Origin of the sequence: Natronococcus roseus, from assembly GCF_043677095.1 — an archaeon.
In the GTDB taxonomy this organism is placed as follows: domain Archaea; phylum Halobacteriota; class Halobacteria; order Halobacteriales; family Natrialbaceae; genus Natronococcus; species Natronococcus roseus.
Map to the genome: position 1 here is coordinate 1 of NZ_JBHLJR010000011.1, position 48,155 is coordinate 48,155.

Annotated in this window: 57 protein-coding genes; 44 read left to right on the top strand and 13 right to left on the bottom strand. The window is 63.5% G+C overall.

Annotated features, from left to right (window positions below; all coding sequences use genetic code 11):
- Window positions 1–254 precede the first annotated feature (254 nt).
- The 12 genes from ACFEMD_RS21430 to ACFEMD_RS21485 all read left to right on the top strand — a co-directional run bounded on the left by ACFEMD_RS21430 (window position 255) and on the right by ACFEMD_RS21485 (window position 11,011).
- Window positions 255–1,580, top strand: a complete 1,326-nt coding sequence (locus tag ACFEMD_RS21430) for a hypothetical protein (RefSeq protein ID WP_394743303.1) — start codon at window positions 255–257, stop codon at window positions 1,578–1,580.
- A 34-nt stretch (window positions 1,581–1,614) separates the two neighbouring features.
- Window positions 1,615–2,142 (top strand): hypothetical protein, encoded by a 528-nt coding sequence (locus ACFEMD_RS21435; protein ID WP_394743304.1) that lies wholly within the window; start codon window positions 1,615–1,617, stop codon window positions 2,140–2,142.
- Between the two features lie 29 nt (window positions 2,143–2,171).
- The gene (locus ACFEMD_RS21440; protein ID WP_394743305.1) at window positions 2,172–2,396 is read left to right on the top strand and encodes a hypothetical protein; all 225 of its coding nucleotides are present in this window, start codon (window positions 2,172–2,174) and stop codon (window positions 2,394–2,396) included.
- 156 nt (window positions 2,397–2,552) lie between these two features.
- The gene (locus ACFEMD_RS21445) at window positions 2,553–5,894 is read left to right on the top strand and encodes a phage tail tape measure protein (protein WP_394743306.1); all 3,342 of its coding nucleotides are present in this window, start codon (window positions 2,553–2,555) and stop codon (window positions 5,892–5,894) included.
- Window positions 5,895–5,923: 29 nt separating this feature from the next.
- Window positions 5,924–7,405 carry a hypothetical protein gene (locus ACFEMD_RS21450; protein WP_394743307.1) on the top strand — a complete coding sequence of 494 codons (1,482 nt, stop codon included), beginning with the start codon at window positions 5,924–5,926 and terminating at the stop codon, window positions 7,403–7,405.
- Window positions 7,406–7,472: 67 nt separating this feature from the next.
- Entirely contained in the window at window positions 7,473–7,685 is a 213-nt protein-coding gene (locus ACFEMD_RS21455) for a hypothetical protein (protein ID WP_394743308.1), read from the top strand.
- Complete coding sequence (locus ACFEMD_RS21460; protein ID WP_394743309.1) at window positions 7,679–8,239, top strand: hypothetical protein; 561 nt, start codon at window positions 7,679–7,681, stop codon at window positions 8,237–8,239. Before ACFEMD_RS21455 ends, ACFEMD_RS21460 begins: the two co-directional genes overlap by 7 nt.
- A gap of 142 nt (window positions 8,240–8,381) precedes the next feature.
- Window positions 8,382–9,296 carry a hypothetical protein gene (locus tag ACFEMD_RS21465; RefSeq protein ID WP_394743310.1) on the top strand — a complete coding sequence of 305 codons (915 nt, stop codon included), beginning with the start codon at window positions 8,382–8,384 and terminating at the stop codon, window positions 9,294–9,296.
- Entirely contained in the window at window positions 9,297–10,100 is an 804-nt protein-coding gene (locus ACFEMD_RS21470; protein ID WP_394743311.1) for a hypothetical protein, read from the top strand.
- A gap of 51 nt (window positions 10,101–10,151) precedes the next feature.
- Complete coding sequence (locus ACFEMD_RS21475) at window positions 10,152–10,490, top strand: hypothetical protein (RefSeq protein WP_394743312.1); 339 nt, start codon at window positions 10,152–10,154, stop codon at window positions 10,488–10,490.
- Window positions 10,491–10,515: 25 nt separating this feature from the next.
- The gene (locus ACFEMD_RS21480) at window positions 10,516–10,695 is read left to right on the top strand and encodes a hypothetical protein (protein WP_394743313.1); all 180 of its coding nucleotides are present in this window, start codon (window positions 10,516–10,518) and stop codon (window positions 10,693–10,695) included.
- A complete protein-coding gene (locus ACFEMD_RS21485; RefSeq protein WP_394743314.1) occupies window positions 10,688–11,011 on the top strand; it encodes a hypothetical protein in 324 nt (107 codons plus the stop codon). Before ACFEMD_RS21480 ends, ACFEMD_RS21485 begins: the two co-directional genes overlap by 8 nt.
- A 104-nt stretch (window positions 11,012–11,115) precedes the next feature.
- Here ACFEMD_RS21485 and ACFEMD_RS21490 read toward each other — a convergent pair whose 3' ends face one another.
- The 12 genes from ACFEMD_RS21490 to ACFEMD_RS21545 all read right to left on the bottom strand — a co-directional run bounded on the left by ACFEMD_RS21490 (window position 11,116) and on the right by ACFEMD_RS21545 (window position 17,420).
- On the bottom strand, window positions 11,116–11,415 hold the full coding sequence (locus tag ACFEMD_RS21490; RefSeq protein ID WP_394743315.1) for a hypothetical protein: 300 nt from the start codon (window positions 11,413–11,415) through the stop codon (window positions 11,116–11,118).
- Window positions 11,412–12,980: a hypothetical protein gene (locus tag ACFEMD_RS21495; RefSeq protein WP_394743316.1), complete on the bottom strand. Its 1,569-nt coding sequence runs from the start codon at window positions 12,978–12,980 to the stop codon at window positions 11,412–11,414. The genes ACFEMD_RS21490 and ACFEMD_RS21495 overlap by 4 nt, the downstream gene beginning before the upstream one ends.
- A gap of 174 nt (window positions 12,981–13,154) precedes the next feature.
- Entirely contained in the window at window positions 13,155–13,310 is a 156-nt protein-coding gene (locus ACFEMD_RS21500) for a hypothetical protein (protein WP_394743317.1), read from the bottom strand.
- The gene (locus ACFEMD_RS21505; RefSeq protein ID WP_394743318.1) at window positions 13,307–13,963 is read right to left on the bottom strand and encodes a hypothetical protein; all 657 of its coding nucleotides are present in this window, start codon (window positions 13,961–13,963) and stop codon (window positions 13,307–13,309) included. Before ACFEMD_RS21505 ends, ACFEMD_RS21500 begins: the two co-directional genes overlap by 4 nt.
- Window positions 13,960–14,307 carry a hypothetical protein gene (locus ACFEMD_RS21510; RefSeq protein ID WP_394743319.1) on the bottom strand — a complete coding sequence of 116 codons (348 nt, stop codon included), beginning with the start codon at window positions 14,305–14,307 and terminating at the stop codon, window positions 13,960–13,962. The genes ACFEMD_RS21505 and ACFEMD_RS21510 overlap by 4 nt, the downstream gene beginning before the upstream one ends.
- Window positions 14,308–14,434: 127 nt before the next feature.
- Window positions 14,435–14,806 (bottom strand): hypothetical protein, encoded by a 372-nt coding sequence (locus ACFEMD_RS21515; RefSeq protein ID WP_394743320.1) that lies wholly within the window; start codon window positions 14,804–14,806, stop codon window positions 14,435–14,437.
- Window positions 14,803–14,964, bottom strand: coding sequence for a hypothetical protein (locus ACFEMD_RS21520; protein ID WP_394743321.1), 162 nt, complete (start codon window positions 14,962–14,964; stop codon window positions 14,803–14,805). The genes ACFEMD_RS21515 and ACFEMD_RS21520 overlap by 4 nt, the downstream gene beginning before the upstream one ends.
- Window positions 14,961–15,140, bottom strand: a complete 180-nt coding sequence (locus ACFEMD_RS21525; protein WP_394743322.1) for a hypothetical protein — start codon at window positions 15,138–15,140, stop codon at window positions 14,961–14,963. The genes ACFEMD_RS21520 and ACFEMD_RS21525 overlap by 4 nt, the downstream gene beginning before the upstream one ends.
- Window positions 15,137–15,736, bottom strand: coding sequence for a hypothetical protein (locus tag ACFEMD_RS21530; RefSeq protein ID WP_394743323.1), 600 nt, complete (start codon window positions 15,734–15,736; stop codon window positions 15,137–15,139). The genes ACFEMD_RS21525 and ACFEMD_RS21530 overlap by 4 nt, the downstream gene beginning before the upstream one ends.
- An 80-nt stretch (window positions 15,737–15,816) precedes the next feature.
- A complete protein-coding gene (locus ACFEMD_RS21535) occupies window positions 15,817–16,575 on the bottom strand; it encodes a hypothetical protein (RefSeq protein ID WP_394743324.1) in 759 nt (252 codons plus the stop codon).
- A 26-nt stretch (window positions 16,576–16,601) separates the two neighbouring features.
- Entirely contained in the window at window positions 16,602–16,880 is a 279-nt protein-coding gene (locus ACFEMD_RS21540) for a helix-turn-helix domain-containing protein (protein WP_394743325.1), read from the bottom strand.
- Window positions 16,881–16,997: 117 nt separating this feature from the next.
- A complete protein-coding gene (locus tag ACFEMD_RS21545; protein ID WP_394743326.1) occupies window positions 16,998–17,420 on the bottom strand; it encodes a hypothetical protein in 423 nt (140 codons plus the stop codon).
- A gap of 450 nt (window positions 17,421–17,870) precedes the next feature.
- On the opposite strand from ACFEMD_RS21545, the gene ACFEMD_RS21550 reads away from it, so the two are divergent.
- The 11 genes from ACFEMD_RS21550 to ACFEMD_RS21600 all read left to right on the top strand — a co-directional run bounded on the left by ACFEMD_RS21550 (window position 17,871) and on the right by ACFEMD_RS21600 (window position 29,604).
- Window positions 17,871–22,064 carry a hypothetical protein gene (locus ACFEMD_RS21550; protein WP_394743327.1) on the top strand — a complete coding sequence of 1,398 codons (4,194 nt, stop codon included), beginning with the start codon at window positions 17,871–17,873 and terminating at the stop codon, window positions 22,062–22,064.
- A gap of 70 nt (window positions 22,065–22,134) precedes the next feature.
- On the top strand, window positions 22,135–23,010 hold the full coding sequence (locus ACFEMD_RS21555; protein ID WP_394743328.1) for a hypothetical protein: 876 nt from the start codon (window positions 22,135–22,137) through the stop codon (window positions 23,008–23,010).
- A 130-nt stretch (window positions 23,011–23,140) separates the two neighbouring features.
- Entirely contained in the window at window positions 23,141–25,183 is a 2,043-nt protein-coding gene (locus ACFEMD_RS21560) for a DUF7389 domain-containing protein (RefSeq protein WP_394743329.1), read from the top strand.
- A complete protein-coding gene (locus ACFEMD_RS21565) occupies window positions 25,180–25,638 on the top strand; it encodes a hypothetical protein (protein ID WP_394743330.1) in 459 nt (152 codons plus the stop codon). The genes ACFEMD_RS21560 and ACFEMD_RS21565 overlap by 4 nt, the downstream gene beginning before the upstream one ends.
- A 200-nt stretch (window positions 25,639–25,838) precedes the next feature.
- Complete coding sequence (locus tag ACFEMD_RS21570) at window positions 25,839–26,387, top strand: hypothetical protein (RefSeq protein WP_394743331.1); 549 nt, start codon at window positions 25,839–25,841, stop codon at window positions 26,385–26,387.
- Complete coding sequence (locus ACFEMD_RS21575; protein WP_394743332.1) at window positions 26,387–26,680, top strand: hypothetical protein; 294 nt, start codon at window positions 26,387–26,389, stop codon at window positions 26,678–26,680. The genes ACFEMD_RS21570 and ACFEMD_RS21575 overlap by 1 nt, the downstream gene beginning before the upstream one ends.
- Complete coding sequence (locus tag ACFEMD_RS21580) at window positions 26,680–26,817, top strand: hypothetical protein (RefSeq protein WP_394743333.1); 138 nt, start codon at window positions 26,680–26,682, stop codon at window positions 26,815–26,817. Before ACFEMD_RS21575 ends, ACFEMD_RS21580 begins: the two co-directional genes overlap by 1 nt.
- Before the next feature lie 143 nt (window positions 26,818–26,960).
- Window positions 26,961–28,487: a hypothetical protein gene (locus ACFEMD_RS21585; RefSeq protein ID WP_394743334.1), complete on the top strand. Its 1,527-nt coding sequence runs from the start codon at window positions 26,961–26,963 to the stop codon at window positions 28,485–28,487.
- Between the two features lie 207 nt (window positions 28,488–28,694).
- Entirely contained in the window at window positions 28,695–29,249 is a 555-nt protein-coding gene (locus tag ACFEMD_RS21590) for a hypothetical protein (RefSeq protein ID WP_394743335.1), read from the top strand.
- Window positions 29,246–29,407: a hypothetical protein gene (locus ACFEMD_RS21595; protein WP_394743336.1), complete on the top strand. Its 162-nt coding sequence runs from the start codon at window positions 29,246–29,248 to the stop codon at window positions 29,405–29,407. The genes ACFEMD_RS21590 and ACFEMD_RS21595 overlap by 4 nt, the downstream gene beginning before the upstream one ends.
- The gene (locus ACFEMD_RS21600; protein WP_394743337.1) at window positions 29,407–29,604 is read left to right on the top strand and encodes a hypothetical protein; all 198 of its coding nucleotides are present in this window, start codon (window positions 29,407–29,409) and stop codon (window positions 29,602–29,604) included. The genes ACFEMD_RS21595 and ACFEMD_RS21600 overlap by 1 nt, the downstream gene beginning before the upstream one ends.
- Window positions 29,605–30,109: 505 nt before the next feature.
- Here ACFEMD_RS21600 and ACFEMD_RS21605 read toward each other — a convergent pair.
- Window positions 30,110–30,376: a hypothetical protein gene (locus tag ACFEMD_RS21605; RefSeq protein ID WP_394743338.1), complete on the bottom strand. Its 267-nt coding sequence runs from the start codon at window positions 30,374–30,376 to the stop codon at window positions 30,110–30,112.
- Between the two features lie 253 nt (window positions 30,377–30,629).
- Between ACFEMD_RS21605 and ACFEMD_RS21610 the strand changes: the two genes are divergently transcribed.
- The 21 genes from ACFEMD_RS21610 to ACFEMD_RS21710 all read left to right on the top strand — a co-directional run bounded on the left by ACFEMD_RS21610 (window position 30,630) and on the right by ACFEMD_RS21710 (window position 48,056).
- Window positions 30,630–30,782, top strand: a complete 153-nt coding sequence (locus ACFEMD_RS21610) for a hypothetical protein (RefSeq protein ID WP_394743339.1) — start codon at window positions 30,630–30,632, stop codon at window positions 30,780–30,782.
- Window positions 30,783–30,918: 136 nt separating this feature from the next.
- Window positions 30,919–31,581, top strand: coding sequence for a hypothetical protein (locus ACFEMD_RS21615; RefSeq protein ID WP_394743340.1), 663 nt, complete (start codon window positions 30,919–30,921; stop codon window positions 31,579–31,581).
- Complete coding sequence (locus ACFEMD_RS21620) at window positions 31,581–32,834, top strand: helix-turn-helix transcriptional regulator (RefSeq protein WP_394743341.1); 1,254 nt, start codon at window positions 31,581–31,583, stop codon at window positions 32,832–32,834. The genes ACFEMD_RS21615 and ACFEMD_RS21620 overlap by 1 nt, the downstream gene beginning before the upstream one ends.
- 2 nt (window positions 32,835–32,836) lie before the next feature.
- A complete protein-coding gene (locus ACFEMD_RS21625) occupies window positions 32,837–33,073 on the top strand; it encodes a hypothetical protein (protein WP_394743342.1) in 237 nt (78 codons plus the stop codon).
- Entirely contained in the window at window positions 33,060–33,443 is a 384-nt protein-coding gene (locus ACFEMD_RS21630) for a hypothetical protein (RefSeq protein WP_394743343.1), read from the top strand. Before ACFEMD_RS21625 ends, ACFEMD_RS21630 begins: the two co-directional genes overlap by 14 nt.
- A 329-nt stretch (window positions 33,444–33,772) precedes the next feature.
- Complete coding sequence (locus tag ACFEMD_RS21635; RefSeq protein ID WP_394743344.1) at window positions 33,773–35,950, top strand: hypothetical protein; 2,178 nt, start codon at window positions 33,773–33,775, stop codon at window positions 35,948–35,950.
- A gap of 74 nt (window positions 35,951–36,024) precedes the next feature.
- Window positions 36,025–36,996 (top strand): hypothetical protein, encoded by a 972-nt coding sequence (locus ACFEMD_RS21640; RefSeq protein ID WP_394743345.1) that lies wholly within the window; start codon window positions 36,025–36,027, stop codon window positions 36,994–36,996.
- An 87-nt stretch (window positions 36,997–37,083) separates the two neighbouring features.
- The gene (locus tag ACFEMD_RS21645) at window positions 37,084–38,118 is read left to right on the top strand and encodes a hypothetical protein (protein WP_394743346.1); all 1,035 of its coding nucleotides are present in this window, start codon (window positions 37,084–37,086) and stop codon (window positions 38,116–38,118) included.
- A 72-nt stretch (window positions 38,119–38,190) separates the two neighbouring features.
- On the top strand, window positions 38,191–38,886 hold the full coding sequence (locus ACFEMD_RS21650; protein ID WP_394743347.1) for a hypothetical protein: 696 nt from the start codon (window positions 38,191–38,193) through the stop codon (window positions 38,884–38,886).
- Window positions 38,879–40,462: a terminase large subunit domain-containing protein gene (locus ACFEMD_RS21655; protein WP_394743348.1), complete on the top strand. Its 1,584-nt coding sequence runs from the start codon at window positions 38,879–38,881 to the stop codon at window positions 40,460–40,462. Before ACFEMD_RS21650 ends, ACFEMD_RS21655 begins: the two co-directional genes overlap by 8 nt.
- 169 nt (window positions 40,463–40,631) lie before the next feature.
- A complete protein-coding gene (locus tag ACFEMD_RS21660; RefSeq protein WP_394743349.1) occupies window positions 40,632–42,167 on the top strand; it encodes a hypothetical protein in 1,536 nt (511 codons plus the stop codon).
- Window positions 42,168–42,182: 15 nt separating this feature from the next.
- Window positions 42,183–43,139: a minor capsid protein gene (locus ACFEMD_RS21665; protein ID WP_394743350.1), complete on the top strand. Its 957-nt coding sequence runs from the start codon at window positions 42,183–42,185 to the stop codon at window positions 43,137–43,139.
- Complete coding sequence (locus tag ACFEMD_RS21670; RefSeq protein ID WP_394743351.1) at window positions 43,136–44,350, top strand: hypothetical protein; 1,215 nt, start codon at window positions 43,136–43,138, stop codon at window positions 44,348–44,350. The genes ACFEMD_RS21665 and ACFEMD_RS21670 overlap by 4 nt, the downstream gene beginning before the upstream one ends.
- Before the next feature lies 1 nt (window position 44,351).
- Window positions 44,352–44,726, top strand: coding sequence for a hypothetical protein (locus ACFEMD_RS21675; RefSeq protein ID WP_394743352.1), 375 nt, complete (start codon window positions 44,352–44,354; stop codon window positions 44,724–44,726).
- A 45-nt stretch (window positions 44,727–44,771) separates the two neighbouring features.
- Window positions 44,772–45,626, top strand: a complete 855-nt coding sequence (locus ACFEMD_RS21680; protein ID WP_394743353.1) for a phage major capsid protein — start codon at window positions 44,772–44,774, stop codon at window positions 45,624–45,626.
- Between the two features lie 39 nt (window positions 45,627–45,665).
- Window positions 45,666–46,049, top strand: a complete 384-nt coding sequence (locus tag ACFEMD_RS21685; protein WP_394743354.1) for a hypothetical protein — start codon at window positions 45,666–45,668, stop codon at window positions 46,047–46,049.
- On the top strand, window positions 46,046–46,405 hold the full coding sequence (locus ACFEMD_RS21690; protein WP_394743355.1) for a hypothetical protein: 360 nt from the start codon (window positions 46,046–46,048) through the stop codon (window positions 46,403–46,405). The genes ACFEMD_RS21685 and ACFEMD_RS21690 overlap by 4 nt, the downstream gene beginning before the upstream one ends.
- Window positions 46,402–46,773, top strand: a complete 372-nt coding sequence (locus ACFEMD_RS21695) for a hypothetical protein (RefSeq protein WP_394743356.1) — start codon at window positions 46,402–46,404, stop codon at window positions 46,771–46,773. The genes ACFEMD_RS21690 and ACFEMD_RS21695 overlap by 4 nt, the downstream gene beginning before the upstream one ends.
- Window positions 46,773–47,114, top strand: a complete 342-nt coding sequence (locus ACFEMD_RS21700; protein WP_394743357.1) for an HK97-gp10 family putative phage morphogenesis protein — start codon at window positions 46,773–46,775, stop codon at window positions 47,112–47,114. Before ACFEMD_RS21695 ends, ACFEMD_RS21700 begins: the two co-directional genes overlap by 1 nt.
- Window positions 47,111–47,542 carry a hypothetical protein gene (locus ACFEMD_RS21705; RefSeq protein WP_394743358.1) on the top strand — a complete coding sequence of 144 codons (432 nt, stop codon included), beginning with the start codon at window positions 47,111–47,113 and terminating at the stop codon, window positions 47,540–47,542. The genes ACFEMD_RS21700 and ACFEMD_RS21705 overlap by 4 nt, the downstream gene beginning before the upstream one ends.
- A 1-nt stretch (window position 47,543) precedes the next feature.
- A complete protein-coding gene (locus ACFEMD_RS21710) occupies window positions 47,544–48,056 on the top strand; it encodes a hypothetical protein (RefSeq protein WP_394743359.1) in 513 nt (170 codons plus the stop codon).
- The last annotated feature ends 99 nt before the right edge of the window (window positions 48,057–48,155 follow it).

Consider the following 48,155-nt stretch of genomic DNA (forward strand, 5'->3'; position numbering starts at 1 on the left):
GGAAAGTGTCAACGTACCCTCAGACAGAATCCCCTAATAGTATTACTATAGCCGATTCTGTCCAATGGCGAGTTGGTAGGTTCCTCTCCGAAACCCCGGTACGGGGCGGGGTTTTAGATCAGTTAGACAGCGGATACTACCACCTCCCGTAAGGGTGGCAAGACTCCCCACGGCCGATGACCCGGCGACGTCCGGCGAGGCCCTGGGTGTGACGATGTTTACGAGCGTTTCACCGCAGCAGATAAGATAAATCCATGCCAACTAACGACGAATCAGGAATGCGCCGTACTGGCGTATATTGGGCCCGAGAGGAAACGGACGACTTCGGGAATCCCGTCACGCCCGACGACCCGGACTTTTTCAGATACTCGACCGTCGTCGAGGGCCTGTCAATGGCCCCCGACGCGAATTTCGAGGAGCGGTCGGGTCTCGGTAACGCGGCCGGAGTCGACAAGAACCGAATGCAAGAGGTACACGAACTCTCGATCACGTACGACGTCGAGAGGTTTTTCGTCAACTCGGACGGCGACGTTCGGGACGCGTTCGCCGACGCCGCCCAGCGGACGATCGATAACAACCTCGCCTCGACTCACTCGTACCTCGAGGTCGAGAAAAAGGAAACGATCGTTCCGACCTCGACGTGGCATTCGTACTACTTTGAGGCCCTCGAGAACGACGCCCCCGACGGTGTCGATCCCGAGGATCCCTCGAGTCGCGCCACCCGGATCGTCGGGTACGGTCGTGGGTGTTACCCCGAGGAGGCCACCCTTACGATCGATCCCGAGGAGTCGGCCGTTCTTCAGGTCGAACTCGAGTACCGGGCCCGCAAGTCCCGGCGCTATCAGTTCGACCAGCCGGACGGCGAGTACATTCACGTTCGTTCTACCGACTCCGACGACGAGGGTCCCGTCGATCTCGAGACGGTCGACGGCGATCAGAACGAGCAGCTTGGGATCGACGGCGAGGAGTTCACGACCTCGAGTTCCGAGTTCGACTCCCTCCGCGTTCACCTCCCCGAGGACCTCGACGGAGACCTCGAGGTGTACGCCGGAGACTCCGACGGTCCGGAGGAACTCCTAACCGTGATCCGTGGCGCCGAGTCGTACGACGGGATCGAGGGGGACCGCGGCGTTCCTCTCCTCGGCGACGGCGAACTCGGCCCGGAGGAGGACGACCTCGGCGAGGGCCTGACGTCCCTGGGAACGGGGGCGACGTACATGGGCCACCCCGTCGGGCAACACATGGACTCGACGACGATCACCGTCACGAACGAGATCGAGGAGAACGGCACCGACGAGGGTCTCGCCATGGCCCTCAATCCGTCCGAGCTCGAGATCGTCGCCACCCCGACCGTGTTCGGGGAGACCGAGTCGCCCGAAAAGGTCGATCAGCACATGATCGGCGAGGAGGGAGCCCTCCGGTGGTCCGTCGGTGGCGGCGACGTCGAGATCCCGCGGGCCTACTGTCAGAACCCCGGGGAGACCGAAAAGGAGGAGGGCGAGGCCGTGATGCAACTCGAGACGGAGTACAAGGCCCTCCAGCCCGACGAGGGCGATCTCCTCCAGTTCACCCCAGCATAGAGCCGTAACTAACCCGAGTCACACCCAGTAATTCATGTCAGACGAAACTCTCCCAGCCGAAAGCACCGACACCGTAAACCCCGACTACGACGACCTCGAGGACGACGATCTCGTCTCCCTCGACGAGACGACCCTCCGCCGAGACGAGGAGGGGAACCTCCTCCCGGAGCGGATGTACGTCGAGGAACTCGGCGGCGAGGCCGTCGCCCGTCCCCTCGAACGGGACGAACGAAAGCGGTTCGTCGAGGACCTGTTCAGCGGCGACAAGGACGAACTCACGTCGGCCGAACTCGCCGAGTTGTTCGACAAGAAGATCGTCGCCCCCGACCTCGGCGGCCACCCGCTTTCCGAGGACGGTCGAGTGACGGAGCGGTTCGTCGAGGAGGGCCTCTCCCAGGCCAAAGAGGACGGCTTTTACATCGCCGTTCTGCTGGCCTCCGACGAACACGACATCGTTCGCCGGATCCGTGGCGAGTTCACCGAGAGTGAACTCGAACTCGCCAAGGCGAAAATGGCGGAGGAGGAACAGGCCGGTCCTCGAGCGGGAAACAGGGGCCGTTAAGCGACCTCGAACCCGCGGATAAGCGGCGTGTGTACGATTATTTCCTACACAAAGAGTGTGGATATACGTACACCGACTCCGGCCGCCTCGGGGAGCTAACCCGCCCCGAGGAGGAGGATCTTTTCCGCGGATACTATCTCTGGAAAAAGCACGTCGAGGGCGACGGAGAGGCGGCCTCCTCCTCCGGATCCTCGAAAGCTGATCAGGAACGCCGTTTCGACGCGTTCGCCGACGAGGTTAACGACGACGGATAGAGCCGACAGACACCGCCATTTTATAACTCCCCGCTAATGTCAATTGAAGCTGAACGTTTACAGGTACAAGTAGAATCCGACGGGGGCGACGACGTCGCCCGTTCCCTCGGTCGAGTCGAGGGTTCGGCCCTCGACGTCGAGAGGGCGGTCGGGGCCATGGGCGCGGCCGTGGCGGCCGCCTCGGCCACACTCGCCGGACAGGCCGTCTCGGCGGCCTCCGAATGGAACGATCAGATGAACGAACTCGAGCGGGTCTCCTCCGCGGAGACCGCCGAGGAACTCGACGGGGCGATCCGGGACATGGCCGAGTCGATCCCGATCGCCACCTCCGAACTCGCCAATATCGCCACCGAGGCCTCCCGGTTCGGGATCGAGGGGACGGAGAACGTCGAACAGTTCACCGAGACCGTCGCACAAATGGCGACGGCGACGGACCTCTCGACCGACGAGGCGGGGGAGGCTTTCGCCAAGCTGGCCGACCTCACTCAGACACCGATCGAGGATATCGATCAACTCGGTTCGAGCGTAAACGAACTCGCAAACAACGCGGCGACGTCGGCCTCCGAGATCGTCTCGAACATGATGAACTCGGCCTCGTCGTTGCAGAACCTCGGGGCCCAGGAGACGGAGATCGCCGGTCTCGCGGCCTCCATGAACGAGATGTACGACGACGCCTCGAACGCCGGGACGGCCCTGCAACGGATCGGGGAGGAAATGATGGATCCCCGAAACGTCGAGGGCCTCGCCGAGGCGTTCGGCGTTAACGTCGACGAGTTCGAGCGAATGCGCGACGAGGACCCGACGGAAATGATACAGAGCATGGCCGCCATGATGAACGAGGGCGGCGATCAGGCCGATATCCTCCGCGAGACCCTTACCTCGGTCTCCCGGACGGGCCTGAACAACCTCGGGAACAACCTCGAGGACACCGAGGATAACCTGAACATGGCGGCCGACGCGTTCGAGGAGAACGCGAGTATTCAGCGGGAGTTCGAGACGGCCAGCGACGCCCTCTCGGCCTCGGTTCAAATCCTCCGGAACACGGTTAACAATATTGCGATCGATATCGGTCGGGAATTTATCCCGGCTATCCGGACGGCCACCGAGGCCACCCAGTCCGTACTCTCGGCGTTCTCGGACCTAACCGGGGCCGGCTACGCCACCGAGGCGGCGATCGCCCTCGTGACGACGGGAGTGGCCGGAGCGGTGGCGGCCTTTCAGGCGTTCGCCCCCGCCCTGGGTGTCTCCGTGTCGTCGCTGGGAGCCCTCGCCACGGCCCTCGCCCCGATCGCTGGCCTGATCGCCGGGGTGACGGCGGCGGCCTCGGCGTTCGTTCGAGACCTGGGTGGCGTTCGCAGCATGGTCGAGGACGTCGTCGTCGCCCTCCGAGAGGGTCTCGTCGAGAATCTTAATTTCGCCGGGACCGTGTTCGGAGAGATCGCGGGCGATATCCGCGAACGCTGGGGTGGCGCGACCGAGGGGATCCTCTCCTCGATCGACTCGATCACCGACGGGATCACGGGGACCCTCCTCTCCGTCGTCGAGTCGATGTACACGAGAGTTGCCGAGGTACTCACCGACCTACACGTTCAGTGGCGCCTACACGGCGAGGACGTCCTCTCGACGATCGAGGAGTATTTCGGTATGATCGCCGAGCCTGTCGTGGCGGCGATCGACTCGATCACGGAGACGGTCGGAGAGGGTCTCCGATTCCTGAACGACTCGATCGTTCAGCCCCTCCTCGAGGGGATCCGGGGAGCGTTCGACGACACGTTCGGAGACCTCGATATCACCGTCGGAGAGGCCCTCTCCTCGGTTCAGGAACGGTTCGAGGAGACACTCGGCGTACTGAACGAGACGATCGTCGAACCCGCCCTGAACGCCCTCTCGGGCCTGTTCGAGGAGTACGGTGGCGATATCGAGACGGCCGTCGAGGAGTTCAGCGACACCCTCGCCGAGGAACCCCACCGGGCGATCCTCGAACTCCTCGAGACGGTCGTTCCCGGCCCCCTGGGCGAGTTCGTCGGAGCCGTCGCTGAAAACCTCGAGGAGATCGAGGCCACGGCGGCCGAGGTGTGGGAGTCGTTCGAGGAGACCGCCCGCGAGACGGCGGAGCAGGTCCGTTCAACGTTCACGACGGACATGTCGGAAATGGAGGGCGACACCTCCGAGACCCTGTCGGGAATGGTCGAGACGTTCCGCGAGACGAGGGAACTTGTCACGGAAGTTGTAAATCAACTCACCTCGACCCTGATCGATACGATCGGCCCGTTCCTCGAGGAAATGTCGGCAATTTGGGAACAGCATTTCCTCGGCGATAACGGGATCCTCGAGAACACTCGGGAGGCCCTGACGTCGATCTATCAGGACGTCGTCGAACCCATCCTGTCGACACTTCAAGAAGTGTGGCGACAGTGGGGCGACGAGATCATGATGATCGTCGAGGGCGTTATGGGTACGATCACGACGGCGATCGAGATCGGAATGGACGCCGCCCTAACGGCGATCAACGTCGCCCTGAACCTGATCGCCGGGGACTGGGGCGACGCCTGGGAGAACATCGCCGACTTTGTTACCCGGACCCTCTCCCGGATCGCCGACTGGATCCGTTCAGACGCCGCCTCGATGATCGAGGGGGCGGTCCGAATCGTGATCGACATGATCACGAACCTGTTCGAGAACCTGTACGACGCCCTGATCGGGAACTCCCTGATCCCGTCGATGTTCGAGGACATTCGGTCGTACATCGCCAACACGGCGGCCTCTATGATCGAGACCGCCGTCTCGACCGTGATCGACACGGCCGAACGGGCGTTCGAGTGGCTTACCGGCACCGGGTCGGGAACGCTACACGGCGACGTTCAGTCGGCCCTCGAGGACGTCACGTCGTGGGTTCGAGACACCGCCTCGAGCCTATTCGACTCCGCCGTCGACTCGGTCGTGAACTCGGCCGAGACCGCGGCCGAGTGGCTGATCGGGACCGGTGACGGGACACTCCTCGGCGACGTTCGTTCGGCGTTCGAGGAGATCGCCTCGTGGATCGGGTCGACCGCCCGGGAGAACATCGACTCGGCCGTTCAGTCGATCGTCGACTCGGTCGAGGAGACCATGTCGGGCCTCGGCGAGTCGATCACGGAGCTATTTACCTCGACATGGAACGGCTCCGTCGGGGGTGCGAGCCTGTCGATCCCGGAGGTTAGCCAGGATATCCCCGACTGGGTCCCCGAGTACGGGGGAGAGTCGTTCAGTCTCGGCGGGCAGGAACTCACTGTTCCGTCCCTCGACACGGGTGGGTACATTGAACGGGACGGCCTCGCCATGCTACACGCTGGCGAGGAGGTCGTTCAAAAGGCCCACGTCGATCGGTCCGGCAGCGCCGGGGAGGGCAACTCGAGCGGTGGCGGCGACACCTATATCGAGATTTACGCCCCGAACACTCCGGCGGGCGAGATCCGGAACGAACTCGACTCCGAAATGCGATCCCACGGCCTCGACTGATCGAGGCCACTTCTTTACAACCTAACGTTATGACTATCAAAAACGCGGGAGCGGCGATCTACGGGTACCGCCCTGGGAACGAGTCGACCGATCGGGACGCCGCCGACTGGGTGATCCCAGCCCAGGATATCGATCAGGTTCAGATATCCGAGCGGGGCGAGGACCTCGCCGACACGGCCGAGTTCTCGATCGATAACTGGGGTGGCAAACACACCCACGAGTCGACGGCCCCCGATCACGGCGATCGGATCGAGTTCTGGCTACACGCCCCGGCCCTCGCCGAGTACGACCGCTCCGATCGGTACGGCGAGGACGATTACTCCTCCGACGACGACCTCGCCCACGAGTGGACGGGACTGATCCGAGCACCGGTACAGAACGAGTTCAGCGGCGGCGAGAGTTACGAACTCTCGTTCGAGGCGGGCGACTACGTGTACGAGATCCTCGGAGATCGTCGAGACTATCACTCTTACCGGGAGGAGACTCCGGGCGAGATCATGCGGACGGCGATCGAGGCGGAGGCCGAGGAGATCGACACCTCCCTGATCGACATGGAGGGCCCGGAGACAAACATCCGGGCGAACGGTAAGAAGCTACTCGAACTCCTACACGAGTGTCTGCAACGCTCGAATACCGTCTCGTGGTCCGCTGGCCGGGCCCTCGGCCTCAAACCCGCCGAGGAGGTCGAACCCCGCCTCGAGACGTACAAGGGCGCCGGAGACTACAACTCCGCGAGTTGGGAGAGCTCCGACGATAACATGGCGACGTCGCTCCGAGTCGTCGGTGGGAGTTCCTCCGAACTCGACGACGAACGGGACCGCGAGAGTGGGGAGATCGCCTCGGAACACGACCGCCTCACCGCCCGGATCCCGACCCGTAAGTCTGAACTACACGAGATCGAGATATGGATCGATCCGAGTGTGACCGACTCGGAGGAGTCGGTGACGGTCCGGCTGCAAAGTGGCGACGACGACGGTCCCATCGCTATCGAGGACGGAAAGTCTGACATAGAGGACCGGACCCTCTCCGAGGAGTTCCTCGGGAACGACGGCTGGGTGACGTTTGAAATGCCGAGTCACCACATGCACGTTACGGAGCCCTGGGTGATCGCCGAGTCGGGCGGGGAGGACGGCCAATATATCGGGACCGACGGGGCGGATAACCTCGCCTATCGGGCCCATTTCCCGTTCCCGGTGAACATGCAAGTCGACCGGGAGGAGGCCTCACAACGGTACAGGCGCCGGGACGAACACAAGAAGGCCGAGGAGATCCGAACCCACGAGGCGGCCGAGGACTTTGCGAACGGCCACCTCGACGAGAACGATCACCCCTCGAGGGAGGCCACGTTCGAGGCCTCGAGGCCCAGGTTTCACGCCTTGCAGGTCGGGGACCTGATCGAGGTCGACGATCCCAAGCTGGGAGCCGTCGGGACCTACGTCGTCAAACAGCGCGACACCGTGTACGACGGGACCGACGTCGAGACCTCGATCATTACCCGGCGGTGGGAGTGACGGCTCCGAGAGGGCCGCCATACGGACGCACGTTCTGACTTCCGACTAAACGAGTCCAGACACCACTATGAATACGAACCGTAACAGCGCGGCGATCATGCGGGAAATGAACCGAGACCTCGAGCGGCTGAAACAAGACGAGGAACCCGAGGGGGCCGTCGAGTTGGTCCGGCGGGTCGAGGCTGAAACGGAGACCGACGTCGAGGTCGAGACCGACGTGGCAGAGGCGGGTTCTTGGGAGTGGAGCGAGAGTTCCGTATGGGGGTTCAGTACATGGTAGACCCAGCGGATACGATCGGTTCAGTCGAGGAGACGGCCACCACTCTCGAGAACGTCGAGGCCCGGGTGATCGACACGGATATCGCCACGGCCCACGTCCCCGAGTGGCCCGCCCTCCCTGTCGAGGCGAAAATGGCGCTAATGGCCTCCGCCGAGGTCCCGACGACGGTGATCCGGGACAGGAACACGACGACGGACGGGTATCACGCCCTCCTCGTCGATCTCCTCGACGCCTCGGCCGACGCCGATCTCACCGACGACGTGTACCTCGACGTCGGGGAGGGCGCCGAGGACGGGACTGATCCCAGCAACGAGGAGGTGAACGACGAGGTGACGTCGGTCGAGGCCACGGCGTTCAACGGGTACCCCTCCGAGGGCGAACTCCGAGTACTGAGCTTCATATCGCCGAACGTGGCGAACGGCCACGTCCTCGACGAGGTCGGCCTCCGCTACGGCGACCGTATGGTGAACCACTCGACCCTCACCCGCGAGATCGAGAAGGACGAAAACACCGAGGCGACGATCACCGTCGTTCTCTCATTCGGACACGCCTAACATGACTGATAAAGTAAACATCTCGCCCGGACAGGGCAACGTTCCGATCTCGACTGCAAAGTCTTTCAAAAGAGGCCCCGGAGACTACGTCGTTCCTAACGGCGTACTTCTCATTTTCGACCTGTACGATGAACTCGGGGAGGTGTACGACGACGCGTTCGAGTACGTCCCGTCGAACTCCGAGGGTCTCGAGGTCGAGATCAACACCGGGGAGGCCGTCGTCGAGGGCGCTATCCTCGCCCGAGACGATCGTACGGATGTAACGCTCGACGACAACTCGTCGGGCCAGACGGTGTACGTCGGGTGGGCCCACAACGCCACCGACACGGTGATCGTCGGCCTCGAGGGCGAGTTCGGCGACGACGATCCCCGTCTCCCGATCTACGAGTTCGACACGGCCGACGGCGAGGTCGACGATTACGAGGACCTCCGACCCGTGGGGATCGAGAACGCGCAGTCGGACATGTTCTATTCACGAGCGGCCGCCGACGAGGAGTTCCTCTCCTCGAGTGGGGGGATCGTCGAGGGTGGGAACCTTGAACTTAGGGACGGGGCGTCGGTGAACCTGTACTCCGAGGGTGGGTCGTACGAGTATTACCTACACGGATCTGACGAGTTCGACGGTGTCGAGGGTGGTTTCCTCACGAGTTCCGGCGACCACCGCCCGTTCACGGTCCGGAACCACCGGACGAATACCATGATTTTCGACGACGGCGACGTCGAAATGCCGAACGGGGACCTCGAACTCGCCGACGATGTTACCCTGTTCGGAAATAAAACCGGCAGCGGGTCGGGCCTGGGTCTCGGAGAGGGGGCGTACTACGGGTATTATGAGGGATATCTAACGACGTACGCTTACTCCGACGACGAACCCGAGGGGTGGCGTGTTCGGGATCCCGACGGGACCGGTGACGTCCTCCGGGTCGACACCGGCGACGATCCCGAGGTCGAGGCCGAGGCCGCCACCCAGGGGTTCGACTGGGGAGACGAGAACTCGATCGAGATCGACGGGGCCTCCGAGGGAGGGACTTTTACGTTCCACATGGAGGAGAAATAAATGGGCGAGTCGGGGTACGAGGACGGCGGGACCGACCTCGAGATCGACGAGATCGAGTACGAGGTGAACGGCACCGAGTACGTGTGTTATAAGATCACGTACGAGATCGACGGAGTCGAGTACGTCGCCTGGGAGGACACCGTCGAGGTCGACCTGTTCGAGCGGGACGAACTCGGGTACTACATTCACGACGACGGACAGGCGACACTCCCACAGATATCGACGTCGAACCCCTGGGAGGGAGACCGATCGTATTGGCAAGAGGCCGGGTCTCCGAACGGCGTGGCGAACCTGTCGCCGGAGAACTCCTCGTACTCCTCGAGTTCCCAGGACGTCGTTCTCGACAGTTACCTCCTCGACTCCGACGACGACGATCAGGTCCTCGAGTTCTATTTCGACCCGGCGACGTGGTCCGGATCCCAGCAGTTTCGGTTCGGGTTCCTCGTCGATGGATACGATCCGCTCGGGTCGAACTCGGTCCGACTCCGATACACCGACGGGTATCACCGGATCGAACACCACGGCTCGGACCTGTACGGTGGCGGGGGATCCGCCGAGTCGTTCGAGTCGATCACCGGAGGGAACTACCACCGAGTCGTCGTCGACTGTTCGGAGTTCCCGTACATCGAGGCCCATACGTGGGACGCCGAGACGGGCGAGTTCATCGACACGGTCTCCGGCGAGGACACGCCTCAGACCGAGGAGCCTGGGATCGAGATATGGTCGAACGACGATACCGAGGTGTTCGTCGATCACATCAACCTGATCGACGAGGACGATTACGAGGCGGGCGAGGACCTGTAAACCAGCGGGCCGATGAGCCGTCGGGGCGAGGCCCTCCTACCAATTCCAACCATGTCAGACGAAAACGCAAACGCAAACGAAAGCGCAAACGGTCGGGTCGAGAGCTCTGAACCCGAGGAGATCGGGGACACTTTCGGTACCGGTGAGGGGATCCTGTTCAGCGAGGACATGGGCCCCCGGCACTCGCGGGGCCTCGTGTACCTGTTCACGGCCGTCTCCGTCGCCCTGATCGTATGGCTGATTTACGACCCGAGTCGTACAGAACACTATCCGATTCTCGCCGACGTCGTATCGTACGGTGTCGGTCTCCTAATCCTGGGGACTTTCTTCAAGATCCTCGGGACCGAGGTAATCGCCGATCTCCTCTCGGCGTGGCGGGGCGGGAAGTGAGGGAGTGGCGGTTCTATACACATGAATGATCGAGTTAAGCAACCGAGAGGTGGCGATCACGCTGATCGCCGTCGTCGTCGTGTTTATCACGTTCGACGCTTTCGGGTTGATCGAGGCAAAGACGGATCACCTAATGGTCCTCTCGGGACTTATCACGGCCCTGCTGGGAGCCCGGCAGTTAGAACGAGGTGGTCCGAATGAGTGAACAGCAGGCGGTCGACGCCCTGTACTACCTCACCGCGTTCGTCGGGTACTTCGGTTTCGCTTTCGGACTGATCGCAGCGATCTATCTCGAGGAGATCGTCGAGGCGGAGTTCCGTACGTGGTTCCCACTCGCCGCCTCGAGTCTCGCGTTCGCCATGATCGCCGGGGAAATGACCGTCGCTTACCCCGAACATCAGTTACTCCTCCGCGCCGTCGGACTCGCCTGTTTCCTCGTCGTTCAACTGCTGGCCGTTAAGTGGGCCCTCGAGGAGGCCGGGGACACTGTCGAGTTGCCTACGTGGCTCCCCGGCAGATAGCTATTTCTCGGAGCGTATTCGCCCCTACGATCGGTCGCCGTTCTGACCGAGGGGTTTCCATCCTATCACTGCAAAAAGAGACTCACGGCCGAACAGTGGCAACGCTATCGGCGGGGTATGACTAAGTCCCAGCTATCGGCGAGGTACGGCTCCCCCTCGAGGTACTCGCCGAACGCCACGGCCCGGACGGCCTCGACCGGAACGACCCGCGACACCATACCCTCCCGGGCGTCGGGCCACGCCGAGGGGACGTACCCGATCTCGTTCGAGGCGAGGGTCGGCCCCGTCTCCTCGACCTCCGCGTTCGAGGTCGCCGTAACGACGGCGTCGAACCCACCCCTCACGCGGATAGCGTTCCCGACCTCGAGGTCCTCGGCCGTGATCTCCCGGGCGATCGGGTTCACGACTCGCCACCTCCGGCGACGGCCCGGGCCTCCTCGAGGACGTCCCGGCCGTCGGCCTGATCGATCTCCCGAACGAAACCGTCGAGTTCCTCGAGGAGGCCGTCCGGCCCGTGGGAGGAGTCGTACACCCCCACCTTACCGCTGGGCCGGACACGCCACTCGACGGCTCCCTCGCCGTCGGGTTCGACCCACGTCGCCGACCCTGGGTTCGAGGCGAGTGTCTCCGTACAGGCGATCTCCCCCTCGACGTCCCGACCGTCCCGGAACCGGAGGATCACACGGTCGCCCATGTCGGCCTCGACCGAGTTGTCGTGTTCGACCCGGCCGCCGTCGGTGACGATCTCGGGATCGTCGTCGTGATCAGTATCCGACCCTTCGTAACGCCGTGAGTCGATGATCGACATACTCCCATCAGACTCGACAGATACGCATACGTCGCCATTTCTGACGATTGTACGCTCACTTGTGGACTCAACAACCTGCAACGTATCGCCCATAGATGTACCGCCGTCGGTGACGATCTCCCGATCGTCGTCGCCGTCGTCGTCGGCCTCGAACCACTCCCCGGCCGGATCCTCCTCGACATGGCCGCCGAAACACACGAAACACGGGAGTTCGCCCTCCTCCTCGTCGTACTCGAACCCGGGACACTCCTCCGGAAACCGACAGTACGGGGAGCGGGAGACGTACTCGAGGTCCTCGACCTCCTCGGGAACGACTCCGCCGTCGGGGAGGACCTGTCGATCACGGCCGCCGGGGACGACGTCGTCGGCTGGCGTGTCGCCGTCCTCGTCTCCCTCGAGGGCCTCGATCTCGGCCATACTGATCGTCGGGACGCCACGGAGCGGGTCGGACGGGTACTCCTCGACCTGGGAGAGGACGACGTACCGCTGATCGTCGACACACTCCGGACACACGGTGTCGCCCTCGTCGGGAGTTCCGGTGTCGCCCTCGTCGGGAGTTCCGGTGTCGCCCGTGTACCCACACTCGGGACAGTAGAAGGCCGGGACGTCGCCCTCGTCGCCGTCCTCGGAGTCGTCCTCCTCGGTCTCGCGTTCGCCGTCGAGGCGGTCGACTTTCAGCGTACAGCCGGTCGAACAGGTGTCGGCCTCCCGCTGGGGGTGAACGGCCTCGGTACAGCCCTTGCGGACACACTGTCGGTCGGGTTCGGTGAACTCGATCGAGTACACGTCTCCGACGGCTCGACTGTCGCCGCCGTCCTCGAGGTCGCCGCCGACCTGGGTTCGGAGGGTCGGAGTTCCCTCCTCTCGGTCGGTCGTACTGATCGTGTGGGTGTTCTTGCCTTCGGGCGTGAACACGAGGGTGAAGTACGTGTTCTCGACCTCGTACGCCCACTTTCCGGAGCCCTTCTCGGTCCCGGCCTCGACGACCTCGGCCTCCTCGATCTCGGCGTGGACCTCCTGGGGGTTCCCGTTCGTTCCGATGTACTTAACGCGGACCGTCGAACTCGGGGCGAGTCGGTCGTTCTGAATGGCGTCGATCGCGTCGGTTTCGTTCTTGATCTCGCCGTCGGCCTCGAACTCCTCGAAGGTGGTTTGCTTCATGACTACACCCTACTATTGTGTGGCACCCCTAATAAAGCTACCGGAGTTCGTTCACACTCTGAGAAAAAGCGGGAACGGATCAGTCGAGTTCGGGGAGTACGGCCCCACAGTACGGACAGTACGAGGCCGCGGCCGTGAACTCGCTATCGCACTCGGGACACGTTCGGCTGTACGTCACACTCGGGGCCGGGCGTCGAGGGTCGGTATCTCGTCGGTCGTGTCGATGGGTCGCACACACGCCTTACACTCCCGACAGTACGCCGTTCCTCCGGGGGCGTCGCCCTCACACCCTGGGAACAGACACCCGGTCTCCTCTCGAGGATCGATCACGACTCGATCACCTCGCCACCGTCGGCCACGGCCCGGGGCGGCTGGGGATCGACCTCGATCTCCTCGATCCCGCCGACCGACGTCTCGAGAGTTCCGTGTTCGCCGACCCACTCGGCGGCGTGAGGCGGTTCGACCCAACACTCCGGGACGTGGGGCCCGTCCTCGGGGTTCGGCTCGAGGCGGTGTTCAAGCGGGTCGTCGTGGGTGTGATCGTCGAGGTCGGCCCCGCAGTGATCACACTCCCCTCGAGCGTACGAGTTCGCAAGGATCCCACACTCCCCACAGAGGGAGTAACACGGGATCGAGACCCGCCGGGCGGCGTATTGCCAGCAGGTGATCAGTACTCGAGTCGTCCCGCCGTGATCGCTATCCTCGACGTCGCCGAACACCCACACGGTGAACGTCTCCGGGTGAATCCGGGCCTGTTCGCCGTTGTACTTGTCGGGGTTCTCGACGATCATGTTACACGGCAACGACTCGGAAAAGTGCTTGAGGAGGAGGAGTCGATACGAGTACCGCCCGCCGACCGCGGCCCGGACCGTGTCGGGATCGTCGGCCCCGATCACTCGTTCGGCGAACCGCTCCTCGGCGTGTTCTCCGACGACGACTCGGGGATCGCCTGGGAGGTACGGTTCGGGGTGGCCTGAACTCATGCTGGGATCGCCCCGTTCGACACGGCCTCGAGGAGATCGGGTTCGGCCCCGGCCTCGTACTCGTTCGTTTCGACCTCGATCACGCCACCACTCTCGACGACCCGGACCGGGAGGAGGACCGAGTCGGAGAGTTCCGACCCGTCGATCCCCGGAGCCGTCGCCTCGAGTTGGGCGTACGCCCCCGATCCCGCCGGAACGTCGAGGCGGCCGCCCTCGCCCTCGAGGCGGTACTGAACGGCCTCGGAGGCCTCCGTCGCTCGCCCGTCTCGTGTACACGTACGACTCTCCCGGCCGACGACGATGTTAGTGATCTCGGTCTGTTCTCCGCCCGTGTGGATTATCATTTTCGCGTTCATGTCTCGTTTTGGCGTCGATGGGTTCCCAGCGCGGCGGTTCACCGCGCCGTACCTATTCCTATGTGACTGATATACAATAAAGCTGCCGGTCCCTGGGAACAAAGTGTTCCCGAGGTTAGAACTCCGAGGCGTGAACGAGGTCCTCGAAATAAATCGGATCGTCGGCCTTTTGACAGGTCCGACACACGTAGTACGACCCCTCTCGGTCCGATCGGGAGCGGGGAGTGGCGAAACGGGCCCGCCACCCCGTGTGTCCTCGAGGACACCGCCACGCCCACGGCTGGGAGAACCGCCCGCCACCCGAGGCCCGCGGGGACCGCTCGGAGTGTTCAGTCGAAGCACGGTGTCGGTACTCGCGGCCGTCGGCCTCGACCCGGACCGTGGCGTCGATCACGCCCGCCTCGGTGATCTCGTGATCGACACGGATCGAGTCGGCCGAGGAGACCCGTTCGCCGACCTCGAGGGGTGGGGTTCGGGCCGTACTCATCGTCGATCAAGGGTCTCGAGCGCCAGCAGAACGGCCATGTACCCGACGAAACTAACGAGACCGATCGCAGCGATCTCCGCCGTCGACTGGGGGGACAGGGAGGTCCCCACCATAACGCCGACGGCGTACACGACCGAGGGGGTAACTCGATCGGTCATACGTCGATCGCCTCCGACGGATCCGAGACCGAGGCCCCCAGGGCGACGACGGCCACGGCCGCCACCATAGCCGAGAGGAGGCCCATTACGATCGCCCCGGAGAGGAACGACACGACGGACCAGAACGCCGAGACGATCATGATCGACACGACGAGGGGATCACCGTCGGACGTCACGGCTCCCACCCCTCGACGGCCGCCACGGCAGCGTTCCGCTGGGTGTCTCGTTCCTCGAGATCCTCCCGGACCTCGACCGTCACCTTGTCGATCGCCTCGGATAGGTCCTCCCCGTCGAGGGAGTCGGCCACCGCCTCGACCTGGGCGTCGGACGGGACGGACATTAGGCCGGTCGGATCCGACTCGAACCCCTTTCCCGCGACGACGACAGGGCCCTCGTGGGGGAGACCTCCCGGGGCGCGGATAGCCACGCCGATGTACCACTCCCCGACCTCCTCGAGGTCCTTGGCGACGGTCTCGAGGTCCTCGTCCTCGACGTCGAGGGAGGGTTCGGGACCCTCGAGTTCGGGAGCCCGCGTTCGGAACTCCTCGATCAGGTCCTCGAGGGCCTCGAGTTCCTCCTCCCGAGGGAGGAGGGTAACGTCGGAGTCGGGCCACGGCCCTCCATGTTCGGCGATCACGAGGTGTTGAGTGGTGGCGAAACCACGGACCCCGTTCTCGGCGGTCTCGCCGTGATCAGGGTCCTTGCTCGGTTCTGGTTCTGCAATCTGTACGTACTCGGTCTCGTCGTCGGGTCGTAGTTCGGAGTGTCGCATGGGTTGATGGGTTCAGTATAGCGTTCAGCGGTTTACGCTCGCGTTTACGAAAGCGCAAACGGCTGCGTTTACGGGTTTGTTTACGACTCGATGCGCGGGGCGAGGAGGACCTCGGCGTTCGAGTACTCGACGGGCGAGTACTCGAGGGTGATCGGGTGTTCGTGGTCGAATTGTAGGGCGATCTCGTCGTCGTGGGCGCCCTTAACGTCGCCCGCGACCCGTTCGAGGTAATCGTACGAGAACATCGACTCGTCGGCCCCAGTGATCTCCGGCTGGGTGATCGCCTCGCCACCGATCCGGTACTCGAGATCGTCGGAGTCTCCCTCGGCCGCCACGACGACCTCCTCCTCGTCGGGATCGCCACGGATCACGGCGTGGTCGGAGACGAGGTCGACCATGCTAACGGCCTCGGCGAACGACTCGCCGTCGATCTCGGCTCCGTTCGACAGGTCGAGGTCGTTCATGTCCGGCTGGGCGCGGATAGTGTTCGGGTCGAGGAGGGCCATGCTCACTGTCGCCCGATCGCCGATACTGATCTCGAGGTCGAGGGACTCGGTAACGCGGAGTTCGATCAACTCGCCGGAGTTCGCCTTACCGATCATGTCGGCGAACTTGCGGTCGTGTGGGATCCCGAGGATCGAGGCGTCGGGACCGGCCTCGGGATCGTAATGCTCGAACCCGGAGCGGGTGAGTCGGCCCCGGACCATGATCACCTGGGAGGGGCCCACGGCAGCGGTTTGTAGGCCCGCCTCGGCAACTTCAAGTTTGTACTCCTCGACGGCGGTGGCGATAGTATCGGTCCAGTTCTGCAAGCGGCTGGCCTCAATGATTGCGTGCATGTTTAAGCGTTGATGGGTTTCGCTGGTTAGGCGTCGGCAGTTCGTTCGGCGGCCTGTTCCTCGTGACGGGCCCTCGCCTCGGCGACGATCAGGCCCTCGACGATCCGGGCGAGGGTCGGGAGTGTCGGATCCGTCTCGCCCATTTCGACACCCTCGACGGTGTTGATGTGAACCCCGGCGGTCTCGGCGAGTTCACGCCGTGACAGGCCGAGGTCGTGGCGGAGGGAGCGGATATCCTCCGGGGTGGGGAGTACGATCTCCCGCGGGGAGTCGAGTGTGTCGTCGGTGTCGGTCCGTTCGTTCATGTTATCAGCGGGAACCGGTGTTCCCACTCGTAATATGGTGGGTGGGGATAAATAAAAGCTTCGGAGACCGTTCCCGAGGAGTTAACGAGAGGAGAGGAGGGAGGCCCAGGTCGGAAATTATCGGGACGCAGCCTCTACAACGTCCCTACTGCTGAAATCTCCGTCCATGTTCTCCCGTATTTCCTGAACGTCTCGGTTGATGTGAAATACCACGTCGGCTAACCGTCGGACCTCCTCGGTTAACTCCTCGACCTCCTCGCCGCTCGAAGGGTCTCGGCGGCCGACTCGAGCGGACATTTCCTCGTACGTGTCGAGGGCCTCCTCGAACTCCCGGGCGAGTTCTGGTTCATCCTCCCCTAACTCCTCGACGACGTCGGGGTGGAGGGTGGCGAACCACCCCATGTGGTACCGCATCGCCTTTTCCATTTCTTGCGCGAGGCGGCCTCGGTACACTCCGCCGTTCTCTTTCCGTACGAGCCACTTGTACGCCTCTGCGAGTTTACCGGGTACTCTCGGACCGAGTTGTTCTTTCTCTGCCATACTAACACATTGGGAACGTGGTACTAAATAACTTGTCCTATCTATCACACATAGTGACCAAACACCGCCGATTAAGATAACTAACGGAGAGCGGTAGACCGCTGGGAACGAACCGTTCCCACAACCGGAGGTTATTTATCCCCGTACACGAAATGATAGGAGTGTCTCGCACCCGGCCGGGATTGAACCACCCCGGCGCTACTCGATAACCTCCCGGGGCGGGACGTGAGATAAGTATGAACCGCCGGACGCTGCAACACGCCCGACGATGTATCGGACGCCCCGTAACCAGCGGGGCGAGTGTAGTCATGTTGAACCCATCAACGCCGAACGGCTCCGACGTCGATGTGTGTCGAGGCCTTCGAGGCCGACACGGTAATTCCTTACACCCCGTGTCGGTTATGTCTTACGGTCGGGAACGCCGTGAGAACACCGTGAACGGGGTGAAAAATGGAGTCTGAGGTTATTCGAGACCACCTCGAACGGGCCCTCGAGAACTCGCCGAGTCTCGACTCCGTCCCCGGCCTGATCGCCCGGGCCGAGGTCCCGCCGTCGGAGGAGGCCCGCGAGATCGCTGGCGATCTCCTCGACCTCGAGGTCGCCTCCTCGCCTGGGGAGGAGACCGACGGCTCGGAGGGAGGGAGTGAAACGACCGACCGAGGCGGAGAAGTGTCAACCAACCCTCAGACAGAATCCCCTAATAGTAATACTATAGCCGATTCTGTCCAAGGGGCGAACTTACAGGTCGACGAAAAATCGCCGGACGGGGTGGGGGAGATCCCATGTCAAGATAGAGAGTATGAACGTAACGAGACTAATCAGGATTCTAACTCTAAACCCGAGTGGCGGGAGTGTTTCGAGACGGCGATCGAGTGGTTCGGCGGCCAGATAGATCGGGATATCCGCGCCCACGGCGAACACGGCGAACACCCCGACCGACCCTCGACGGCCCGGGAGTACTACAAGAACCGCGGCTGGGACGACGAGACGATCGAGGCGAAAAAGCTGGGATACGCCCCGGCGAACGACGGGGCCCTCGTCTCCCACCTCCTCCGGGAGGGCTACGACAAACAGACGATCCGGGCGACAGGCCTCTTTAGCGAGGGTATGGGCCGACTTTGGACCGGCCGGTACGTAATGCCGTACCTCGACGAGAACGGCGAGGCGGTGTACGCTATCGCCCGGGAGACGGCTCCCTCGAGCGGAGAGGAGAGACACCCCGCCGACGGTATGCAAGGCAAGTACGCCAAGCCTATGACCACGGCCCCGTACGTTCGGGTCGAGGAGCCGATTTACGGCCAGCAAACGCTCGACTGGGAGGGTCCGGTACTGATCACCGAGGGGATCGCCGACGCGATCACGGCCCACGAGGCCGGGTATCCGTGTCTGTCCCCGGTGACGAAAGAGTTCAAGCGCGAACACTACGAACCCCTCGTCGATCTCCTCGAGGATCACGACGTCGATCAGGTGTTCCTCGTTCAGGACTCCGAGGCCCCCGGATCCTCGATCGTCGATCGGACCGAGGCGGGCGGCGACGTCGGCCTCGAGATCGACGGCCTCCCGCCGGGCCTCGAGGGCGCCGTTAAGACGGCGAAATACCTCGAGGATAACGGCCTCGACGCCCGTGTCGCCGAGGTCCCGCGCCACGGCCTCCGCAAGGTCGACCTCGACGATTACGTTCAGTGGTGGACGTACACACCTGTCGACGTGAACCCGGCCGACCTCCCCGAGGAGGTCTCCCCGGCCGACCTGTTCACCCAGCGCGACGAGGAGGGCGGCGAGTGTCTCGGCCCGATCCTTCGGTCGGCCCGCCCGGCCTCCGATCACTGGGCCGCTGATCGGGTCGAGTACGATCGTCAGCGGGTCGAGAGGGAGATCACCGAGGCGACGACCTCCGACGTCCCCGGAGCCGACAAGTCGACCGAGGGCGGGTCGGCCCTATGGGATCTCGAGATCACCGACGTTTGCCGTTTCGGCGAGGGAGACCGCGGAAAGAACCCCCTGGGCCACACGGGAGACTCGGAGAACTATTTCGTCGTCACGGGGGAGGGGACGGCGTACGACTTTAAGCGAAATGTGGCGTACACGGCCCTCTCGTTCCTCGCCGTCGAGGCGGGGGAGCGTTCGGTCTCCGATCCGAACGGCGAGTTCAGCGACGAGGAGATATTCGAGACGTGGCGACACGCCAAGGACCGAGGCCATATCGCCGCCGACGACCCGATCCCACGCCGGGCCCTCGTTCACGTCGCCACCGACGACCTGGGGATCAGCGACGATCCCGCCGACCTCCCCGACGGGTGGCGGATCCCTAACGAGGCCTGGAACGACGCCCTCGAACACGTCGAGGAGGAGTACGGAGCCGATCCCGGCCGCCACGAACAAGGTTCGTACGACGACGATCGAGAGCCGCAACACGTCTCGGCGATCCCGACGGGAGAGCTCGACTCCCTGTCGATCGAGGAACGCCGGGAGCAGGCCGCCGAGGAGGGCCTCGAGTGGCCCACGACCGACGAGGTCCGTGATCGCCTCGAGAACGCTATCGTGAACGAAATGCGGGCGAATAACATGTCGGTGATCGACGCCCCGACGTCGGCCGGAAAGTCCCACACTATCGCCACGACGCCATGGCTGAACCGGGCGAACGTCACCGACGAGCGGCCCGTTATCCACTTCCACGCCACCCGAGAGGCCCGTGATCAGGCGTTCGAGGCCTCGAAACAGGCCGGTGTCTCGACGAAAAAGATCAAGGGGCGGAACGAGGCCTGTCCCGTCTCCCGGGGCGAGTTCGACGACGAACTCTCGACGCCGCCTAAGTCCCGCCTCGAGGACGTCTCCCGCTGGTTCAAGGTCGTTTGTGACGACCGCGGGATCCCGTTCTCGACGGCCCACAAACACCTCGAACAACACAACGACGGGCAACTCCCGTGTACGTGTGAGGGGGAGGAGTGTGAGGCGATCGCCCAGTGGGAGAATATCCCGACCGACGACGACGGGATCGCCACGTTCGACGTCCTACACGCCACTAATCAGTTCATGCACGTCCCGAGCCTCCGTCGGTACACGAACATGCTGATCGACGAACTCCCGGACTTTACGAACTACTCGATCACCGACGACACCGGGGGCGCCAAGGGCCGACTCTCCCAGGAACGGATCAAGTCGGCCGTCGGAGCGTACCTCCGCGAGATCGACACCGCCGTAACCTCGTGGGACAGTTTCGTTCGGCTGGCCGAGGCCGACGATCTCTCCGGGACCGACGCCGCGTTCGAGTTGGATCAGGTCGTTTCGGACCTGCAAGACGAGGACGCCGTCGGCAAAGAGTGGTACTTTAACGACCCGAACGCCCACGTCCTCGCCCCGTCGATCGCCCGGGCCGTGTTTTACGCCCTGAACGACGACTCCGACTCGAACGGCCGGTATCAGGCCTCGGTAACGCACACGCCGCCTCGCCTCGATCAGCAGGCCCACGACTCCGACATGTGGAATCAGGAATACGTCTCCGTCGTGATCGACGAGGAGAGGAGGATCCGAAAGATCCGACAGGTCCCCTCCCTGCAACTCGCCCGCTCCGTGATCGGCCTCGACGCCCACCCGACGATGGAGCTTTGGCAGCTTAACATCGACTCTCGAAAGGCCGAGTACCGTTCGGAGGTCGACCTCGTCGAGATCCTCGACCGAGACGAGAGGCGTCTCTGGCGACAGTACGAGCGGGGCCTGCAAGTCGTTCAGGTCGGGACCGCCACCCGAACCCTCTCGAGCGATTACGCCGCCGAGAACTATTTCGACGAGGCGAAAACGCGCGCCCTGATCGAGCACCTACACGCCGAGTACGAGTCGTTCTCGACGTGTGTCACGACCTCCTCGGTCGAGAGTAAGATCGTCGAGATCATGGAGGAGACCGGTATCACGATCCGGCGAGACGAGGACGGGGTTCAGAACACGATGCACTACGGCGAAGAAAAGTCACGGGGCGACTTCGGAGACGAGGACATAGGCCTCGTGAACGGGTGTGTCGACCCCGGAGACGATTACGTGTACGATATCCTCGCCGAGTACAACTCCGACGCCTCGGCCGAACGCCGCCGCCGAGACGTCGAATGCGGACAGTGTGACGGCGACGGCTGTCGTCACTGCGAATGCTCGAAATGTGAGGGCGACGGCTGTTTCGACTGCAACGAGACCGGCCTCGCCCGCGCCAAGGGTCGAGGGTTCGTCGGAGAGGACGTCGACACCGCCGAGTCGATCCTCGCCTCGGTCCGTGAGAACCACGTCGCCCAGGCCGCCGGGCGGTACGCCCGGAACGCCGGAGATCGGGGCGACACCGCCCGTGTGTTCGTCCGGACCGACGCCGTCCCCGACGGCTTTGTCGACGTTCAGGTCCCCGGTGTCGAGAAGGTGTTCACCGACAAACAGGCCCTCGTCGTCGAGACCCTCCGATCCTCGACCCGAGGCGTCACCGCCCGGGAGATCAGCGACACGAACGATATCTCGAACCGACAGGCCCGCCGGACCCTGAACGACCTCTCCGAACGCGGGATCGCCGTGAAAGACGACTCCGGCGGCGCCACGACTCCCACCGTGTACACCGACGGTGGCCGTGACGTCCCCCGCTACGGGATCGTTATGCTGAACCCCGGCGAGTAACGTCGTTCCCAGGCCGCTCCCACGGAGGGAAACACTTTAGTCCTCCCCGACTGTACAGTAGGTCGTAGTCATGAACGGACCCACCGACGCTACGACCGGTATGGGCGGGATCGACATGTCGACCGATATCGACGACGGTATGGGCGCCCTCGGGGGCCTCGTCGTTCTCGCCACTATGGCCGAGGCCGCTGAACAACTCGAGGAGGCCGGGAACACCGAGGAGGCCGAGGAGATCCTCGACGAGGTCGAGGAGAGTCTCGAGGATTTCGAGACGTTCGAGGAGGCCCTCGACGACGATCTCGAGGTCCAGGCCGAGGCCGACGACGAACGCGGGTTCACGCCCCTCTCGGAACGCCTCGAGGAGACCGAGGAGGAGTACACCGACCCGGCCGAGACCGGCGAACTCCCCACCGAGCCGACGGACATCGACAATATCGCCGAGGGCGTGTTCCACGACATGCAGGAACTCGAGGAGGGCGACACGATCGAGGCCGAGTTCGTCGATCGACGCGACAGTACGCCGTACATCCGACAGGCCCGTGTCGCCGCCGTGAAAACGGTCGAGGAGGACGATATCGTCGGAGCGGTGTTCCTCGATATCGACGACGACGCGTTCAACCTGAACGCCCTCGTGTGGGCGACGGGCCACGTCTCCGCCCCCGGCGGGAACACGTACCCGTTCCGCCTCGCCGAGGCCACCGTGATCGAGAACGACGACGAGGTCCTCGAGGCCCTCGATCACGAGTTCGAGGGCGCCGAGGTGGTCGACGATCCCGCTTACGAGTATCGAGTACACCCCCAGGGCGGGTTTTTCGTCCGGCGTGAGTTCGACCGGTTCGAGGAACTCGGCCTCGAGGTGAACAAGGTTCAGTCGGAGGACGGTGGGTCGGTGGCGTACCTCTCGGAGGAGACCCAGCCCGAGGTCGACCCTGTCCCGGTGGCGTAAACCGGCGTAACGACGGCTCTTTTTAGCGCGTTCGGCGTTTATTCACCCACTACACATTTCTGTGAACACTCCGGGAACGGGTTTCGGTGGTTTTATTAGGGATAGCACACAACAGTAGGGTGTAGTCATGATGGACCAACTCACCGACGCCGAGCGGAAGATTGCAGAGATCGAGATGGGCGACGAAATTGTGTTCGGAGACCGCAAACAGGCCCTCGAGGTTCAGTCGATCTCCGTCGAGACGTACCGATACAACGACACCGATTTCGGCCTGGGTTTCCGCCTCACTGTCGAGGGATCCCGCGGAGGAGTGTACCGCCTCTCGGCTGATCGACACGGCCGTACCGTCTCCGTCGAACGAGTCGAGGAGAAGATCCTGAACGAGCGGGAGTACCACTCCCGCGGTACTGTCGAGGCCGCCTCGATCGAGATCGTCGACAAGGGCGAGGGCGACGACCTCCCCACCGAGGCCGAGGACCTCCTCGAGTACGAACCCGGCGACGAGATCACGTTCGAGGCCGACGGGATCGATCGCCGCACCGAGACGATCAGGCGGACCGAGAGGTCGGGCCACACCGTTAAGGTCTCAACTACGGGCCCGGCCCGCGGAGATCACCACACCGACACGTACGTTCTCGAGGCCCGTCCCGAGTCGATCACCCGCGACGACGTCCTCCGTTTCACCCTGATCGAGGGCGGCCTCGACGGCGACGTGATCCGGTACACCGACGACCTCTCGTTCGGAGAGGAGATCGAGACCGACGGCGGTCTCGAGTGTGTTATGGGCGGTTGTCCCGAGAAGGCCACCCACGACGTCGAGACCGAGACCGCCGGGGACCGTGTCGTCGACATGGAACTCTGTGAGGGGTGTCTCCGCCGGGAGCACCAGTACGGGAACGTGATCTCCGAGACCCGCCTCGAGGCCGACTCCGGCCGAGAGATCATGGCCGACGGCGGAGTCGACCCGGAGGCCCTGTTCCTCGACGGCGGCCACCTCGCCGATTACGAGACCCTCGCCGACCTCGAGGAGGGCGACGTCGTGATCGTCGACGGCGACGCGTTCGAGGTCGATTACCTCGGAGAGGCCGAGTTCATCGATCCCGACCACGGGCGGAACGCCCACCGATCGGCCCGGCTGTACGATCGGAACGACGCCGGGGGACGGATCGAGGTCGGTAAGGTGAACATCGACGACGATCGGGAGGTCGCCTCGATGTTCGTCCGGAACAGGTTCGGGAACGCCACCGAGTTCGACCGGGTCGAGGTCCGAACCGCTGGCGAGGTCCTCGAGTGTGTCGAGGCCACGGACATGTACGACCGAGAGGAGGAGATCGTCACCGACGGTGGGGCCGAGCGTAAGCCCTGTGGGGAGTACCACCCGCTACCGTGTGGCCTCGACCGCGAGTGTCCGTACACGGGACAGGGAGGCCTCCCCGATCGGAGCGACGACGACTCCGACGACGATCCCGAGGAGGCGGCCCTGATCGCCGACGGGGGCCGCCCGGAGGACTACGACCCCAGCGAGTACGATCCCGACGACTTTACCCCGTCGGAGCCGTCTCGACCGATCCCCGACGGCGGTGAACGCCTCGAGGAGGGCCTCGACGCCACGGCCGAGTTCTCATACGACGGCCGGACCGCCACGTTCTCCGGAACGATCGAGACGATCACCGACGACGGTGTTCGGATCCGGAACGACCGCGGGAGTACCCTCACCGCCGAACCCCAGCATGTTCACACCGGCCGGCGGATCGTCACCGACGGTGGCCGCGAGTACCCGTTCCCAGCCGAGGAACTCGACGGCCGTCCCGTCGAGGGCCACGAGTTGATCACCGAGAACGCCGACGGCGAGAGTGTGGTGGTCTCGACCCACGACACGACTCGAGTCGACGAGGTCGCACCCGACCACGACGTCGCCGCCGAGGCCCTGGCCGTCGCTGGCCCGGAGGAGTCGACCGATCGGCGCCATACCGTGAGTGAGTCGGCCGACAAGATCACCCTAAAAACCAAGGTGAAACGCGGGAGCGGTACCCGGGATCAGGATACGATCGAGGCGAAAGTCAAGGGCAACGACCCCGACGAGACGGTCCGCAAGCTGAACCGTGTGGTCCGAAACCTCGAGGAGACGGCCCAGCAGGCCCGCGGCCTCGGGAACGGGGGTGGCGGCGAATGAAGGCCCCGATCCGGTTCCTCGAGGAACTCGCGTTCCGGGAGTTCATCGACTCCCAGGCCGACGCCACCCAGCGGGCGGCCGAACGCGTTCTCGAGCGGCGTGGGTTCGAGGTGATCACTACCGAGGAGTGGGTGATCTCCGCCCGAGAGATCGGAGAGGACGCCGGGCGGGCCGAGGCCCTCGCCTCGGTGGCGTTCCCGCTGTTCGAGGCGTTCAAGAACGCCGAGGGCCCACGACGACAGAGGATCCTCGCCGAGATCGAGGACTGTGGGTTTCAGGTCGGCAAAGAGACCCGGGCCCGACTCCTCGAGGCCGACACCGGGGAGGAGGTCCTCGCCGAGGAGGAACTCGACGACCTGGGGGCGGTGGCGCCGGGCCCCGACGCCTCGGAGATCGTCCTAAAGGCCGACGTGTTCGACGAGGAACACGGTGTCGACGTCGAGAGTAACGCATAGGTCGACAGGCGAGGCGGTCCGATACTTTCCTTTCGGCGACTTTCGAGTCGGGTCTCGCGGCCGATCAGCGGCCCTCTCGAGGCCAGCAGAAACAACCCTCGTGACATAGGCGCGGGACCCTCGAGGCCTCCGTTCTCAGAGTGTGATCAGATTCCGACAGACTTAATACGGATACCACACAACTGTAGGGTGTAGTCATGATGGAACCACTCACCGACGCACGGTACGGCGACGAACTCGAGATCGAGTACGAACACCTGGGCGAAACGACGTGTACCGCCACCGGCCGCCTCGTCGAGATCGACACGACCTCCGACGGCGAACTCCTCGGATTCACCCTCGTCGAATACGACCCGCTGGGTATCGGGGACGGCGTTCACGAGTACATCGTTCAGGCGAACGGAGCCGTCGACTTTAACGCGCGCGGGACCGGTGGCGAATACTCCGAGGTCGGCCGCCTCGAGGACGTCTCCGTCACCGACGAGGAGAGCTCCGACGACGATCTCGAGTACGGCCACCTCGAGGGCGCGATCGTCACCGAGGACGGCGATCACATCGGAACGATCGAGGAGGTGTACACCGAGGGCGGCCGCGAGCGGTTCCTCTCCGAGCGGGCGAACAGCGACAAGGCGTACGTCGGCCTCGCCGAGGACGTCCTCGAGAACCTGGGCGAGACCGCCGGCGACGTCTCGTTCGTCCTCGACACCGCCCCCGTCGAGGTCCTCGCCCTCGAGGAGGTGACGGCCTAATGTCGCCCGACGAGATCGAGGCCCTCCTCCGATCCCGCGCCGACCTCCTCGCCGCTGATCTCCGGGACCTCGACGCCGTCGGCTGGGTCGAGATCGACGTCGTCGACGAGTTCGCCCAGGTGGCGTACGTCCGGTGTGGTACTCGGCCGCGAGAGGAGTACGGCGAGTCTCTCGATATCACGTCGATATACGACACGGGCCGGGATCACGACACCGAGATCGAGTGGTTCGGCGGCCCGTGTTACTACGAGGCCTCGATCTTTGCCAGCGACCTCGAGGAGGTGACGGCCTAATGTCGGAGGTTTGTACTGTCTGTCGGAACGTGTTCGACTCGACGTGGCGCCTTGAGGGCCCAGGCGAGGGCGTCGCCTGTTCGACCGAGTGTCTCGGGGACCTCCTCGAGGCCCACGGAGCCGACCTCGACCGATAACTCGCCGCCTCGCCTATTTCTCCTCACCGACCTCTCGTTCCTCTCGTAGCTACGGCCCGATAGCTACCTATTGCGTTCCCAAAGTGTGACCACACTCCGACAGGCTTATTACGGATAGCACACAACTGTAGGGTGTAGTCATGATGGACCAACTCACCGACGCCGAGACGGAGAACGAGTACACGAACATCGCCGACCTGCTGGCCGACCTCGACGAGGTCCCGACGCCGTACGGCGGGAACGACCCCGAGATCAAGTACGTTCACCCCGGCAAGAAGTACAAGGTCGCTGGGAGCGACCTCGAGTTCGAGATCGTCGCCCTGTACCCCGACGCCCTGATCGACGGAGTCGTGATCCTCGAGTCGACCGACGGCTCCCCGCTCCTACACGAGTACGAGAACGAGAACGGCGGGGCCTCCCGACAGGCCCTCGAGGCGTGGCTCCCCGAGGAGGATCACCGGGCCGCCTACACCGTCGGCGGGATCCTCCAGAACCTACGCGAACTCGAGATCGGCGAGGTCGACCACAACAGCTACACCGAGGCCTACCACGAGGAACTCGATCGCCGCGAACGCCTCGACCTCGACGACGGCGAGAACGAGACCGAGGCGGTGGCCGACGGCGGCCAGACGGTCGAGGAGGCCGACTCCGACGACGATAACCCCACCCTCGAGGTGGGAGAGGACGTCGTGGTCCGCTTTTCCAACAGGGACGCCCCCGATCGGGAGGGGACAGTCACCCACGAGGTCCTCCGCCCCTCGAAAGAGCGGTACGTGATCGACCTCGACGACTCGGCGGACGAAATAGCGTACGATGCGGATAACTCGACCGTGTGGTTCACCTGTGCCCACGACGCCAAGGCTGATCTCGAGGACGGCAAGTACGTTCACCCCGTCGAGGCCGTCGAACCGCTCCCCACCCTCGAGGAGTTCGACCACGACGACGAGGACGGCTCCGACAGGTTCGAGGCCCCCGACGTCCCGCTAACGAACGGAGACGAGGCCGACGCCGTCGCCGTCGTGATCGACGCCGAGGAGGAGGCCCTGTACTATATCGCTGGGGAGGACCACGTCGATTACCCGACGACGATCCCCCAGGCCGGAGGAGACGGCGAACTCGAGATCGAGTACCCAGGCCCCGACGACACCCTCGACGACGATCGGTACGTCGCCCACGGAGAGGAGTACGACTCCGAGGGAGGCCAGAGACTCCGCGAGTTGATCGTCGATGTCGACGCCGCCCCCGACCCCGACGTCGTCGGTCTCGCCCGGTTCTATTTCCCCGTGGGGAGTGTGGCCCTCGACGACCTCGAGGAGATCACCGGGGCCGAGGCCGAGGAGGAGACCGAGGAGACGGTCGACCTCACACTCGGCAGCAGTACCCGAGGCCACGCCCGCGCCGTCCTCGCCGCCGGGCGACGGACCGCTCCCCGGGCCACCGGAGTACTCGATCCCGACGACGAGACGATCGTCACTGTCGACGATCACGAGGACCTCCTCCGCCGTCTCGAGCGGATCGACGGGTACCACCTCGAACTCACCGAACGCGACGTCGAGACCCTCCTCGAGGCCACCGACGCCTACGAGAACCGGCAGCGGAACCCGATCACCGCCGCCCACGGGGAGCTTATCGGGAAACTCCTCGTTCTCGAGGAGGAGTTCGAGGACTAAGATACGAATCTTAGACTCTCGCCTTAGAATCTTACCCGAGACTCCCGGGTTTAACTGATCGGCGGGCGAACCCCTATTCGCCGCTCGTTCGGCGGCGTCGTGGGTTCACTTCATCGTCGGGGCGTGTTTACGCCCCTCTCGTTCTCGAGACGTTCCCAGGGACCGATAGCTTTTAGTTCCGACGGCGTGATAACGTGTACGTAGTTCATGCTTGAATCCATCACCGGGAAGGGCGACGCGCCGTTCCGATCGTATCACGAAAACGTTGCAGACGCCGCCCTGATCGACGCCGAGGAGGGCGACGCCCTCGAGATCGAGATCGCCGAGGAACCCACGAACGGAGCCGACACCCACGAGTTCGACGCCGTCGTCGGGGAGACGTTCGGCCACGGCACGAGTTGTGTCGGGAACGAACTCGTCGAACTCGACGTCGACGGCCTGAAACACCCCCTGCTGGCCTGGGTAAAGACCGGGGACCTCGCCGTTCCCAGCGGAGCGACGCCCATGCACCTCGTCGAGGCCGAACCTGTCGACGGCCACGACACCCTCCTCGAGACCCTCGAGACGATTTTCGGGGAGGAGGCCGCCGGGTACGCCCCCGAGACCTCCGACGCCACGTACGAGGCCCGTGTCGACGACGTGTACGGCGGAGTCGAACGGACCGAGGCCCGCGAGGCCGGGTTCGAGATCGTCGACGTCGTCGAACACGAGGACGGCGGAGCTCTCCTCGAACTCGACCACCCCGCGGAGGGCGACGCATGAACTCGGGGAGCCTGATCGCCGGCCTCGGTGTCGGGTTCGGAGTCGGAGTCGTCGGTGGGGCCGGCGCCATGATCGCCGTGGCGAACGCCCTGAAAGAGGCCGAGAACGAGCAAAAAGAGGCGTTCCGTCGGGACCTCTCGAGCGGAGGTGTCGCCTAATGTCCGACGGTGGGGACCTGCTGGCCGCGGCCGTCGGGGCCGTCGTGATCGCCGTCGTCGTCGCCATGTTCGCCGCGGTCGTGTACGGGGCGTGGCTCCTCTCGACCGCCACCCTCGGGTTCGAGGCCTGGGCCCCGGCGATCGCCGTTACCGCGTTCCTCCTCGCCGCCGTCTCCGCGGCTGGGGCGAGCGCATAGCTGGCCCGCTGATCGACTTTCCGTATAGGACGATGGAAACCCCTCGCCGATAACTCCGACCGACTCGCGGCCCCTTCTTGCTCCGAGATCAGCCCGTTACTCGAGAGGCCGACCTATGGGCCCACGACTCGCCGGTAGGTAGGACGTTCTGGCGCCGTGATCATGAACCCACCACTCCCGGCCCTCGGGATCGGATCATGAAGTGTCAGCGAACGTAAGACGGAAACCAGACGTGTCTAACACGCACGCACGACCCCACCGTGTGAACCCGTCTCACCTATTAGACGACCTGGTACTATCCGTTCGGTTATGAGTCGAAAACCGCCGGACGGGGTGGGGTTCTCGAGGTGAACCTACCAACTCGCCATTGGACAGAATCGGCTATAGTAATACTATTAGGGGATTCTGTCTGAGGGTACGTTGACACTTTCCCTCCTCGGTCGGTCGTTACCACTCCCTCCCGAGTCGGTGGCGATCGGCGGAGAACGAGTCGGCGGTGGCGGCGCTATCGATCAGCGGCGACGTCGGCCAGCAGGTCGTACCCTCCGGCGACGATCACGTACAGCAGGGCGAGGGCGAGGGCGATCACTGGGAGCCCGACGAGGAGGGTGATCGCCGCCGAGTCGGAGTCGGCGACGTTCCCAGCGAGATACTGAACGACAGGGAAGGCGACGACGGCCGCGACGATCACGCCCGCCCTCACGGCGAGGTCGAGTTCGCTGATCCCGGTTCTGACGTCGGAGGCGGTCGAGGTGACGGTATTTAACACCATGTTCCCAAATTATGTTTCCTTGCAGTTAAGTTTTCTGTAAAGAACACGGCTGATTCGTGTTTGAACCTGGGAATACCGCCCGATTTCAGGCTCGAGAGTTAGGAAGAAAAACAACCTACATGTGACCCAGCGGCCCCGATCTCGGGGCGTTCCCGAACCTCGAGGAGGTGTTCCCAGCGTTCGTACAGTTAGGATATGCGAGATATTTGGATGTGGCGAAGGTTTAATGTGAAAGGGGCGATATTAAAAGCGTGTGCAGATCGAGAAGAAAATGAGCTCCGGAGAGCCCGAGGGGAAGGGTTTCGAGGAGTGTGTCGACTGTGGTGAAACGGTGTTCCCGATGTTCGGTGGGCAGTCGGGAAAAGTGAAATGTCTCGAGTGTGCCGGCGACGGGGCCGCGGGTTAGGCCTCGCCGGGACACTCTGGGAACTCTGTGGGAACGGGGTTTAAGTACACGGCGGTCTTTGTGTTCTCATAAGACGGTCGCCCCTGTCGGGGTGGCTTTTGCGACAGCCCGGCAGCAGCGGCCATGTTCAGCGATTATGGGAAACCTCCCTGTCCCTGTCGGCTGTACGCCGGACGGGATCGTCGAGGAGACCGACTCCCGGCCTCGGTCACCGATCGAGGCCTCGTCGTCGGTCGTTCAGACGGTCTCCCGGCCCAGCCGAGACGGCGACGACGGACCGTTCCGAGACCTCGATCAGTACTCCGACGTGTACCGAGATCACGTCCTCGAGGCCCCGGACGTTTGCAGCAATTGTTTCGGGATCACCCTCGTCGAGAGGTCGGAGCGGGTCCCGCCGAACGATCGAGTCTCCCTCGAGTTGAGTCGGTTCACTCGCCACCCGCGGAACACGACGACGGAGTACGCTCCGTCGCCGACGTCGGCCGGGAGTAAGGCCGTGTTCTGTGAGTGTGGTGTCGAGGGGAGCTCCGATCGCATTTGGTCCCCGGAGGACGTCGACAAGAACCAGTTCACGGACTTTATCGTGAATCTGGTTCGGGCCCTCCGCGAGAAGGGCGTGGCGTTCGACCGCCGGGCCCTGACGATGTACTCCCTCCTCGAGTACGACACGACCGAGGACGTCGATCAGGCGCTATCGGCGGGCCTGCAAAAGGCGAACGTCGTGGCGACGACGAAAGGCGACGAGACGGCCGAGCAGGCCCGTTGTGGTGCCGACGGAAATGGCACCGGTGCTAACTAATGAGCGACGACCTCGACCTCTCCGATCGGCAGCGGGAAGTGATCGCCCTCCTCCGGGAGCGGCCTCGAGACAAGTTCGAGATCGCCGACTCCCTGGGGATCGCCGAGAACACGGCCAAGTCTCACATCGAGGCGGCCCGTGATAGCGGCGTGACGATCCCGTACGACGCCTCGGCGGGTAAGTACTACGTCGAGGCCACCGACGAGGTCCGTCGGATCAGTACGCAACACACGGCCTCGATCACCAAGCAAACGAACGAGTGGGCGACGGAACAGGGCGCGACGATTATCCGCCGCCTCGAGGGGAAAGACTCCCTGATCACGCCGCCGGACCTCACCCCAGGCGCGGCGACGGTCGTGGCGGTGATCGGAGACTCCCATTTCGGCGACGTCGTCGAACGCGACACGGCCTCGGGATCGGTCGAGGTGTTCAACTCGGAGATCGCCGAGGAGTCGTTCGACCACTACACTCGCCGGGTCGTTCAGTACATCCGCGAGTTCCCGTACGACGTCGAGAACGTCGTTCTCGTTTGGACGGGCGACATGATCACGAACGAGGCGATTTACGACGGACAGGCGTTCGGCCTCGACGCCACTCTCCCCGATCAACTGTCGACGGCGATCGGGGCCATGGTCCGACAGGTAAAGACGTTCGCCGAGGAACTCGATCACGTAACTGTCGTCGCCCAGCCGGGGAATCACGGCAAGAGTCGGGCCTCCGGCGTGTCGAAACAGGCGAACATGGACCTGCTGGCCTATCGGTGGGTCCGTGATCGCCTGATCGAGTCGGAGTACTCCGACGGGATCCGGTTCATCGAGGCCGACGCCGCTCCGTTCGCCAACTTCGAGGTACGAGGCCACCGAGGCCACGTTCGACACGGCCAGAACACGCAAAAGCATGTCGACGCCACCTCGGCCTCGCAGTCGGACTGGCGAGGGTGGCGAGACCGCCACCGCTACGACTTTGCGATCCGGGGCCACCACCACACGTACCGGAAAGAGGACGTTCTGAACGAGTACCCGGTGATCACCTCGCCGTCGATGAAACCCGGCGACGACTTTGCGGAAAAGATCGGGTTCCCGGACTGTTCGACGGAGCGGAAACTCGGTGTAATGTGGTTCATGACCGACGACGAACCCGTCGCCTGGGAGCGGGCGATCACCGACGACGGCCTCGAGGCGTTCGGCCACGTTCAGCAGGCCCTCGAGGAGTCGACCGACGGGACCGACACCGCGGAGATCGTCGAGGTGTGATCATGGGCCGGATATACGAACGCTCCGACCGGCTGATCGACGCCTCGGGCCCGAACGAGGACATGAAACGGGCGAAACTCCTCGAGTGTCCGGCGTGTGGCGCCGACCTCGAGGATCGGATCCTCCCGGATCACCTCCTCGTCGATCACGACCCGGAGGACTTTGGCCTCTCGCCCCTGGGCGAGGAGTCGACGCCCGAACTCCGACGCTACGAGGAGGTGGCCCATGGGAGCGCATGATCACCTCACCGCCCGAGTGGTGGCCTCGAACAAGGCCTCCGACGAGGCGGTGATCGTCGAGGGGATCCCCGACGGGATCGAGGAGGAGGTCGAGCCCGACGCCCCTCCGGCCGAGGAGTCGGACCTGTACGGCCTCGAGGCGATCGCCCGGTGTCGTCACTGTTTGTGGGCCCAAAAGTCCCGCCACGGCGATCATGGAGACGAGATGTACACCGACGCGATCGGTGTTCTCGCCATGGTCTCGCGTCACCTCGAGACGGGCCACGACGTCGATGTTCGGCTCCGGAACCCGAACGTCGAACCAGCCCTCGAACTCGACAAGGATCCCGGCCCGCTTTCCTCGTTCGAGGAGGACGGGGAGGTAAAATGACGGACGTCGAGATCGTTCTCGTCGCCCTCTGTTTCATCCTCCTCCTCGAGGACCTCGTCGAGGTCGTTCGACTCCTCGTGTAGTTAGTTGTCTCGATCGCGACAACCAAGCGACATAGAAGTATCCACCGATATTTAACCCCCATGTCCCTCTCTCTGTATGCGATCTCCGCGGCGACGTCTCTCCTCTCTTACCTGAAATGGTGGCGCCGCCACCGCCGGATAGGCGGCGAGACCCGGCGGTTCTACCCGAAAGAGTAAACCGCTGATCGCTATACGAACCCCCTCACCCTCGGGAGGGCCGCGGTCCGAGGATCTCAAACACCAAACATGATCGATGCTGTAAAAGACGAGTTCCGCGAGATCGCCGAACATGTCGACGGGTACGAGTTCGGAGAGGCCGACGAGATAATCGACCTGGGCGACGATCACGAGCGACAGGGGCCGAGTGAGGGCGAGGAGTGGGTCTCCGAACACTCCGGGATCCTCGTCACGCCCGACGTCCCGTTCGACTCGGCGACGGTCCGTGTGTCGCCGTACACCGACGCCGATAAGCTGTACGTCCTCGACGACGAGAGCGGCGACGTCCTCCTCGAGCGGGAGTGTCCCGATCCCGGCGTGTGGGCCCGCCTCGATCACGAGTTCGAGGCCGGAGAGGCCGTTCGAGTCGTCGTCGACTCCGGCGGAGACTCGTTCGACCGCGGTCGCCGGGACGCCGACCTCCCGATCAGCGGCGACATGGCGACGATCTCCCACGGCGTGTACGACGGCGAGGGCGAACGGAGCGACACCTATCGGTACGCGTTCTCCCGCTTTCACGCGGGCGGAGACCGGGAGTCTGACGTCCTCGACCTGGGTTCGGCCGACGAGTCGCAAAAGCGAATGCAACACACCTCGGGTGTTCTGTTCACGCCCGACGAGACGGTCGAGGGCCTCTCGGCTCACGTCGACTCGGAGACGTTCGGCGTGTCTCGCGGCCTGATCAAGCGGCACACTCCGGCCTCCGAGGGATCGGGCGAGGTCCTCGAGGAGGTCCGGATCCGAGGCCGCTGGGTTCATTTCGAGACGGCCCTCGAGGCGGGCGAGGAGTACGAGATCCTCGCCGATAAGCGGGGCCAGCGGTTCGACCGCGGGTACCGATCGGTCGACGCCCCCGTCGCCTACGACGAGGGCCAGATAGGCGGCGGCGTGTACGGCAGCGACGGGGCGAACACCGTCGGCCGAGCGTACGTGTTCGACCGCCTCGTTCTCGAGGAGGACCGGACTCCGGCGAACACGTACGGGACCGATCACGCCGAGGTCCCCGACGACCTCGAGACCGAGATCGGGGAGCGGGAGGCCTCGACGACGATCGACGTCACCGATCACGACTCGATCGATCACGACGGAGACCTCGCCGCCGAGGTCCTCTCGTACCTCGAGGATCAGTCGACGGTCGATCACGAGATCGAGATCCCCGGCGGCCGGTACGCCTGGGATACTGAACTCCGCCTCTCGGAGGTCGAGTTCCTCCGGATCACCGGGGAGCCCGACACCGAGTTCGTCGTTCACGAACAGATCGACACGACGATCGAGATCGGGAACCGGAGCGGCGACGCCCGCCACGTCGAACTCGAGGACCTCTCGTTCAGCATCGACGGCGACGGGCCCGACGGCCACCCACTCGACTCCGGCCTCTGTCGGATCCTCGCCCGGGATAAGCTGTTCATCGACTCGATCGAGATCCTCGGAGCTCGCCACTACGGCCTCCCCGAGGCCGACGGCTCCGTCCCGGACAGTATCCGAGGCGACAAGTTCACCGTGTTCGTCGGCCTCGTCGACTCCGGCGGCGTGGGAGTCGTCGAGAACCTGTCGGTCCCACATGGGTCGGTCGAGTACACCGACTCCCAGTTCGACCACTCGATTTGCGTGTCGACCGACCCGCCCCACGAGGGCCGGATCCGGTGGTCTAACTGCTGGGTCGAGGACACTCCCGACAACGGGTTCTATCTGTCGAACTCGCCGGGGGAGAACTACCTCACGGACTCGTTCGCCCGGAACAACGGCGGAACGAACATTCGCCCCGGCACGGGCGACATGGCGATCGCCTGTTCGGTCGAAATGACTAACGGCAGCGCGCAGAACTCGACCGGAACGGGCGTGTGGCTGCAAGGCGAGGGCGCCCTCGCCCGGGCGATCTCGATCGACGCCCCCGACGGCCAGAACGACATGATCCGGGCGAACTCCTCGACGATCTCCGCTCGGTTCGAGGATATCGAGGGGTACCTCGGCGAGGACTGTCACTGTCGGGTTATGTCGCTCACCCAGGGCGACACGGATCCCTCGGAGTTCGAGGGAGTCGTGATCGACGGGTTCGAGATCACCGACGAGAGCGGAACGGACTCTCACCACGCGATTCACTGTACTCGCCCGGACGTCGAACTCCGGAACGGTACGATCGACTCGCCGAACCGCGGGACGTTCAACGACCGTTCGGCCCTCGAGGAGTCGAACGTCTCGGCCTCGTAATCGCCCGACTCGAACGGCCCTCCTCGAGTCGGGGATAGCAACACCTCGAGTTTCAGAGATACTTTCATACAATAATGACCCAGTGGATCCAAGTCACCGAAACCAAGCAGAACGGGAACCCAACTATCCGGCGGATCAAGCGTCCGGACCCCGACGAACCTATCTGGTTCACCGAGAAGGGGTACGCCGAGGTCTCGGAGAGTCTCGCCACGGACCTCTCGATGAACCTCGACGTCGTCGAGGAGGTCCCCGAGCCCGACGAACCCGGCGAGTATTTTGAGGAGGTTAACGAACAGTACGAGATCGTCGTCGAGATCAACCGGGAAAATGGCACTTTCGACGTCGTCGATGCTAACGAGGTCGACTCCGGGTCGGTACGTACAGAGGACCTACAGATCATTGACGGGGATGGGTGGACTCTCGTCAACGAGGACACTGGTGAGGAGTGGCGTTTCGCTCCCGACGGAACATTTGAGACCGATTCTCTCCATACTCGCGGATTTCGTCCCGATGAGACGTTTAGTTTCGAGAACGAAGAAGAAATAGACATCACGATTGATGTTTCTGAGGACCCCGATGTCTATTACGTCTTTGATTTCAGGGATGTAGAACTGCAAACCGATGCCGAGGAGAGTGCGGACATTAACATGGAGTTGCGGATGGGTACTCGAAACATAAGTCACGGGCACGAGAGTACAGTGATGAGAGAGGATGGAGATACTCGCCGTGATAATAACGAGGGTGGCTGGTTGCTGTTCAGGGCCTTCTACCCAAATCATGTTACTTTTTCAGGAGAGTTTGAGGTTGGTTTAGAACGGTACTCAGAAATGCCGTATGTCAAGCAAACGTCTGCTGCCGCAGCGAGAGGCGCTAATTCTGCAAACGAAGTATTGCTAAGAGGGGGTGGGCGAGATGGTGACTTGGGCTTAGACCCAATCGAGATTTGGACGGAAAACGAAATTGGAATCCCGTCATTCTCTTTCGAATTGGACGTTTATGAGTGCGAGCGAAAGACTGGCCGTGGCGAAGGCCTTCAGCACCCCTAACACATGACTATTAGACATAATCCATATGGGAATGTTGACGACTGGGACAGTGCAAAGCACGCGAAGTGTGGGCTTCACGTCCATCCGATGAAACTTGACGGCAAGAATAATATCATCGATGAGGCTCAGACAGATCGGGCCGACTGGGATTTTGTTTGGGTCGGTGATCGTGGGAATGCGACGGTCTATTGGCCGTGGACAGAATGGTCGCAGTTGAACAACAGCGGAAACGCTGACGACACTGATCCCGAGGAGTTAGGAATTATCGCAGATGCAGGTGGCGAACCACGGACACATGGCCTTGACGATAGGCCCGTACAGTACCATCATCACCTCATCACGATGTATTCGAACCTCAAGGCACCTGAAGATTATACGAAATATCCAGCATCCATAATCGAAAACATCACAGAGGATGATGGGATGGTCTACTTCGCACACCATGGGGATTACGATGAGGAGTGGGGGCGTCCACTTCGGTACTATTCGATGTTTTTCGACAGTTGGACCCCCGAGGACGGGCTTCTTGGACTCTCGGGATACACGAAATACTCTCCCGACCCACGAGAAACATCATGGGATGATTGGAGTCTCGAAGGGAGTTGGGACGCGCTACTGTCGAAATACTCACCCGACTTTGCACCTGTGTTCTTGCTCGAGGACGACTGTGACAGTTTTGACAACCAGGACTGGGACGCTGGCGCTCATCTCCGTTGGACCGAACTTATCATGGACCAAGAGGTATGGGATGGATTGGGTCATGAACGTCCACCAGAAGTAAAGGAGATGTTCAAACGTGGACAGTTCATATGCAAATATCGCACCTCTTGGGACGTTGACCCGCCTGAAGTCCATTCGATAGACGTTGATGAAAATGCTGGAACGGTCACTATTGACGCGAGTAACTATGACTCGATCGACTGGGTGTCCTACGACGGTAAAGTTGTCGAATCGGGTGATACGCTCGATTACGGAAGCACGAGCGGGGTTATCGGCTACTTCCGCGCTCGTGTTTATACTGAGGACGAACCGCTAACTGGAACGTTGACGCAGGCATTCACGATAGGCGGGGACGGCACTCGGATGGTTGGTAGTAAAGACGACTCAATTAGTACGTACTGAGGAGTTGGTAACGGTCGAATCAGTCGAACAGCAGTGAAATAAACCGCCGAAACAATATAAGAGATCAGACACATGGGAGACGATAGTACCGAGTTCCACCCCGAGGCCGACCCCGAGGCGACGGACCTCGAGGGTGACAGGCAATACGGGATATGGGGACAGTGTACCACGTCGAACCGCCACGACAAACGATGCGGCGCCCCCGCCCTCGGCCCACACGGAAAGTGCCACTATCACGGTGGGGCCACCCCGACGAAAGAGGAGAACGAGGACGTCGGGGCCCCGGAGGGCAACGGGAACGCGGCGAAACACAACCTAACCTCGGATCATAGCAAGCTGTACGACCGTCTCCGGCCGGACCTACAGGCCGAGGTCGACAAGCTGCGCGACGAAATGCTCGAGGATATCGCCGCCCGCCGAGGCCTCGATCGGGCCCCGTTCTACCTCCGACCTCCCGCCCGGCGTGTCGCTATGAACATGCTCCGAGTGACGTATTTCGCCGAAAACTGGGAGGGGGGCGACGAGGCGAACGAGAACACGGAGAACCCCCTCGTCGAGGAACGCCTCGTCGACTACGATCCGGAGCTCGGAGCGACGTACCGAAAGGGAGAGGGCGTCGCCCAGGACACGGCCCGGAAACTGTCGAACGAGAACCGACAGTGGCTAAAGGACTTTGGCCTCCTCGACTCGCCGGAGGATCGGATCGCCGACTCGACCGAGGAGGTCGGAGAGGCGATCATGGGCGCGCTAACGGATAGCTATGAGTGAGGCCTCCGCCGCCCCGGCCGTGGGCGATCTCCCGAACATGGCCGACCTGCAACCGGCAGAAATGGCGGCTGAACTCACTCGGCACTTTACCCAGCGGGCCCAGGCCGGAGACCCGACATGGCTCGAGGACGCTATCGAGGCGTACCTGGGGATCACCGTCACCGACGCCCAGGCCGAGATATGCCGCTCGATCGTCGAGAACGAAAAGACGATCGCCGTAATGGCGAACGGCCTCGGTAAATCGTACATATTGGCCGCCATTACGATCGTTTGGCTGATCATTAAGTACCCGGCCGTTTCGTTCGCCACCTCCGGGACGGAGAAAAAGATGCGGCGAACGTACTGTCGCCCGGTTGAGAACCTACACTCCCAGGCCGTCGTACCGCTCCCAGGGGAGTACAAGTCCCGTCCCGAACGGATCGAGTTCGAGGAGGAACCCGAACATTATTTCGAGGCGACGAGCCCGAAAGATGCGGGCGAACTCGAGGGCGTTCACTCGGCCTACACACTCGCCATTATCGAGGAGGCCGACAAGGAGGACATCGACGCCGACGTGATCGACTCCATGGAGTCGCTGATCACGGACGACCGCGACCGCATAATTGCGATCGCTAACCCTCCGGAAGATGAAACTAACATCGTTTACGACCTGATGAATGATCGTACCTGGAATACGGTACAAATGTCGTCGTTCGAGGCCCATAACGTACAGGTCGAACTCGGCGAGAAGGACGGCGAGAAGATCGACGGGATCTCCTCCCTCGATAAGATCAAAAAGGACTGGGAGTCGTTCAACGGCCTCGAGTGGCCCGGCGCCGAGGAGGCCCGGAACTCGTACGGGGAGCCCGGCCTCGATAAGCGGTGGTACCGACGCCGCCTCGGCCGGATCCCGCCCGACGGGGCCGACGTCCTCCGGCCGTTCGAGCGGGGCGAGGTCGAGGGCGCGTTCGTCCCTCGGGCCAGCGTTAACTACCCGAAGGACGGCCCGATCCGGGGGATCGCCTACGACGTCGCCCGGACAGGCGGAGACTCGAACGTCGTGGCGGCCGTTCACGGCGACGACATAATCGTTCACGACGAGTGGTCCGGAGTCGATCACGTCGAGAACGAGCAGACCGTGAAAAGTCTCGCGCTAATGTCGAGGAGTCTCGACGTCCCGTTCGCTATCGACGCGAACGGCGAGGGTTCGGGGGTGTCGGACTATATCGACAAGTGGTACCCGAACGTGATCAGGTTCGACGCCGGGGAGGAGGCCCTCGAGGGCGAGGAGTATTACTCCCGCTGGGGCGAGGGCCTACACCTCCTCGGCCAATTCCTCCGGAACGGGCGATACACCGATCGTCGGCTCCGGGAGGAACTCCTCGCGGCCGCTCGAGTGATCGAGTACGAGGAGAAATATTACTCCTCGAGGGAGGCCGAGGTTTGGAAGGCCACGAGTAAATCGGACCTGAAAGACTCCCTCGGCCGTTCTCCCGACGTCCTCGACGCGGCGTACATGGCCGTGTGGGCCGCGGAGGGTGAGTTCCCGACGGGTGGCCTACAACGCCGCTCCGGATCGTCGGCTGGGAAAGTGTGAACGGCCGTTCGGGGCGGGGAAGTGTCAACGCACCCTCAGACAGAATCCCCTAATAGTATTACTATAGCCGAATCTGTCTGAGGGCGAGTTGACAGGTTCAGCGGAAAACCACCACACGGCGGCGGGATAGTGACGTCGAACCTTTCGTTTCCTACCAGATAACACAAACATGCAACTACGTAACAGGATCAGCGGCGCCCTCGAATCAATGGCGTACCGCGACGACGCCGAGGATCAGGAACCCGAGGTCGAGGTATCCCACGGCTCGGCGTACTACTCGCCGGGGGACGTCGACGAGGTCCCCGTCCCCGAGGACAAGGCCGACGACTGGGAGCTATTCACCTCGACGCCGATCGTTAACGCTCCCCTGCTGCAATACTGTTCCGACGTCGTCGAACCCGGGTACCGAGTGACGGCCGACGACGACGCCACCGAGGAGTTCTTTAACGAGGAGTTCCTCCCGAACGCCGGGATTATCGGCGGCGAGCGGCACAAGGACTTTCAGCAGATCCTCTTTCAGGCGGCGATCATGCACGTCGCCACGGGCGACGCCCTCGTCGAGTGTGTCAAACGGGCCTCGAACTCCGACGAGATCACGGGGTTCATGTCGATCAAACCCCACAGTGTTCGGGCCGTCACGGAGAAAAATAAACCCGTCCTCCTCCCGCCCGACGCCACGGGAGACGGCGTTCGGGAGACGCCTCGAGGCGAGGCGGCCGCCTATCTGCAATATCACTCCGACTCGGTCCTCGGCCGTCGGGGCCACTTCTCCGACACCGACGTCGTACCCCTCTCACAGAACGACGTTATCAAGATCAGCCGGAACGTCCCGCCCGGCGAAATTTGGGGACAGTCGGCCCACCGCCCAGCCCGTGATCGGATCCGGGCCCTGAAACAAAAGCTTCGGGATAACGATCGGGCGATTCAAACCAAGGCGTACGGTATTTGGTCCGTCGCCTTTCAGCGGGACCTTTTCGAGGTCGACGATCCCAACACCGACGACATTTTCATCGAGTGGGACGAGGGTGAACAGAAAAAGTTCATCCAGAACAAGGTCGGCCGGGACATGGGCCCGGGCGACATTATCGGCCACGACGGAACGATCGAGTTCCAAAAGTTCGAGGGCGAGGTCGCCCAGGGCCTCCTCGAGTTCGTCGAGATCGATATCAAGCTGATCATTTCGGCCCTCCCCACCCCCTTATATGCGGTGGGGTTCGAGGAGAACGTAAATCAGTTCGTCGTCGAACGGCAGGAACGACGGTACCACAAGAAGGTATCCGACCTCCGCCGGACCCTCGAGGCGGCGTTCCTCCCGGCCCTCGAGACGGTCGCCGAACAGAGGGAGGGCCTCTCCCCCGAGGGCCTCGACCTCTCGATCGAGGCCGACGAGGAGGAGTCTCCGATCCTCTCCCTCGACGAGGAGGAGATCGAGAAATTGCAGAACTTCGCCTCGGCTCTGGCGGAGATTTACGGGAGCGGGAACGTCCCGTCGTACCTCGACGACGAGATCGTCGCCGACCTCGTGTTACAGCTACCCGAGGAGGCCACCCAGGGCCTCGAGGTCGACCCGGCGGAGGAACTCGACATGGCCGGGGCCTCCGACATGATCGGCGACGAACCCGTCGAGGAGGACACGCCACCCGACGGAGGCGGTGACGGCGGCGAGGCGGGCGAGGGCGGCGACGAGAGCGACGGCGGAGAGTAACGAGGCCCACACACCATGTCGACCGACCCGACAAGCACGGCGACGCTGAGAGGCAACTACGCCGGACACCTCCGCGGGTACTACGACGCGTTCATCCGAGCGGTGAACGTGTCGATCAAAGAGAACGACGCCCTGGGTCTCGGGGCCGAGTCGATGGGACAGTCGACTCTCGAGAAATACGGGATCGAGCCGTTCTCGAACCGGACGAACCTCGAGTCGAACCGGGAGAAACACGACGAGTTCATGTCGTGGCTCCGGAACCAGCAGGATAGCGGGGCCGTCGAGGTGATCTCCCGGGAGGAGAACACGTACATCCGGTCGGCGTACGAGTCGGGTCTCCGGGACGCACACGGCCACCTAACGGACGCTGGGATCGATCCTCTCATCGATCCGGGCGACATGGGGGACGCGTTCAACGCCCCGCTACACCAGGATACTCTCGAGTTGATGTACTCGAGGAACTACGAGGGCCTGCAAGGGATCGACGAGGCCGTCGATCGGGAGGTCTCCCGAGTTCTCACCGAGGGCCTGCAAGAAGGAAAGAACCCCCGCGACCTCTCCCGGACCGTCACCGATCGGGTCGACTCGATCGGGAGGACACGGGCGGGAACCCTCGCCCAGACCGAGGTGATCCGGACCCACGGCGAGGCCGCGTTAAACTCGTACGAACGTAACGGGATCGAGGAGGTCGAGGGCGTCGCCGAGTTCCGCCACGCCGGAGACGATCGGGTGTGTGATCGGTGTCGGGATATCGGCGGGACCCGCTACGAGATCGAGGAGGCCCGCGGCGTGATCCCCGTACACCCACGGTGCCGGTGTACGTTCGTCCCGATCACCTCGGGGACGCCGTCGGCCGAGTCTCTGGCGGCGTACCGTCGCCCGACACCGGCCGAAAAGGTCCGGGACGGGTTCACGGCCTCGAGCCCGGCAAAGGTCCGGCAGCAGTACGCGAGCAACCAGCTAACAGTATGACACTCGACCCACAGAACGCGGAGTTTACCGACAAGGTGGGGTTCGCCGCCATGTCGGCCTCGAACTCCGGAGGAGAGGAGTATAGCGACGGGGGAGGCCCCTGGACAGTACACGGCGTGGCGATCGGTGACGGCGACGTCACGAACGGAAAGACCCGAGAGGGTGAGGAGGACCCGTCGTATTGGCCCGGCGAGGTCCTCGAGGAGTCGGCCGACGACCTCGTCGGTCGGTACATCGTCGATGATCGGGATCACGACGACCTCGACTCCCTCGAACCCCCGGCCCGCGCTATCGCGGGGGAGATCACCGACGCGGCGTACGTCGAGGACGTCGGCCTCGTGTACGAGGGGGAGGTCGACGATCCCGAGATCGCCCAGCAGGCCGACCGCGGCCGGATCGACGTCTCCCCGGCCGTGTTCCGTCAGCGGGGCGAGTACGACGAGGAGATCGGGGCGCGGCCTGTCGAGGCCGTCGCCCATTGGCGCGACATTGCAGCCGTCGCCAATGGGGCCGCGCCCAGCAACGAGATCGCAACGGGGACCGCCGAGGCGCTATCGGCGGAGGCCCTCGAGGCGACGTTCGACGGGGGGGATGACGGGCCTGCGGCCCCGACCACCCCGGCCGGACAGGACGCAAACGGAGACGCAAACGCAAGCGCAAACGGAAACACAAACATGGATCTCACCGAAACCGAGGAAAATCTGATCCGAGAAGCACGGACCTACAACGACCCCGCTATCGTACCGGCCGGGGCCGAGTCGCTGGCCGAGGAGGCCGTCGAGTACGACGAACCCGCCCTCGTCGAGGGCGCGGAACTCGAGGCCCTCGAGGCCGACGTCGAGGAGATCGAGGACATGTTCGCCGAGGCCCTCGCCGAACAGAAGGACCTCCGCCGGGAGACCGCCGAGGCCCTGTCCCTCGACGCCATGATCGGCGAGTTCGAGAACGAGGAGGGTGAGTTCGAGCCCGAGGCCCTTATGGCCCAGGAACCAGAGGGCAACGGCGGCGAGGACGTCGACTCCGACCTCGACGACGAGGAGGAGGACGAACCCGAACTCGACACCGAGGACGCCGAGGAGATCGAGTCGATGCTGAACCGCGCGGACACCATGGAGTCGGTCGCCCCCGATCACGCCGACTCCCTCCGCGCCGAGGCCATGGAGCGCGCCGACGCCGACTCGGTCGAGGAAATTGAAATGGAGGTACTCTAACATGCCAAAGCCCCCAGGTTTCACGATCTACGCGAACAGTACCGAGGTAAAGCGCGACACCGCCGAGGACGCCGATATCGAGGCGGGCGATCCCGTCACGGCGAACGACGACGAGGAGGTCGAGGTCGCCGGAGAGGGCGACGACCTTACCGGTGTCGCCGGGAACGACACCCTTCGAGAGGATAACGAGCGGGTCGTGATCGACGGCGCCGTGATCGCCTCGGTCGCACCGGACACGCCCGCCGGAGTCGACCTCGCCCCCGGGGCCGACGGCCTCGAGGAGGGCGACGGCAGCGCACACTCGCTTTCCGAGGAGGGCGGCGAGTACAAGGGCGCGGATATCGAGGACGGTTTCGCCGCCGTCTCTGTCAACTAAGCGGACGCTTCGGCCCTCCAACCAGCGGATTCTAACTGATTCACCATGCCAGAAACTGACGTTAACTACGACGGAGTACCGACTGCAAACGACGTTCAGGCCCTCATCGAGGAGAACACCGAGGACCTGTACCAGTTCCGTAACGCGTTCCGAGAGGACACCGAGGCCTCGAACCGCGACGGCGACGGGATCGAGTACCCCGAGTCGGGCGACTTTGAGGGCGAACTCGTCGAGATCGAGAAGGGTTCGGAGTACCCCCGCGCAAAGCTCGACTACGAGGGTACCGCGGCCACCCACACCAAGTACGGTTTCGAGGCCCCGATCGCCGACGAGGACGTTAAGGACTCCAAGGTGAACATCGTCCTCGAGAACCAGACGGAAATGGCGCGGGAGGAGGAACGCCGCCTCGACTCGATCGCGTTCAACGTCCTCGAGGCGAACGCGGATAACCCCGAGGTCGGGGACTCGGAGGAACCGCTGAACTACTACGCCGGAGTCGACGCCTACACGACCCTCGCGGATCACGGGTACGACACCGGCAACATCGTTACGTTCGTCTCGCCGGGGGCGTGGGGCGACATGGCAAAGAGTGGCGAGTTCGTCACCGAGACGGAACGGTTCGCCGAGGAACTCCGTTCGACCGGCCCCGACCTGGGCGAGATCATGGGCCAGCCCGCCATGCTCACGAACACGGGAGCCCTCGGCCCACACGAGGCTCTTATGGTCGACACCTCCTCGTTCGGCTGGGAGTCGATCCGAGACGAGTTCGGTGTCTCCTCGTACCGAGAGGAGAGTAAGGACCAAGAAGTGTACAAGCTGTCGGGCCGCGCGGACTGGGTCCCGACCGACGGGCAGGCCGCCGTCCCGATCGCCGGGGGCGCCGACACCGGCGGCGCTTAAGGCGAACTAACCGCTCCGATTTCTTTCATAATCCAAACTATGACTGACCGAACCAGCGACACGACAGTCGACGCCGTCCGACGGTACTCCGACGTCGCCGAGGACCTCGACGACGACGAGGTCGAGGAGTTCATCGACGACGCCGAGACCGAGGCCCTACTGCACAACGACGAGGACGACTTTCAGAACGACGTTCACCTCGACCTCCTCGTTCGCTATCAGGCGGCGTACATGATCGACTCGCGGCCCGAACAGGCCGTCGAGAGTCTCGAACAGCAGTCGCGTTCGGTCGATTTTGACACGGAGCGGGATCTTTCCGAACTCGTCTCGAAAATCAAGAAGTACGACCCGAGTGGCGAAATGGTCCCGGGCCTGAACCGGATCTCGGCGGGAGTCGTCGGAACGGGGGCGATCGGAGAGTGACGTACACCCTCGCCCACCGGACCGTTTCCCAGGGGACACTCACCCACGGCGGGGAGCGGTTCGAGATCGTCTCCGGAGTCGTCGAGACCGACGACCACGACAAGGCCCTCGAGTTGGCCGAGAGAGCGGATCTCGTTCCGCGCGGCCTGTCCCCCTCGGAGGAGGAGAACTCCGACGAGGCGGCCCAGCAGGACCCGGAGATCCCCGAGGAGTGGTCGACCCTCCGATCGATCGCCTCGTCGGATCGGATCCCAGGCCTGAACGGGAACTCCTCGAGGGAGGAGATCGTCGAGGCGATCATGGCCCTCCCACCGGGGGAGGCGAACGAGATCGTCGCCGAGTACTCCGACCCATGAACGCTACGATCAACACCTCCGAGCGGCGCCTGATCAGGGCGGCGGAGCTCCGCCCGGCCCTGGCGATCACGGCCCGCGACTATCCGTCGGTCGAGGATCAGGGAGTCGACACGCCCCGGGACGTCGATCGGTGGGTCGACCGGGCCCACACTCTCCGGCGGCGGGTCGAGGAGGAGGAGTTCTCGGTCGAGAGGTGTCGACAGGTCGAGTGGTACCTCGCCCTTCATTTCGGCCTCGTCGCCCTCGAACCTATCGACACTATGACTCCCCGGGACGTTCCGGGCGGGTACCTCACCGAGTTTTTCACGAGGGCCTCGGGGCGGGCCCCTCGTCTCCGTAAGCTCGGGGCGAGGGCGGGGGCCGAGTAATGGCTGGGGCCTCCCTCCGCGGGATCGGGTCCCTCGTCTCGACGACGACGATGCTACGGGAGAAATGGACCTCCCAGGGTTCGGTAGTGTACACGGTCGGTTCGAGCGCCGAGTACTCCGTGTATGTCGAGTTCGGGACCTCGACCCAGGGCGCCCAGCCGTACCTCCGCCCGGCCGTTCAGCGGGTACAGTCCCGCCTCGCCTCGATCGCCTCGGAGGCCGCGGGGATCGAGGAGTTCGTTAAGGTGGCGGCCCACGAGATCGAGAGGATCGCAAAAGAGGAGGTCCCCGTCGACACCGGGAACCTCCGAGCGTCAATCAGGGTGAACCGCGTTCAATGAGTAAGATCGGCAGCATGATCGAGGAGGTCGACGGCGGGTTCGAGGAGTGGCTCGAGGACACTCTCGCCGTTCGGAACTACACCGACGAGGCCGACGGCGGGGAGGGTCGGAACGAGTACGGGAACCCCACCTCCGGCGACGACGCCGGGCCGACTCTCGACTCCCTCGAGGAGTTCACCGGACAGGTCGAACCGGCCCGTCAGCCGACGTACTACAAGCGGTCGTACGGGTTCGACTCCGAGGTGAACGCCGAGATACTGATCGACGACGACGCCCCCGTCGGGGTGGCCGACGAGGGCCGCGAGTACCCGACGGAGATCGAGGGTCCCGACGGTACGATCTACCGGACGGTTCACACCGAAGACGAGGGCAACGGCCGCGTTCGGGTGTTCGTCGAGATCGTCTCCGAGGCGAGGGCCACCGAGTAACATGCAACGAGACCCTACAACTATCGTACGACAGGCGATCGACGACGGCCTCGGTCACCGCCTCGAGGAGACCGACCTCGCCGAGGCCCCAGTGGTTCGGGCCGGGGCGTACGGTCGGTACGAGGAGAGGCCTATCGTCACCCTCCCGACGTCGAACGACGAGATCCTCGGGGCCGGCAACACGGGTGTCTCCGCCCTGAACCCCGAGGACGGCTCGAGTGTTCAGCGGATCATGGGCGACGTGTATGTCGACGTCGTCGCCGGGACCTGGGCCGACTGCAAGGACCTCGGCGAGGACGGCGAGGACCTCGACCCGAACGCCGTACGCTGGCAACTCTCCGAGGTGGCGAAAGACGCCGTCGCCGCCACCCAGCCCGGAGACCTCCGCTCCCTCGAACCGATCGGGGGACAGGATCTCCTCGACGACGACGAGGGCGGAGACGACGGGTCGGAGGAACCCGTGTTCCGCCACCAATTCAGGGCGCGGTTTATTCGACGCGAGAACCGCGGTTAACTTTCCGATCGGAGGAGGAAAGTGTCAACGTACCCTCAGACAGAATCCCCTAATAGTATTACTATAGCCGATTCTGTCCAATGGCGAGTTGGTAGGTTC

Coding starts and splice junctions, on each gene's coding strand:
- ACFEMD_RS21565 (WP_394743330.1), top strand. CDS start 25,180: ATGAAGGCCCCGATCCGGTTCCTCGAGGAACTCGCGTTCCGGGAGTTC.
- ACFEMD_RS21545 (WP_394743326.1), bottom strand. CDS start 17,420: ATGGCAGAGAAAGAACAACTCGGTCCGAGAGTACCCGGTAAACTCGCA.
- ACFEMD_RS21435 (WP_394743304.1), top strand. CDS start 1,615: ATGTCAGACGAAACTCTCCCAGCCGAAAGCACCGACACCGTAAACCCC.
- ACFEMD_RS21560 (WP_394743329.1), top strand. CDS start 23,141: ATGGACCAACTCACCGACGCCGAGCGGAAGATTGCAGAGATCGAGATG.
- ACFEMD_RS21700 (WP_394743357.1), top strand. CDS start 46,773: ATGGCTGGGGCCTCCCTCCGCGGGATCGGGTCCCTCGTCTCGACGACG.
- ACFEMD_RS21645 (WP_394743346.1), top strand. CDS start 37,084: ATGAAACTTGACGGCAAGAATAATATCATCGATGAGGCTCAGACAGAT.
- ACFEMD_RS21695 (WP_394743356.1), top strand. CDS start 46,402: ATGAACGCTACGATCAACACCTCCGAGCGGCGCCTGATCAGGGCGGCG.
- ACFEMD_RS21450 (WP_394743307.1), top strand. CDS start 5,924: ATGACTATCAAAAACGCGGGAGCGGCGATCTACGGGTACCGCCCTGGG.
- ACFEMD_RS21430 (WP_394743303.1), top strand. CDS start 255: ATGCCAACTAACGACGAATCAGGAATGCGCCGTACTGGCGTATATTGG.
- ACFEMD_RS21670 (WP_394743351.1), top strand. CDS start 43,136: ATGACACTCGACCCACAGAACGCGGAGTTTACCGACAAGGTGGGGTTC.
- ACFEMD_RS21660 (WP_394743349.1), top strand. CDS start 40,632: ATGCAACTACGTAACAGGATCAGCGGCGCCCTCGAATCAATGGCGTAC.
- ACFEMD_RS21470 (WP_394743311.1), top strand. CDS start 9,297: ATGGGCGAGTCGGGGTACGAGGACGGCGGGACCGACCTCGAGATCGAC.
- ACFEMD_RS21455 (WP_394743308.1), top strand. CDS start 7,473: ATGAATACGAACCGTAACAGCGCGGCGATCATGCGGGAAATGAACCGA.
- ACFEMD_RS21625 (WP_394743342.1), top strand. CDS start 32,837: ATGGGCCGGATATACGAACGCTCCGACCGGCTGATCGACGCCTCGGGC.
- ACFEMD_RS21530 (WP_394743323.1), bottom strand. CDS start 15,736: ATGCGACACTCCGAACTACGACCCGACGACGAGACCGAGTACGTACAG.
- ACFEMD_RS21580 (WP_394743333.1), top strand. CDS start 26,680: ATGTCGGAGGTTTGTACTGTCTGTCGGAACGTGTTCGACTCGACGTGG.
- ACFEMD_RS21650 (WP_394743347.1), top strand. CDS start 38,191: ATGGGAGACGATAGTACCGAGTTCCACCCCGAGGCCGACCCCGAGGCG.
- ACFEMD_RS21520 (WP_394743321.1), bottom strand. CDS start 14,964: ATGACCGATCGAGTTACCCCCTCGGTCGTGTACGCCGTCGGCGTTATG.
- ACFEMD_RS21620 (WP_394743341.1), top strand. CDS start 31,581: ATGAGCGACGACCTCGACCTCTCCGATCGGCAGCGGGAAGTGATCGCC.
- ACFEMD_RS21460 (WP_394743309.1), top strand. CDS start 7,679: ATGGTAGACCCAGCGGATACGATCGGTTCAGTCGAGGAGACGGCCACC.
- ACFEMD_RS21555 (WP_394743328.1), top strand. CDS start 22,135: ATGAACGGACCCACCGACGCTACGACCGGTATGGGCGGGATCGACATG.
- ACFEMD_RS21515 (WP_394743320.1), bottom strand. CDS start 14,806: ATGAGTACGGCCCGAACCCCACCCCTCGAGGTCGGCGAACGGGTCTCC.
- ACFEMD_RS21575 (WP_394743332.1), top strand. CDS start 26,387: ATGTCGCCCGACGAGATCGAGGCCCTCCTCCGATCCCGCGCCGACCTC.
- ACFEMD_RS21655 (WP_394743348.1), top strand. CDS start 38,879: ATGAGTGAGGCCTCCGCCGCCCCGGCCGTGGGCGATCTCCCGAACATG.
- ACFEMD_RS21675 (WP_394743352.1), top strand. CDS start 44,352: ATGCCAAAGCCCCCAGGTTTCACGATCTACGCGAACAGTACCGAGGTA.
- ACFEMD_RS21510 (WP_394743319.1), bottom strand. CDS start 14,307: ATGATAATCCACACGGGCGGAGAACAGACCGAGATCACTAACATCGTC.
- ACFEMD_RS21540 (WP_394743325.1), bottom strand. CDS start 16,880: ATGAACGAACGGACCGACACCGACGACACACTCGACTCCCCGCGGGAG.
- ACFEMD_RS21570 (WP_394743331.1), top strand. CDS start 25,839: ATGGAACCACTCACCGACGCACGGTACGGCGACGAACTCGAGATCGAG.
- ACFEMD_RS21445 (WP_394743306.1), top strand. CDS start 2,553: ATGGGCGCGGCCGTGGCGGCCGCCTCGGCCACACTCGCCGGACAGGCC.
- ACFEMD_RS21615 (WP_394743340.1), top strand. CDS start 30,919: ATGGGAAACCTCCCTGTCCCTGTCGGCTGTACGCCGGACGGGATCGTC.
- ACFEMD_RS21590 (WP_394743335.1), top strand. CDS start 28,695: ATGCTTGAATCCATCACCGGGAAGGGCGACGCGCCGTTCCGATCGTAT.
- ACFEMD_RS21630 (WP_394743343.1), top strand. CDS start 33,060: ATGGGAGCGCATGATCACCTCACCGCCCGAGTGGTGGCCTCGAACAAG.
- ACFEMD_RS21595 (WP_394743336.1), top strand. CDS start 29,246: ATGAACTCGGGGAGCCTGATCGCCGGCCTCGGTGTCGGGTTCGGAGTC.
- ACFEMD_RS21535 (WP_394743324.1), bottom strand. CDS start 16,575: ATGCACGCAATCATTGAGGCCAGCCGCTTGCAGAACTGGACCGATACT.
- ACFEMD_RS21635 (WP_394743344.1), top strand. CDS start 33,773: ATGATCGATGCTGTAAAAGACGAGTTCCGCGAGATCGCCGAACATGTC.
- ACFEMD_RS21505 (WP_394743318.1), bottom strand. CDS start 13,963: ATGAGTTCAGGCCACCCCGAACCGTACCTCCCAGGCGATCCCCGAGTC.
- ACFEMD_RS21585 (WP_394743334.1), top strand. CDS start 26,961: ATGGACCAACTCACCGACGCCGAGACGGAGAACGAGTACACGAACATC.
- ACFEMD_RS21605 (WP_394743338.1), bottom strand. CDS start 30,376: ATGGTGTTAAATACCGTCACCTCGACCGCCTCCGACGTCAGAACCGGG.
- ACFEMD_RS21495 (WP_394743316.1), bottom strand. CDS start 12,980: ATGAAGCAAACCACCTTCGAGGAGTTCGAGGCCGACGGCGAGATCAAG.
- ACFEMD_RS21680 (WP_394743353.1), top strand. CDS start 44,772: ATGCCAGAAACTGACGTTAACTACGACGGAGTACCGACTGCAAACGAC.
- ACFEMD_RS21480 (WP_394743313.1), top strand. CDS start 10,516: ATGATCGAGTTAAGCAACCGAGAGGTGGCGATCACGCTGATCGCCGTC.
- ACFEMD_RS21475 (WP_394743312.1), top strand. CDS start 10,152: ATGTCAGACGAAAACGCAAACGCAAACGAAAGCGCAAACGGTCGGGTC.
- ACFEMD_RS21665 (WP_394743350.1), top strand. CDS start 42,183: ATGTCGACCGACCCGACAAGCACGGCGACGCTGAGAGGCAACTACGCC.
- ACFEMD_RS21705 (WP_394743358.1), top strand. CDS start 47,111: ATGAGTAAGATCGGCAGCATGATCGAGGAGGTCGACGGCGGGTTCGAG.
- ACFEMD_RS21710 (WP_394743359.1), top strand. CDS start 47,544: ATGCAACGAGACCCTACAACTATCGTACGACAGGCGATCGACGACGGC.
- ACFEMD_RS21485 (WP_394743314.1), top strand. CDS start 10,688: ATGAGTGAACAGCAGGCGGTCGACGCCCTGTACTACCTCACCGCGTTC.
- ACFEMD_RS21550 (WP_394743327.1), top strand. CDS start 17,871: ATGGAGTCTGAGGTTATTCGAGACCACCTCGAACGGGCCCTCGAGAAC.
- ACFEMD_RS21600 (WP_394743337.1), top strand. CDS start 29,407: ATGTCCGACGGTGGGGACCTGCTGGCCGCGGCCGTCGGGGCCGTCGTG.
- ACFEMD_RS21685 (WP_394743354.1), top strand. CDS start 45,666: ATGACTGACCGAACCAGCGACACGACAGTCGACGCCGTCCGACGGTAC.
- ACFEMD_RS21640 (WP_394743345.1), top strand. CDS start 36,025: ATGACCCAGTGGATCCAAGTCACCGAAACCAAGCAGAACGGGAACCCA.